General features: G+C 72.4%; 48 protein-coding genes and 5 tRNA genes (1 of these 53 running past the window's edge). 11 read left to right on the top strand and 42 right to left on the bottom strand.

Going from position 1 to position 57671, the window contains the following annotated elements:
• Positions 1-37: 37 nt before the first annotated feature.
• Both ACSJJR_RS00855 and ACSJJR_RS00850 read right to left on the bottom strand, forming a co-directional pair.
• Positions 38-784 (bottom strand): helix-turn-helix domain-containing protein, encoded by a 747-nt coding sequence (locus tag ACSJJR_RS00855; RefSeq protein WP_435941758.1) that lies wholly within the window; start codon positions 782-784, stop codon positions 38-40.
• Positions 785-848: 64 nt separating this feature from the next.
• Entirely contained in the window at positions 849-1244 is a 396-nt protein-coding gene (locus ACSJJR_RS00850; RefSeq protein WP_435941619.1) for a VOC family protein, read from the bottom strand.
• Positions 1245-1379: 135 nt separating this feature from the next.
• Between ACSJJR_RS00850 and ACSJJR_RS00845 the strand changes: the two genes are divergently transcribed.
• Positions 1380-1781, top strand: coding sequence for a hypothetical protein (locus ACSJJR_RS00845; RefSeq protein ID WP_435941618.1), 402 nt, complete (start codon positions 1380-1382; stop codon positions 1779-1781).
• Between the two features lie 54 nt (positions 1782-1835).
• On the opposite strand, the gene der is transcribed toward ACSJJR_RS00845, so the two are convergent.
• The 14 genes from der to rapZ form a co-directional block, all read right to left on the bottom strand.
• Positions 1836-4013 carry a bifunctional cytidylate kinase/GTPase Der gene (gene der, locus ACSJJR_RS00840; RefSeq protein ID WP_435941617.1) on the bottom strand — a complete coding sequence of 726 codons (2178 nt, stop codon included), beginning with the start codon at positions 4011-4013 and terminating at the stop codon, positions 1836-1838.
• A 131-nt stretch (positions 4014-4144) separates the two neighbouring features.
• Complete coding sequence (locus ACSJJR_RS00835; protein WP_435941616.1) at positions 4145-5323, bottom strand: prephenate dehydrogenase; 1179 nt, start codon at positions 5321-5323, stop codon at positions 4145-4147.
• Positions 5320-6345, bottom strand: coding sequence for a pseudouridine synthase (locus ACSJJR_RS00830; protein ID WP_435941615.1), 1026 nt, complete (start codon positions 6343-6345; stop codon positions 5320-5322). The genes ACSJJR_RS00835 and ACSJJR_RS00830 overlap by 4 nt, the downstream gene beginning before the upstream one ends.
• Positions 6342-6953: an SMC-Scp complex subunit ScpB gene (gene scpB, locus ACSJJR_RS00825; RefSeq protein ID WP_435941757.1), complete on the bottom strand. Its 612-nt coding sequence runs from the start codon at positions 6951-6953 to the stop codon at positions 6342-6344. The genes ACSJJR_RS00830 and scpB overlap by 4 nt, the downstream gene beginning before the upstream one ends.
• 131 nt (positions 6954-7084) lie before the next feature.
• Positions 7085-7951, bottom strand: coding sequence for a segregation and condensation protein A (locus ACSJJR_RS00820; RefSeq protein WP_435941614.1), 867 nt, complete (start codon positions 7949-7951; stop codon positions 7085-7087).
• Complete coding sequence (locus ACSJJR_RS00815; RefSeq protein WP_435941613.1) at positions 7941-8825, bottom strand: ParA family protein; 885 nt, start codon at positions 8823-8825, stop codon at positions 7941-7943. Before ACSJJR_RS00815 ends, ACSJJR_RS00820 begins: the two co-directional genes overlap by 11 nt.
• A 9-nt stretch (positions 8826-8834) precedes the next feature.
• Entirely contained in the window at positions 8835-9743 is a 909-nt protein-coding gene (gene xerD / locus ACSJJR_RS00810; protein ID WP_435941756.1) for a site-specific tyrosine recombinase XerD, read from the bottom strand.
• Positions 9744-9792: 49 nt separating this feature from the next.
• Positions 9793-10035 carry a preprotein translocase subunit SecG gene (gene secG, locus ACSJJR_RS00805; protein WP_435941612.1) on the bottom strand — a complete coding sequence of 81 codons (243 nt, stop codon included), beginning with the start codon at positions 10033-10035 and terminating at the stop codon, positions 9793-9795.
• Between the two features lie 170 nt (positions 10036-10205).
• Complete coding sequence (tpiA, locus tag ACSJJR_RS00800) at positions 10206-10985, bottom strand: triose-phosphate isomerase (protein ID WP_435941611.1); 780 nt, start codon at positions 10983-10985, stop codon at positions 10206-10208.
• Between the two features lie 6 nt (positions 10986-10991).
• Positions 10992-12185, bottom strand: a complete 1194-nt coding sequence (locus ACSJJR_RS00795) for a phosphoglycerate kinase (RefSeq protein ID WP_435941610.1) — start codon at positions 12183-12185, stop codon at positions 10992-10994.
• Positions 12186-12328: 143 nt separating this feature from the next.
• Positions 12329-13336 (bottom strand): type I glyceraldehyde-3-phosphate dehydrogenase, encoded by a 1008-nt coding sequence (gene gap / locus ACSJJR_RS00790; protein ID WP_435941609.1) that lies wholly within the window; start codon positions 13334-13336, stop codon positions 12329-12331.
• Positions 13337-13630: 294 nt separating this feature from the next.
• A complete protein-coding gene (gene whiA / locus ACSJJR_RS00785) occupies positions 13631-14611 on the bottom strand; it encodes a DNA-binding protein WhiA (protein WP_435941608.1) in 981 nt (326 codons plus the stop codon).
• 62 nt (positions 14612-14673) lie between these two features.
• On the bottom strand, positions 14674-15630 hold the full coding sequence (locus tag ACSJJR_RS00780) for a gluconeogenesis factor YvcK family protein (protein ID WP_435941755.1): 957 nt from the start codon (positions 15628-15630) through the stop codon (positions 14674-14676).
• Between the two features lie 133 nt (positions 15631-15763).
• A complete protein-coding gene (rapZ, locus tag ACSJJR_RS00775) occupies positions 15764-16711 on the bottom strand; it encodes an RNase adapter RapZ (protein WP_435941607.1) in 948 nt (315 codons plus the stop codon).
• A 38-nt stretch (positions 16712-16749) separates the two neighbouring features.
• Between rapZ and purT the strand changes: the two genes are divergently transcribed.
• Positions 16750-17985, top strand: coding sequence for a formate-dependent phosphoribosylglycinamide formyltransferase (gene purT, locus ACSJJR_RS00770; RefSeq protein ID WP_435941606.1), 1236 nt, complete (start codon positions 16750-16752; stop codon positions 17983-17985).
• A gap of 46 nt (positions 17986-18031) precedes the next feature.
• Here the strand turns inward: purT and uvrC are convergent, their stop codons facing one another.
• From uvrC to ACSJJR_RS00750, 4 genes are all read right to left on the bottom strand, one after another.
• Positions 18032-20284 carry an excinuclease ABC subunit UvrC gene (gene uvrC / locus ACSJJR_RS00765; protein ID WP_435941605.1) on the bottom strand — a complete coding sequence of 751 codons (2253 nt, stop codon included), beginning with the start codon at positions 20282-20284 and terminating at the stop codon, positions 18032-18034.
• Positions 20285-20374: 90 nt separating this feature from the next.
• A tRNA-Val gene (locus ACSJJR_RS00760) sits at positions 20375-20446 on the bottom strand.
• 1 nt (position 20447) lies between these two features.
• A tRNA-Cys gene (locus tag ACSJJR_RS00755) sits at positions 20448-20518 on the bottom strand.
• 35 nt (positions 20519-20553) lie between these two features.
• Positions 20554-20626, bottom strand: a tRNA-Gly gene (locus ACSJJR_RS00750).
• 152 nt (positions 20627-20778) lie between these two features.
• Between ACSJJR_RS00750 and ACSJJR_RS00745 the strand changes: the two genes are divergently transcribed.
• Positions 20779-20851: transfer RNA gene (locus tag ACSJJR_RS00745), tRNA-Val, on the top strand.
• Between the two features lie 67 nt (positions 20852-20918).
• On the opposite strand, the gene ACSJJR_RS00740 is transcribed toward ACSJJR_RS00745, so the two are convergent.
• Positions 20919-22295 carry a UTP--glucose-1-phosphate uridylyltransferase gene (locus ACSJJR_RS00740; protein ID WP_435941604.1) on the bottom strand — a complete coding sequence of 459 codons (1377 nt, stop codon included), beginning with the start codon at positions 22293-22295 and terminating at the stop codon, positions 20919-20921.
• A gap of 152 nt (positions 22296-22447) precedes the next feature.
• Between ACSJJR_RS00740 and ACSJJR_RS00735 the strand changes: the two genes are divergently transcribed.
• Positions 22448-24829 carry a hypothetical protein gene (locus ACSJJR_RS00735; RefSeq protein ID WP_435941603.1) on the top strand — a complete coding sequence of 794 codons (2382 nt, stop codon included), beginning with the start codon at positions 22448-22450 and terminating at the stop codon, positions 24827-24829.
• Between the two features lie 36 nt (positions 24830-24865).
• On the opposite strand, the gene uvrA is transcribed toward ACSJJR_RS00735, so the two are convergent.
• Positions 24866-27712: an excinuclease ABC subunit UvrA gene (uvrA, locus tag ACSJJR_RS00730; protein WP_435941602.1), complete on the bottom strand. Its 2847-nt coding sequence runs from the start codon at positions 27710-27712 to the stop codon at positions 24866-24868.
• Positions 27713-27852: 140 nt separating this feature from the next.
• Between uvrA and ACSJJR_RS00725 the strand changes: the two genes are divergently transcribed.
• Positions 27853-28137: a YciI family protein gene (locus tag ACSJJR_RS00725; protein WP_435941601.1), complete on the top strand. Its 285-nt coding sequence runs from the start codon at positions 27853-27855 to the stop codon at positions 28135-28137.
• Between the two features lie 38 nt (positions 28138-28175).
• On the opposite strand, the gene ACSJJR_RS00720 is transcribed toward ACSJJR_RS00725, so the two are convergent.
• From ACSJJR_RS00720 to polA, 7 genes are all read right to left on the bottom strand, one after another.
• Entirely contained in the window at positions 28176-30662 is a 2487-nt protein-coding gene (locus tag ACSJJR_RS00720; protein ID WP_435941600.1) for an HAD-IC family P-type ATPase, read from the bottom strand.
• Between the two features lie 182 nt (positions 30663-30844).
• Positions 30845-31873, bottom strand: a complete 1029-nt coding sequence (locus tag ACSJJR_RS00715) for a TerC family protein (RefSeq protein WP_435941599.1) — start codon at positions 31871-31873, stop codon at positions 30845-30847.
• Between the two features lie 264 nt (positions 31874-32137).
• Positions 32138-34234: an excinuclease ABC subunit UvrB gene (gene uvrB / locus ACSJJR_RS00710; RefSeq protein ID WP_435941598.1), complete on the bottom strand. Its 2097-nt coding sequence runs from the start codon at positions 34232-34234 to the stop codon at positions 32138-32140.
• A gap of 30 nt (positions 34235-34264) precedes the next feature.
• A complete protein-coding gene (gene coaE, locus ACSJJR_RS00705; protein ID WP_435941597.1) occupies positions 34265-35470 on the bottom strand; it encodes a dephospho-CoA kinase in 1206 nt (401 codons plus the stop codon).
• A gap of 47 nt (positions 35471-35517) precedes the next feature.
• Positions 35518-35646, bottom strand: a complete 129-nt coding sequence (locus ACSJJR_RS00700) for a hypothetical protein (protein WP_435941596.1) — start codon at positions 35644-35646, stop codon at positions 35518-35520.
• A gap of 118 nt (positions 35647-35764) precedes the next feature.
• Entirely contained in the window at positions 35765-37216 is a 1452-nt protein-coding gene (gene rpsA / locus ACSJJR_RS00695; RefSeq protein WP_435941595.1) for a 30S ribosomal protein S1, read from the bottom strand.
• Positions 37217-37490: 274 nt separating this feature from the next.
• Positions 37491-40190: a DNA polymerase I gene (polA, locus tag ACSJJR_RS00690; protein WP_435941754.1), complete on the bottom strand. Its 2700-nt coding sequence runs from the start codon at positions 40188-40190 to the stop codon at positions 37491-37493.
• 101 nt (positions 40191-40291) lie between these two features.
• Here polA and ACSJJR_RS00685 point away from each other — a divergent pair, with 101 nt between their 5' ends.
• Positions 40292-40825 (top strand): hotdog fold thioesterase, encoded by a 534-nt coding sequence (locus ACSJJR_RS00685; RefSeq protein ID WP_435941594.1) that lies wholly within the window; start codon positions 40292-40294, stop codon positions 40823-40825.
• Positions 40826-40869: 44 nt separating this feature from the next.
• Here ACSJJR_RS00685 and ACSJJR_RS00680 read toward each other — a convergent pair whose 3' ends face one another.
• Entirely contained in the window at positions 40870-41472 is a 603-nt protein-coding gene (locus ACSJJR_RS00680; protein WP_435941753.1) for an ANTAR domain-containing response regulator, read from the bottom strand.
• Positions 41473-41562: 90 nt separating this feature from the next.
• On the opposite strand from ACSJJR_RS00680, the gene ACSJJR_RS00675 reads away from it, so the two are divergent.
• Positions 41563-41636 (top strand) — tRNA-Leu (locus ACSJJR_RS00675).
• A 98-nt stretch (positions 41637-41734) separates the two neighbouring features.
• On the opposite strand, the gene pyk is transcribed toward ACSJJR_RS00675, so the two are convergent.
• The 5 genes from pyk to hisF all read right to left on the bottom strand — a co-directional run bounded on the left by pyk (position 41735) and on the right by hisF (position 46246).
• Entirely contained in the window at positions 41735-43165 is a 1431-nt protein-coding gene (gene pyk / locus ACSJJR_RS00670) for a pyruvate kinase (RefSeq protein ID WP_435941593.1), read from the bottom strand.
• A 71-nt stretch (positions 43166-43236) separates the two neighbouring features.
• Positions 43237-44148: a prolipoprotein diacylglyceryl transferase gene (lgt, locus tag ACSJJR_RS00665; protein WP_435941592.1), complete on the bottom strand. Its 912-nt coding sequence runs from the start codon at positions 44146-44148 to the stop codon at positions 43237-43239.
• Positions 44149-44973 (bottom strand): indole-3-glycerol phosphate synthase TrpC, encoded by an 825-nt coding sequence (locus ACSJJR_RS00660; RefSeq protein WP_435941591.1) that lies wholly within the window; start codon positions 44971-44973, stop codon positions 44149-44151.
• Between the two features lie 89 nt (positions 44974-45062).
• Positions 45063-45440 carry a phosphoribosyl-AMP cyclohydrolase gene (hisI, locus tag ACSJJR_RS00655; protein ID WP_435941590.1) on the bottom strand — a complete coding sequence of 126 codons (378 nt, stop codon included), beginning with the start codon at positions 45438-45440 and terminating at the stop codon, positions 45063-45065.
• Between the two features lie 35 nt (positions 45441-45475).
• Positions 45476-46246, bottom strand: coding sequence for an imidazole glycerol phosphate synthase subunit HisF (hisF, locus tag ACSJJR_RS00650; protein WP_435941589.1), 771 nt, complete (start codon positions 46244-46246; stop codon positions 45476-45478).
• Between the two features lie 91 nt (positions 46247-46337).
• Between hisF and ACSJJR_RS00645 the strand changes: the two genes are divergently transcribed.
• Positions 46338-47018 (top strand): hypothetical protein, encoded by a 681-nt coding sequence (locus ACSJJR_RS00645; RefSeq protein WP_435941588.1) that lies wholly within the window; start codon positions 46338-46340, stop codon positions 47016-47018.
• Here the strand turns inward: ACSJJR_RS00645 and ACSJJR_RS00640 are convergent.
• The 6 genes from ACSJJR_RS00640 to ACSJJR_RS00615 all read right to left on the bottom strand — a co-directional run bounded on the left by ACSJJR_RS00640 (position 47015) and on the right by ACSJJR_RS00615 (position 54659).
• A complete protein-coding gene (locus tag ACSJJR_RS00640) occupies positions 47015-48241 on the bottom strand; it encodes a hypothetical protein (protein WP_435941587.1) in 1227 nt (408 codons plus the stop codon). The two genes, ACSJJR_RS00645 and ACSJJR_RS00640, sit on opposite strands and share 4 nt — an antisense overlap.
• 157 nt (positions 48242-48398) lie before the next feature.
• Positions 48399-49823, bottom strand: a complete 1425-nt coding sequence (pafA, locus tag ACSJJR_RS00635) for a Pup--protein ligase (protein WP_435941586.1) — start codon at positions 49821-49823, stop codon at positions 48399-48401.
• A gap of 1 nt (position 49824) precedes the next feature.
• On the bottom strand, positions 49825-50010 hold the full coding sequence (locus tag ACSJJR_RS00630; RefSeq protein WP_435941585.1) for a ubiquitin-like protein Pup: 186 nt from the start codon (positions 50008-50010) through the stop codon (positions 49825-49827).
• A 53-nt stretch (positions 50011-50063) separates the two neighbouring features.
• Positions 50064-51770 carry a proteasome accessory factor PafA2 family protein gene (locus ACSJJR_RS00625; RefSeq protein ID WP_435941752.1) on the bottom strand — a complete coding sequence of 569 codons (1707 nt, stop codon included), beginning with the start codon at positions 51768-51770 and terminating at the stop codon, positions 50064-50066.
• A gap of 68 nt (positions 51771-51838) precedes the next feature.
• Positions 51839-53614, bottom strand: a complete 1776-nt coding sequence (arc, locus tag ACSJJR_RS00620; protein WP_435941584.1) for a proteasome ATPase — start codon at positions 53612-53614, stop codon at positions 51839-51841.
• Complete coding sequence (locus ACSJJR_RS00615; RefSeq protein WP_435941751.1) at positions 53607-54659, bottom strand: tRNA (adenine-N1)-methyltransferase; 1053 nt, start codon at positions 54657-54659, stop codon at positions 53607-53609. Before ACSJJR_RS00615 ends, arc begins: the two co-directional genes overlap by 8 nt.
• Before the next feature lie 268 nt (positions 54660-54927).
• Here ACSJJR_RS00615 and ACSJJR_RS00610 point away from each other — a divergent pair, with 268 nt between their 5' ends.
• Entirely contained in the window at positions 54928-55164 is a 237-nt protein-coding gene (locus ACSJJR_RS00610; protein ID WP_435941583.1) for a YdeI/OmpD-associated family protein, read from the top strand.
• A 99-nt stretch (positions 55165-55263) separates the two neighbouring features.
• Here ACSJJR_RS00610 and ACSJJR_RS00605 read toward each other — a convergent pair whose 3' ends face one another.
• A complete protein-coding gene (locus tag ACSJJR_RS00605; RefSeq protein ID WP_435941582.1) occupies positions 55264-56382 on the bottom strand; it encodes a site-2 protease family protein in 1119 nt (372 codons plus the stop codon).
• 164 nt (positions 56383-56546) lie between these two features.
• Here ACSJJR_RS00605 and ACSJJR_RS00600 point away from each other — a divergent pair, with 164 nt between their 5' ends.
• Positions 56547-57452 carry a RecB family exonuclease gene (locus tag ACSJJR_RS00600; protein WP_435941581.1) on the top strand — a complete coding sequence of 302 codons (906 nt, stop codon included), beginning with the start codon at positions 56547-56549 and terminating at the stop codon, positions 57450-57452.
• A 38-nt stretch (positions 57453-57490) separates the two neighbouring features.
• Positions 57491-57671 carry the start of an aldo/keto reductase gene (locus ACSJJR_RS00595; RefSeq protein ID WP_435941580.1) on the top strand. Its footprint extends 779 nt past the window's final position, so the window shows 181 of its 960 coding nt (coding positions 1-181); its start codon is at positions 57491-57493; its stop codon lies beyond the right edge, outside the window.

Below are 57671 nucleotides of genomic sequence, written 5' to 3'. Positions count from 1 at the left end.
CTCTCCCGAGGACGAGCCCGGTGACATCTCGTAGCACCTAGTCGTGCCTGTCCCGGTACGCGCCGGGGCTCAGGCCGAGCACCTTGCGGAAGTCGCTGCTCAGGTGCGCCTGGTCGGCATAGCCCAAGTCGGCGGCGACCTCGGCGATGGAGTATCCGCTCTCCTCACGTAGCCTCAGCGCCGCCTCCTGCAGACGGTAGCGACGTATGACCGCCAGCGGTGCCAGCCCGATGTACCTCTGTGTCAGCCGCTGGACACCGCGCACCGACATGCCCAGGCGCTGAGCCAGCTGCTCGACCCGCACGATCGACCGCTCCCCCGCGACAAGGTCCTCCAGGTCGTTGGCGCTCAGGGCGGCGGCGTCGGGGTCCCCGGCACGCTCAGCGAGCCACGCGATCATGAGCTCCGCCGCCTGCCGCCTGCCCTCATCCGGGTTCGCACACCCCATGGCCTCCACAACACCGGAGTACAGAGCGGCATCGGGAAACGGACACCCGCTGTCACGGATCGAGGCGGGCCCGATCCCGAGGCCGCTCAGACCCGCGGGCCGCAGCAGTGCCCCGACAGCCCACCCGCTTCCCTCGAGCACCCGCGTGGACACGCCCGTCGTCGGGCCGCGCAGACTCGTTCCGGTGGGCTCGACGACAAGGTTCGAGGCCGGGAAGGGCAGGACCTCCTGGGCGAGTCTCTCTTCGGCGGGCAGGTCCCAGCGCGGTAGCCACACCCAGCGCAGCAGGTGCACGATGCGCTCGCAGGGGCGCCGCCTGAGCGGCTGACTGCTCAGCCGCCCAGGACTCCGGCTCCCCCGCCTGAGCCGACCGGCGGGTGCCGGCCGACCCTCAGGTATCTCAGGCCGGCACCTGCCCCACGGGGCCGTTGTGGCAGACGGCCTCAATGTTGTGACCGTCGGGGTCCAGGACGAAGGCGGCGTAGTAGCCGGGGTGGTAGTGGGCGCGTTCGCCGGGGCCGCCGTTGTCCCGGCCGCCCGCCGCCAGCGCCGCCGCGTGGAAGGCGTCCACCTGCTCCGGGCTCGCGGCCGCCAGCGCCAGGTGGATGGTCGTGGGCCGCTGCTCCCGCACGAGCCACAGCTCGGGGGCGGCCTGGCCCGACTCCCCCGCGGCCCCCAGGGCGCGCACGGGCCCCAGCTCCATGACGACGGTGTAGCCGAGCGGGGCCAGCGCCTGGGTGTAGAAGTCGGTGGAGACGGCGGGCACAGTGACGGGAAGCGAGATGTGGTCGATCATGTGCCCCACCGTAGGACCTGCCACCGTGTGAGGCTCAAGCCCCGTCCTGGACCGGCCGCTGGGCCCGGCGTCGTCGGCGCTCTCAGGACCGGTGTCCCCATGGCCGGGGACCACGACCGGGCCTACGGTGCCCGCATGGTCCCCACCACCCCGTCGCCCTCGTCGCAGCCCGGCCCCGTGAAGCCTGCGAGCCACCCGCGCCACACGACCCTCCTCGTGGTCGCCGCGATCTCCGCCGTCATGGCCTGTCAGGCCCTGGCGGCGCTCGTCATGGCCAGCAGGAACGTGCGGACCGTCCCCGGCGACTGTGCTCGCCCGTGGCACTGCACGACGACGACCACCGTCTACAACCCCATCACGATCGTCATGGCCATCGGGATGGTGCTGCTCCTGGTCTGGCAGCTGCGTACCGTGCGCAGGTTCTGGCGGGCGCGAGGGCACACCCCGCCTCCGTCGTCCGCGGACGCCTGGCTGGCCGTCATCGTCACCGCGCTGGTCTCAGTGCCCGCCTTCCTTGCCAGCATCCTGTTCTTCTGAGCAGCTGCCTGACAACGGGCGCAGCGTCGCCTCGTCCCAGGCCCGCCGCCGGTCTCAGCGCCTGCGATCGCGCTTCTCGCGCACCCGCACCCCGATCTGGACCGGGGAGCCGACGAAGCCGAACTCCTCGCGCAGCCTGCGCTCGATGAAGCGGCGGTAGCCCGCGTCGAGGAAGCCGGTGGTGAACAGGACGATGCGCGGCGGTGCCGTCTGCACCTGGGTGGCGAAGAGGATGCGCGGCTGCTTGCCGCCGCGCAGTGGGTGCGGGGTCGCGCCCTGGATCTCCCCCAGGAAGGCGTTGAGCCGTCCGGTGGGGATACGCGTGGTCCAGCCCTCCAGGGCGGCGTCGAGCGCGCGCACGAGCCGGTTCGTGTGCCAGCCGGTGCGGGCCGCCAGGTTGATGTGCGGCGCCCAGGCGACGTGGGCGAGGTCGTGCTCGGTCTCCCAGGCGAGCATCTTCTGGCGGTCCTCGTCCACCAGGTCCCACTTGTTGTTGACGAGCACGAGGGCGCGCCCGGCGTCGACCACCTGCTGGATGACGCGCACGTCCTGCTCGCTCACGGGCTCAGAGGCATCGAGGAGGACGACGGCGACCTCCGCCTTCTCGATCGCCCCCTGGGTGCGCAGCACGGCGTAGTAGTCGGCGCCGCGGGTCTGGCGCACGCGGCGGCGGATGCCTGCCGTGTCGATGAACAGCCACTGGCGCCCGTCGAGCTCGATGACCTCGTCCACGGGGTCGCGGGTGGTGCCGGCGAGCTCGTTGACGACAACGCGCTGGCTGCCGGCGATGGAGTTGAGCAGGCTCGACTTGCCCACGTTGGGCCGCCCGACGAGCGCGATGCGGTGCAAGGACCCCTCCTCGGGGCTGGGCCCCGCGACGGCGGAGACCTCCGGCAGGACCGCCATGGCAGCGTCGAGCACCTCACCCGAGCCGCGCCCGTGAAGGGCCGAGACGGCGTAGGGCTCGCCGAGCCCCAGGTTCCACAGGGCGGCGGCGTCTCCCTCCTGGGCGGGCGAGTCGACCTTGTTGGCGGCCAGGACAACCGGCTTGCCGCTGCGACGCAGCATGCGCACCACCTGCGCGTCGGTCTCCGTGATGCCGACCGTGGCGTCAACGACGAGGATGACGGCGTCGGACATCTCCACGGCGACCTCCGCCTGGGTGGCGACCGCGGAGTCCAGGCCCTCGACGTCGAGCTCCCAGCCGCCGGTGTCCACGATGGTGAAGCGCCGCCCCGCCCACTCGGCCGGGTAGGAGACACGGTCGCGGGTGACACCCGGGGTGTCCTGGACGACGGCGACGCGTCGGCCCAGCACCCGGTTGACGAGGGTGGACTTGCCGACATTGGGCCGTCCAATGACGGCCAGGACGGGAAGGCCGGAGTCCAGGCCGTCCTCGGCCTGGGGGACCTCGCCGCCCTCGAGCAGGGCCAGGTCCTCCTCGTCGAGCTCGTAGTCCTCCAGCCCGGCGCGCAGGGCCTGGGCGCGCAGCTCGTCCTCGGCGTCGCGGGCGGCCACCTCATCCACCGCGGTCTCAATGAGGTCGATGACGTGCTCGACGGTCTCGGGCAGGTCCATGTCGCTCGTGTCCACGAGGGTGACGCCCTCGGGGGCGGTGAGGAACTGCGAGACGGTGGCGTCGTCGCGGTCGCGGCGCAGCACCTGGTCGCGCAGGGCGGCGGCGTCCACGTCCTTGCCGGCGGCCTCCAGGTCCCCGGCGCGGCGGGCGAGGCGGGCCTCCTCACTGGCGGTGATGAGCAGGCGCACGTCAGCGTCAGGCGCGACGACGGTGGTGATGTCACGGCCCTCGGCGACGATGCCGGCCCCGCCGGAGAAGGAGGAGGCGGCGCCCCGGGCCTCGGCGTGGATGATGGCGCGCTGGAGCCGGGCCATCTCGGCACGCACGTCGAGGTTCGTGGCGACCGTGGAGACGACGGCGGCGACATGCGGCTCACGGATGGCCTCGGCGATGTCGATGCCGTCGCACACGACGCCGGGGGCCTCGGGGTCCAGGCCCATCTCCAGCGGCATCGTCTCGACGGCGCGGGTGACGGCCCCGGCCTCGACGTCGTCGGCGCCCAGGTCGATGCCGGTGCGCTCACACCACCAGGCGGCGGCGCGGTACATGGCGCCGGTGTCGAGGTAGGCCAGGCCCAGCTCGGCGGCGACGCGCCTGGAGACGGTGGACTTACCCGATCCGCTCGGTCCGTCGATGGCGACGACAATTCCCATGGGTGGCCTCCTGCTGGGCACCCCGGGCGGGGTGCGATGACGATCCGCGGCTAAGCCTGCCATGACGCCACGGGCATCACCCGCTGCGGCGCCCATGAGATCGTGCACGCCCGTGCGCCGGCGCGCCCGGCTCAGCCCACCACGACGACCCGCCAGCCGCGCGCGTCCAGGGCCTCCTCCAGCGCCTGGGAGGCGCTGGGCACCACCGACAGCACGGCCACCCCCACACTCTGGCCGGCGGAGTGCTCCATGGAGAAGTCCTCAATGTTGACACCCGCCTCCCCGACGTCCGAGAACAGGCGGCCCAGGGAGCCAGCGGCATCCGGCACGAGGACCTGGACCTCGGCGTAGCGGCTGGGCGCGCCACCGTGCTTTCCCGGGATGCGCGCACGCCCGGCGTTACCCCGTCCCATGACGTCGACGACAGCCCCAACGGCACCCGGCGCAATCGTCTCCACCCCGCCGTGGGCGGCATACTGCTCGCCGTCGGGATCCAGCGCCACCTGCTCGACACCCCGGATGAGGGTGTCCAGGTCGCCACGCACCTGACGCAGCAGCTCGCAGACGGGACCGGCGTTGCCCACGAGGATCGCGGCCCACAGGCGCGGGTCCGAGGCCGCGATGCGGGTCGTGTCGCGCAGCCCCTGCCCCGCCAGGGCCAGGGCGCTCTCGGGCAGCGTCTCCAGGCGGGCCGCCAGCAGGGAGGACATGAGCTGGGGCAGGTGGCTGACGGCGGCGACCGCCGCGTCGTGCTCGGTGGCGCCCATGCGGATGGGGGTGGCGCCGACGTCCACGGCGAGGTTGCGCACGGCGAGCTCGGCGTCGGGTCCGGCGCCCTCGGCGACGATGACCCACGGGCGCCCCACGAACAGGTCGGAGTCGGCGGCGGCGGCACCGGAGCGCTCACGGCCCGCCATGGGGTGGGAGCCCACGTAACGGCGCGCGTGCTCGCCCGCATGGGCGAGGACCTCCGCCCGCACCCGGTCCTTGACGCTGGCGACATCCGTGACGACGGCACCGGGGTGCGCGTCGAGCGAGCGCAGCACGACGTCGGCGGCGACATCGGGTGGGGTGGCGACCACGACGAGCCGGGGCTCGGGGCTGGAGGCCCCGCGGACCCTCCCGGCCCCCATGTCGCGGGCGAGGGCCAGGGAGGTCGGTGAGGTGTCCTCGAGCTGGACCTCGACGCCGGCGGCGGTCAGCGCCAGCGCGAGGGAGGTGCCGAGCAGGCCGGTGCCGACGATGAGCACCGGACCGGTGGTTGACACGACGGCATGAGGGTTCGTCGGTGGCACGGCGCCCGATGTCACAGCCCGACCTCCTTCTGCAGGGCGGCGACCTCATCGCCGGTGAGGCGGCGCATCTGCCCCGGCTTGAGGGAGCCGATGGTCAGCGGGCCCAGGCGGGTGCGGGCCAGACGCACCACCGGGTGGCCGACGGCGTCGAGCATCCGCCGCACGACCCGGTTGCGCCCCGAGTGGAGCGTGATCTCGACGATGGATCCGGCCGGCCCGGAGTCCTTGACGACGACCCTGTCCGCCTGGGCGGGCCCGTCCTCAAGCTCGATGCCGCGCTTAAGCTTGCGCGGCACCCAGTGCTCGACCTCGCCCTCGACGATGGCGACATAGGTCTTGGAGATCTCGTAGCGCGGGTGCATGAGCCGGTGGGCGAGCTCGCCGTCGTTGGACAGCAGGATGAGACCCTCGGTCTCGGCGTCCAGGCGGCCGACGTGCACCAGGCGCACGGACTCGGGGTGCTCGATCTCCTCAGCGTGCTCGGTGACGTACTGGTCAGCGAGCTCGGCGACCGTGGGACGGCCCTGAGGGTCCTCCATGGTGGTGACGACCCCGGCCGGCTTGTGCAGCATCACGGTGATGACATCGGGGTTGGTGAGGATGCGGGTGCCGTCCACCCGGATCTCCTGGGCGAGGGGGTCAACGCGCACCCCGACCTCCGTGACGACCACGCCATCGACGCTCACACGGCCGGAGGCGATGAGGCTCTCGCAGGCGCGCCGCGAGGCCACGCCCGCGTGGGCCAGGACCTTCTGGAGGCGCTCGCCGTGCTCGACGTGGGGATCCGCCTCTCCCCCACGGCCCGAGTGGTGGCGGGCGGTGAGGATCGCGGCCTCCTCGTCCTCACCGATGGCCTCGGCGTCGAATCGGGCCAGGAGCCCGGCGTCGGCCTGCTCGTCGAGCTCCTCGAGGTCGTCGTCGTCGTAGAACTCCTCAGCACCGAGCGCGCCGGTGGGCACGAGGTCGGACTCACTGCGGTCGGTGCCCGGACGGCGGGCGGGACGCGTGGGTCGCCGGTCACGGCGGGTGGGGGTCATGCGGGGCTCCTGCGGTGGGTGGGGTCGGCGGCGCGCTGCCCGGCCTCGTCGTCGATCTCGGCGAGGGCGGAGGCGTCGGGAAGGTAGGGGGCGAGCGGGGGCAGCTCGTCCAGGGAGTTGAGCCCGAGGAACTCGAGGAACTCGCGGGTCGTACGGTACAGGTGCGCCCCGGAGGGCTCCTGCCCGGCCTCCTCGATGAGACCGCGGGCGTGCAGCGTGCGCACGACGCCATCGACGTTGACACCTCGCACCGCGGCGACACGCCCCCGGCTGACGGGCTGACGGTAGGCGATAACGGCCAGGGTCTCGAGCGCCGCCTGTGACAGGCGCGAGGTGGCGCCACCCACGACAAAGCGCTCGACGAGGTCGTGGAACAGCGGTGCGGAGGCCAGCCGCCAGCCGCCAGCCGCCCGGCGCAGGACGAAACCACGCGGCGCCACGGCGGGGTCGCCGCCACGCCCCTCGTACTCGGCGGCCAGCGACTCCAGCAGGGCCTCGGTCTCGTGCTCGTCAGTGCCCAGGGCCTCGGCGAGGGCCGCGGTGGTCACGGGCTCGTCGGCGACGATGAGGACGGCCTCGGCGGCGGCCCGCAGCTGGGCGTCGGGCACCGCGCTGAGGCTGGCCTGCTCGAAGAAGACCTCGGTGGCCCTCGTCGTGGGGTCCGCGGCGCCACGGCCGGCGGTGGTGACGCCCAGGAGGCGGTCGAGCCGGGTGCTCCGAAGCCCCTGCGTGCTCTCGCTCATGCGAACTCCTCCTCGAGGTCTGGGTCCATGATGCCCGTGAGGTCCTCCTCGGTGCCGCACCACGTGACCGTGATCTCGTCCATCGGCTGGTCCTGGTCGAGATCGACGCTGCCTTGGCGGTACAGGATGAGCAGGGCGAGGAAGCGGGCGACGACCACAGCCCGGTGGTCGGCGTCGGCGGCGATCTGTGTGAAGGTGAGCGAGCCGTGGCGCCGCAGCCTCAGGGCGATGAGGCCCACCTGCTGCGCCACGGGCACGGCCTCGTGCAGGTGGACGGTCTGGACGCCGTCCTCCAGGCGCCGGGAGAGCACCTGGGCGGCCACACGGGCGAGGTCCTCGGCGCCCAGCGTGGACACGAGGCTCGGCAGCAGGGCGGCGAGCTCGGGTGCCAGGCCGACGACGCGCGGGTGGGAGCGCTGGGCGCTGTCGGCACGCTCACGCAGGTGGGCCGCCGCCTGCTTGTAGGCCCGGTACTGCAGGAGCCGGGCGAAGAGCAGGTCGCGGGCCTCCAGGAGCTCAAGGTCCTCGTCGTCCTCCTCCTCGCCATCGTGCGGGAGCAGCCGGTGGGCCTTGAGCGCCAGCAGTGTCGCGGCAACGACGAGGAACTCGCTGGCGTGCCCCAGGTCCCAGTCGGCCCGCATGTGCGCGAGGAACTCGTCCGTGACCTCCGCCAGGGCGAGCTCGGTGACGTCGAGGCGACGGCGGGCGATGAGGGTGAGCAGGAGGTCGAAGGGTCCCTCGAACTGCTCCAGGCTCACGCGGAACCCCGGGACCCGTTGAGGACCCGCGACATCCTCCTGGGCGGCGGCCGGAGCCGGCCCGCCCGACGTGGGCGTGGTCAGGCCCGGCGGCTCAGGCGACATCGCCGCGGGCGATGAGCTCGCGCGCCAGGCGGCGGTAGGACTCGGCGCCGGCGTGGGTGGGCGCGTAGGTGGTGATGGGCTCGGCGGCCACGGAGGCGTCGGGGAACTTGACGGTGCGGCGGATGCGGGTGTCGAAGAGCTGGTCGCCGAAGGCCTTGCTGAGGGTCTCGAGCACCTCACGTGAGTGCAGGGTGCGGTGGTCCACCATGGTGGCCAGGATGCCGTCGATCTGCAGACGGGGGTTGAGACGGTCACGCACACGGTCAACGGTCTCCACCAGCAGGGCGACGCCGCGCAGCGCGAAGTACTCGGTCTCGAGCGGGATGATGACGCCGTGCGAGGCGGTCAGGGCGTTGACGGTGAGCAGGCCCAGAGAGGGCTGGCAGTCGACGAGGACGACGTCGTAGTCGTCGAGCACGGGGCGCAGCACACGGGCCAGGGCCTGCTCGCGCGCCACCTCGTTGACGAGCTGGACCTCGGCCGCCGACAGGTCGATGTTCGCCGGCACGATGTCGAGCCCGGGGGTGGAGGTCGGGTGGATGACGGGACGCACGTCCGGTCGTGCGGCGACGAGCAGGTCGTAGACGGTGGTGTCGAGCTCGTTGGCGTTGATGCCCAGGCCCGCGGAGGCGGCCCCCTGGGGGTCGAAGTCGACGATGAGCACCTTGCGGCCGTACTCGGCCAGGCAGGCGCCCAGGTTGATGGTCGTCGTCGTCTTGCCGACGCCACCCTTCTGGTTGCACATGGAGATGACACGCGCGGGACCGTGGGCCTCCAGGGGCGCCGGCACGGGGAACACCTTGCCCTCACCCTCCTGTGAGGGCAGGTCAATGAGCCCGGGCTGCTGGCGGTCCGTCGTGCTGGAGGTACTCACACGGGCAGCCTATCCGAAAGCACGCGGGTGGCTGGTCGCGTAGACCTCGCGCAGGTGCTCCACCGTGACCCTCGTGTAGATCTGCGTCGTGGTGACCGAGGCGTGGCCGAGCATCTCCTGCACGACGCGTACGTCGGCCCCGCCTGCCAGCAGGTGGGTGGCGAAGGAGTGACGCAGCGTGTGGGGCGACACGTGCAGGCCCTCGTCCAGGCCGGCGCGCACGGCCGCCTGACGCAGCACCCCCCAGGCGGACTGACGGGACAGGGGCCGGCCCAGCGTGTTGAGAAAGACCTCCGGCACCCCCCGTCCCCGCTCGGCGAGAACGGGCCTGGCCTGGACGAGGTAGGCGTCCAGGGCGTCCCAGGCCAGGCGCCCCATGGGCACGATCCTCTCCTTGCGCCCCTTGCCGAACAGCCGCAGGCAGCCCGAGTCCCGGTCGAGGTCATCGATGACGAGGCCGACGGCCTCCGAGATGCGCGCCCCCGTGGCGTAGAGCAGCTCGAGCAGGGCCCGGTCGCGCAGGCCGGCGGCCGAGCCGTCGGTGTTGGTGGCCTCGAGCAGCGCCTGGACCTGCTCGACGCTCAGGGCCTTGGGCAGGCGCCGGCCCACCTGCGGCGGGCGCACGGCCGCCGCAGGGTCGGTACTCGTGGAGCCCTCAGCCAGGAGGAAGCGGTGCCAGCCGCGCACGGCGGTGACGGTCCTGGAGGCGGAGGAGGCCGCCAGAGGACGACCACCGTCCGAGCCGGTGCGGATGGCCTCGAGGAAGGCGGCGACATCGGCCTCCGTGACGCCGCTGGGGTCCTCCACGCCACGCTGGGCGAGGAAGGAGACGTACCGGCCGAGGTCGCGCTCGTAGGCGGACAGGGTGTTCGCGCTCAGACCGCGCTCGACCCTGAGGTGGGCAAGGTAGCCGCCCAGGGCATGGGTGACGGCACCGCCAGCCACGTCGTCGGGGCCGCGGGCGCGCTCAGGCGAACCTGGAGACCAGGCCCAGGCCGACGATGGCGATGGCCCAGACGGTGCCGACGCCGATGGTGATGCGGTTGAGGTTGCGCTCGGCGACGCCGGAGGAGCCGGCTGCTGAGGAGAAGCCTCCACCGAACATGTCCGACAGGCCGCCGCCGCGTCCCTTGTGCAGCAGGACCGTGGCGATGAGGAAGACGCTCGAGAGCACGAGGAGGATCTTGAGGACGATCTCCAGGATGGCCATGCTGCGGTGTCCTTCGTGACGGGGAAAGGTGGAGAGGAGGACTCCCCCCCCCTTTCCCCGCCAAAGGGTTTTGGGCCCGGCCACCTCACAGGAAGGTGGCCGGGCCCAGACCGGCTCGGGCTGCTCAGGGCGTTGGGCGCGCGTCAGCGCACGGGCTTCGCCCAGGCGGCTCAGGCGTAGAAGCCCGCCATGGCGGAAAAGGACTCAGCCTTGAGCGAGGCGCCACCGATGAGCGCGCCGTCAACGTCGGGCTGGGCCATGAGCTCCTTGATGTTGTCCGGCTTGGCGGAGCCGCCGTACAGGACGCGGGTGGTGTCGGCGGTGGCGTCGCCGTAGTCGGCGCGCAGGGCCTCACGGATGGCGCCGCAGACCTCCTGTGCGTCGGCGGCTGTGGCGGTCTCACCGGTGCCGATGGCCCAGATGGGCTCGTAGGCGATGACGATCTTGGCGACGTCCTCGGCGGACCAGCCCGCCAGCGCGGCACGGACCTGGCCCAGGACGAAGTCCACGTGCGTGCCCGCCTTGCGGACCTCGAGGGCCTCGCCGCAGCACAGGATCGGCGTCATGCCGGCGTCGAGCACCTTGCGGGCCTTGGCGCCGACGAGCTCGTCGGACTCCTGGTGGTACTCGCGGCGCTCGGAGTGGCCCATGACGACGTAGGTGACGCCGAGCTTGTCGAGCATCGCGGTGGAGATCTCACCGGTGTAGGCACCGTTGTCGTGGACGGAGACGTCCTGGGCGCCGTACTTGATCTTGAGGTCGTCGGCCTCGACGATCGTCTGCACGGTGCGGATGTCCGTGAACGGGGGGATGACGAGGACCTCGCACTTGGCGTAGTCGTGACCAGCGTCCTTGAGGGCCATGGCCAGGCCCTGGACGAGGTGGTTGGCCTCGAGGTGGTCGAGGTTCATCTTCCAGTTGCCCGCCATCAGCGGGGTGCGGTTGCTCATGGTGTTTCAGCCTTCCAGGACGGAGACGCCGGGCAGCACCTTGCCCTCGAGCAGCTCGAGGGAGGCACCGCCGCCGGTGGAGATGTGGGAGAAGGTGGACTCGTCGAAGCCGAGCGTGCGCACGGCCGCGGCGGAGTCGCCACCGCCGATGACCGTGAAGGCGTCGGACTCGCTCATGGCCCTGGCCACGGCCTTGGTGCCGGCGGAGAAGGCCTCGAACTCGAAGACGCCCATGGGGCCGTTCCACACGACCGTCTTGGACGTGGCAATGGCCTCAGCGTAGAGGGCGGCCGTCCTCGGGCCGATGTCCAGGCCCATCTGGTCGGCGGGGATCGCGTCGGAGGCCACGACGGTGGCGGGGGCGTCCGCGGCGAAGACCGGGGCGACGACGGTGTCAACAGGCAGCAGCAGCTCGACGCCGTTGGCCTTGGCGGTGGCGAGGTAGCCCTTGACCGTGTCGATCTGGTCCTTCTCCAGCAGGGAGGTGCCGACCTCGTGGCCCTGGGCCGCGAGGAAGGTGTAGGCCATGCCACCGCCGATGAGCAGGCGGTCCGCCTTGGACAGGAGGTTGGCGATGACGCCGAGCTTGTCGGAGACCTTCGAGCCGCCGAGGACCACCGTGTAGGGGCGCTCGGGGTCCGTGACGGCCTTGGACAGCGACTCGATCTCCTTGCTGACGAGCAGGCCCGCGGCAGCCGGGAGGATCTTGGCGACGTCGTAGACGGAGGCCTGCTTGCGGTGCACGACACCGAAGCCGTCGGAGACGAAGACGTCGGCGAGGGCGGCGAGCTCGGCGGCGAAGGCGGCGCGCTCGGCGTCGTCCTTGCTCGTCTCCGCGGCGTTGAAGCGGACGTTCTCAAGCAGGACGATCTCACCCTCGCTCATGGCGGCGACGGCGGCCTTGGCGGACTCGCCGACCGTGTCCTCGGCGAGGGTGACCTTGACGCCGGTGACCTCCGCCAGCCGCTTGGCGACGGGCGCGAGGGAGTAGTCCGGGTTGACCTGGCCCTTGGGGCGGCCCAGGTGGGCGGTGATGATGACCTTGGCGCCGGCGTCTAGCAGCGTCCTGAGGGTGGGGAGTGCTGCCTGGATACGGCCGTCATCGGTGATGTTCTTGTCAGCGTCGAGCGGGACGTTGAAGTCGGAGCGGACGAGGACGCGCTTGCCCTTGAGGTCGCCCAGGGACTCGATGGTCTTCATGAAACCTCTTACCTGCTGGTTGTGGTGGTGGTCGGTGCCGGGTGAGCGGCGAGGCCTGAGCTGCTGACGGTCCGACGCCCGCGCACGCGTGGGCGTGCACGGGCGTCGGACCGTCAGGTGCTCATGCGGCGGGTACCCGCTGCTCAGGCGAGCTTGGAGCCGACGAGGGCGGTGAGCTCGACGAGGCGGTTGGAGTAGCCCCACTCGTTGTCGTACCAGGACAGGACCTTGACGAGGTCACCGATGACCTTGGTCTCGGTGGCGTCGAAGATCGAGGAGTGCGGGTCGCCGACGATGTCGGTGGAGACGATCGGGTCCTCGGTGTACTTGAGGATGCCCTTGAGCTCGCCCTCGGCGGCGGCCTTGACGGCGGCCTTGATGGACTCGACGGAGACCTCCTTCTCGGCCTGGAAGGTCAGGTCGGTGAGGGAGCCGGTCGGGGTGGGAACGCGCACGGCGAGGCCGTCGAACTTGCCCTTGAGCTCGGGCAGGACGAGGGCGACGGCCTGGGCGGCACCGGTCTTCGTCGGGATCATGTTGAGGGCGGCGGCGCGGGCGCGGCGCAGGTCGCGGTGCGGGGCGTCGAGGACGCGCTGGTCACCCGTGTAGGAGTGGATCGTCGTCATGATGCCGCGCACGATGCCGAAGTTCTCGTGGAGGACCTTGGCGAGGGGGGCGAGGCAGTTGGTGGTGCAGGAGGCGTTGGAGACGATGTTCATCGTCGCGCCGTCGTAGTCGCCCTCGTTGACACCCATGACGAAGGTGCCGTCAACGTTCTTCGCGGGGGCGGAGATGACGACCTTCTTGGCGCCGGCGGCGAGGTGGGCAGCGGCCTTCTCACCGTCGGTGAAGAAGCCGGTGGACTCGACGACGACCTCGACGCCGAGCTCGCCCCAGGGCAGGTCCTTGGGGTCGCGCTGGGCAAGGACCTTGATGGTCTTGCCGTTGACGATGATGGACTCCTCGTCGTAGGAGACCTCGCCGGTGAAGCGGCCGAGGATGGAGTCGTACTTGAGGAGGTGAGCGAGGGTCTTGGTGTCGGTGAGGTCGTTGACGGCGACGATCTCGATGTCCGCACCCTGCTCGAGGGAGGCGCGGAAGAAGTTGCGGCCGATGCGGCCGAAGCCGTTGATACCAACGCGGGTGGTCACTTTGTGTCCTCCTAGTACGCCCGACGGCGCACGTACTTGTAGCTGAAGGGCACAAGCGTGTGTGCCCTACGGGAGCCGGTGGCAGAACCAGGGTCCCGACACCGGGGAGTCTAGCGTCACGTCGGGCCGCACCGCGACCACCTGGCACGCCAGGGGCGAACACGAGGGCCTGCCTGGGCGCAGCGGCTCACTCACGCACCGGGACGTGCCCGCGGCTCCGGGACCCTGGTCCCAGGCGACGGGTGCCCCGGCGGGCGTGGGCGGGCGGGTGGCCGTGGCGCCCCGCCCGGCGGGTCACAGGTCGAGCATGTCCTGGGTGAGCACCGACTCCGTGTCCGCCACCCCCAGCTCGTGGGCGCGCTTGTCCGCCATGGCCAGCAGGCGGCGGATGCGCCCGGCCACCGCGTCCTTGGTCAGCGGCGGGTCCGAGAGCTGGCCGAGCTCCTCGAGCGAGGCCTGCTTGTGCTCCACGCGCAGGCGCCCGGCCTCGAGCAGGTGCTCGGGGACCTCCTCGCCCAGGATCTCGAAGGCGCGCTCGACCCGGGCGCCGGAGGCGACGGCCGCGCGGGCCGAGCGGCGCAGGTTCGCGTCGTCGAAGTTCGCCAGCCTGTTGGCAGTGCCGCGCGTCTCGCGGCGCGAGCGCCGCTCCCCCCAGGCCGCGTAGGCCTGGGCCGCGCCCATCCGCTCGAGCAGGACGCCGATGGCCTCACCGTCGCGCACCACCACGCGGTCCGCTCCGCGCACCTCACGCGCCTTGGCGACGATGTCGAAGCGCCGGGCGGCCCCGACCAGGGCGAGCGCCGCCTCGGAGCCGGGGCAGGTGACCTCGAGCGAGGAGGAGCGTCCCGGCTCCGTGAGCGAGCCGCGGGCGAGGAAGGCCCCGCGCCAGGCGGCCGCGGCCGCGCTGCGCCCGCCCTGGACGACGGCGACGGGCATGCCGCGCACGGGCCTGCCGTGCCCGTCAACGAGGCCGGCCAGGCGCGCCAGGTCCTTGCCTCGCTCACTGACGCGCAGGACGTAGCGGTTGCCCCGGTGCAGGGAGCCGCCGCGCACGACGATGACCTCGGGCTCGACGCTGTAGAGGTCCTTGAGCTCGCGGTGCAGGCGCCGGACCGCTCCCCCGTGGTCGAGCTCGGCCTCCACGACGATCTGCCCGCCGATGATGTGCAGACCGCCGGCGAAGCGCAGCATGGAGGAGACCTCGGCGCGGCGCTGGGAAAGGGTGCCGGGTGCCACACGGGACAGCTCGTCCTTGACGGTCACCGTCAGCGACATGTGGTGGCTCCTGTTCGTCGGGGCTGGCAGGGTGTGCTGTGGCAAGGATGCAGGTTAACGTCTCAACCGGCGCCCTCCGGGGCCGCAGGCGCCCCCAGGTCCGCGACGACGCCGTCGAAGGAGTCACGGAAGGCTGCGGCCAGGCGCAGCGAGTCGTGGTGACCCAGGCCGTCACTCGTGCGGACCTGGCGCAGGACCAGCACAGCGCCCGTCTGACGGGCGGCCTCCTCCAGGGCGGCGACGTCCTCGACGGTGGAGGGGTCGGCCACGACGACGTCCAGGCGCAGCCCGGGGGCGTACTCGTGCAGCACGCGCACGTGGTCCGCGGGCGTCATGTCCTCGGTCTCCCCCCTCTGGGCGGTGAGGTTGAGCACGAGGACCTTGCGGGCGCGGGTGCTCACGAGGGCCTCACGCATCGAGTCGAGCACCAGGTGCGGCAGGACGGAGGAGTACCACGACCCCGGCCCGAGCACGACCCAGTCCGCCTCGGCGATGGCCTCGACGGCCACCGGGTGGGCGACGGCCTCCGGCGGGCACAGGCGCACGTTCTCGATGCGTCCGCGCGCCGTGGCGACGGCCACCTGCCCGCTCACCCGGGAGCGCCGGTGGCCGTCAACGACGTCCGCCTCGATCACCAGCGGCGACGAGCTCATGGGCACGACCCGGCCGTGGATGGACAGCAGGCGCCCCACCCAGTCCAGTCCCTCGACGTCGTCGCCCAGCAGCTGCCACAGCGCGAGGATGAGGAGGTTGCCCAGGGCGTGGTTGTCGAGCTCGCCGTCCCCGGCGAAGCGGTGCTGCAGGACGTCGCGCCACGTCAGGCCCCACTCGGAGTCATCGGTGAGGGCCGCCAGCGCCATGCGCAGGTCGCCGGGGGGCAGGCAGTCGAACTCCTGGCGCAGCCGTCCCGAGGAGCCGCCGTCGTCGGCGACGGTGACGACGGCGGTGAGCCGGTGCGTCACGTGGCGCAGGGCCCGCAGGGTGGCGGACAGGCCGTGCCCACCACCCAGGGCGACCACGCGAGGGCCCTCCTGGCCGCGTCTGCGCCAGCCCTCGGCGTCGAGGGTGGTGGCCGAGGTGTGCCCGTGGCCCGCCGCGCCGGACGGGGTCTGGGCACTGTGGGGGCTGGGGGTTGTCGCTGTCACGGTGTCCTCACTCCCTGCCGAGGTCGCGGTGCTGGGTGACGACGCTGAAGCCCTGGGTGCGCAGCCGCTCGCCCACCCGCTCCACCGTGGCCACCGAACGGTGCTTGCCGCCCGTGCAGCCCACGGCGATGGTGACGTTCGGCTTGAGCTCGTCCACGTAGTGCGGCAGCGCCTGGGCCAGCAGGTCGGCGTAGCCATCGACAAAGGCCGCGGCCCCCGCCTGCCGGAAGACGTACTGCGCGACAGGGGCGTCACGGCCGGTGAGGTGGCGCAGCTCGGACACCCAGTAGGGGTTGGGGATGAAGCGCACGTCGAGGACGTGGTCGGCGTCCATCGGCAGGCCGTACTTGAACCCGAAGGACATGACCGTCACGCGCAGCGGCAGCTCGGCGTCCGCGGCCACCACCTCGCGCACCCGCCGGGCGAGCTCGTGCACGGACAGGCGTGTGGTGTCGATGACCTCGTCGGCGATGCCCTTGAGGCCGGCCAGGAGGGTGCGCTCGTGCTCGATGCCGTCGAGGATGGTGCCGGTGCCCTGCAACGGGTGGGGGCGGCGTGAGGACTCGAAGCGGCGCACGAGGGTGGCGCCGTCGGCGTCGAGGAAGACGAGCCGCACCGAGGTGCCCGCCTCGCGCAGCTCGCCCAGGTAGCGCATGAAGGAGGAGAAGAAGGCGCGTGAGCGCACGTCCACCACGGCGGCCAGGCGGTGCACGCCGGGACCGACGGTCGTCATCATCCCAGCCAGGGCGGGCAGCATCTGGGGCGGCAGGTTGTCGACGACGTACCAGTCGAGGTCCTCGAGCGCGTTGGCGGCGCGTGAGCGCCCCGCCCCGGACATGCCGGTGACGATGACCATCTCGGGGCGCCCTGCCGGCGGGACCGGGGGCGTCGCCTTGTCGATGGCGGAGATCCCTGTGGGCACCGTGTCCTGGACGGGGTCGCGCTGCTCGCTCATGGGGCGATCATGGCACGCGGCCCGGTAGCGTGCTCCATATGACTACCACCGCCTGCACCATCGGCACGCCCTGGACGACGAGCGCCACCAAGGTGGCCCTGCTGGGCTCGGGAGAGATCGGCAAGGAGGTCGCCATCGCCCTGGCCCGCCTGGGTGTCGAGGTCACGGCCATTGACCGCTACGACGGCGCCCCCGCCCAGCAGGTCGCGCACAACTCGCTCACCGTGGACATGTCCGACCCCCAGGCCCTGCGTGCCGCGGTCGTGTCCTCGGGCGCCCAGGTGGTCGTGCCCGAGATCGAGGCCCTGGCCACCGACGCCCTCGTCGCCCTGGAGGCCGAGGGGGCTGTGCGCGTGGTGCCGACCGCCCGGGCCGTGCGCCTGACGATGGACCGTGAGGGGATCCGCCGCCTCGCGGCTGAGGAGCTGGGGCTGCCGACGAGCCCCTACGTCTTCGCCTCGAGCCTGGAGGAGCTGCGCGCCGGGGCCGAGCGGGTGGGCCTGCCCTGCGTCGTCAAGCCGGTGATGTCCTCCTCGGGGCACGGCCAGTCGGTGGTGCGCCGCAGCGAGGACCTTGAGACGGCGTGGCGCTTCGCCGCCGAGGACGGGCGTGTGGACCGGGGGCGCGTCATCGTCGAGGGGCTCGTGCGCTTCGACACCGAGATCACCCTGCTCACCGTCCGCTCGCGCGACGCCGCCACGGGCGAGACGGTGACGAGCTTCTGCGAGCCCATCGGCCACCGCCAGGTCGATGGCGACTACGTCGAGTCCTGGCAGCCGCAGGCCCTGCCAGCCGCGGCCCTGGCCCGGGCGCAGCAGATCGCGGCGCGGGTGACCCAGGCGCTGGGCGGCTGGGGCCTGTTCGGCGTCGAGCTGTTCGTCGTCGGCGAGCAGGTGCTCTTCTCCGAGGTCTCCCCCAGGCCGCACGACACGGGGCTGGTGACCCTCGCGAGCCAGCGCCTGAGCGAGTTCGAGCTGCACGCGCGCGCCCTGCTCGGCCTGCCGGTGGACACCGCCCTGCGCGCACCGGGAGCCTCTGCGGTGGTCAAGAGCCCGGTCGAGAGCGCCGCGGGGGCCGGGGCGACCTTCTCCGGCGTCGCGCAGGCGCTCGCGGTGGCGGAGTCGGACCTGCGCCTGTTCGGCAAGCCGACCGCGCACGTGGGTCGGCGCCTGGGCGTGGCGGTCGCCAGCGGCACGCACGTGGAGCAGGCGCGTGACAGGGCGAGGGCGGCGGCCGCAGCGGTCACCGTCTCGGCCGCCGCACCAGTGGGCTGAGACCGCGCGGGAGGCAGCGGGCTCAGGCGGCGCGGTCCCGGCGGGATCAAGGGGTCTTGTCGTCAGGCGCCCCGGGTCCTGAGGCAGCCTCCTCACCCGCGCCGGCCGGGGAGCCAAGGTGCTCGAGCACTGCCGCGGCCAGCACCGGGCCGATGCCCTTGACGGCGGCGACCTGCTCAGGGCTGGCCCGGCGCAGGCGCTTGACCGAGCCGAACTCCCTGAGCAGGGCCGCCTGACGGGCGGGCCCGAGGCCGGGCACAGCGTCGAGGACCGAGCGGGTCATCCCCTTGGTGCGTGTGGCGCGGTGGTGGGTGATGGCGAAGCGGTGCGACTCGTCGCGCAGGTGCTGCAGCAGGTAGAGCGCCGGTGAGGTGCGTGGCAGCACGACGGGGAACTCCTCCCCCGGCACCCACACCTCCTCCAGCCGCTTGGCCAGGCCGATGAGGGGCACGTCCAGCCCGAGCCCGTCGAGGACGGCGCGGGCCGCGTTGACCTGCGGCAGACCGCCATCGACGACGACGAGGCCGGGCGCGTAGGAGAAGCGCCGGGCGCGGCCAGTGGCGGGGTCCACGGGACCGGAGGAGATGGCGACGCCGTCGCCCTCCTCACCGACGAGCTCGCGCCCGGCCTCACTGAGCTCAGCGCCCTGCTCAGCCAGCAGCCGGGTGAAGCGGCGGGTGAGGACCTCGCTCATGGCGGCGGTGTCGTCACCGGCCCCGCGCCCCTCGGGCCCACGCACGGTGAAGCGGCGGTAGTCGGACTTCCTGGGCGCTCCGTCCTCGAAGACCACCATCGAGCCGACCTGGTAGGTGCCCTGCGTGTGGGAGATGTCGTAGCACTCCACCCTCAGCGGGGCCTCGGGCAGGTCGAGGGCCTGGGCCAGCTCCTCCAGGGCCTGGGCCCGCTGGCTCAGGTCCCCGGCGCGGCGGGTGCGGTGCAGGCGCAGCGCCTCCTCGGCGTTCTTGCGCACCGTGTCCATGAGTGCCGCCTTGTCCCCGCGGCGGGGCACGCGCAGGTCCACCTTGGCGCCGCGCAGGGCCGTGAGCCACGCGGTGACCGCCTCGGCGTCCGGCGGCAGGACGGGCACGAGGATCTCGCGGGGCACAGCGGTGGTGGCGGTGTGGGCGACGTCATCGACGCTTGTGGCGGCCGTGCGGTCCTCGCGCAGGCGGCCGCCGGGGCCCGGCGACTGCGCCTGGGCCCTGTGGGCCGGGGCGCTGGGGGCCCGGTGCCCGACACCGAGGGAGGTCGTCGGGCCCGAGGTCTCGGGCGCGCCCGTGGCGGTCCCCACGGGGACGGTGGCCTGGGCCTGCCCGGTGGGCTCGGGGACGGCGTCGTCGGCGGTGGCGTCTGCGGGGGTGACGAGGTCGGCGTAGACCTGCTGGAGCAGGCGCTCGACCAGCTCGGCGTCGGAGCTGTCCTCGACGAGGTCGATGACCCAGCCGCGCTGGCCGCGCACGCGCCCGCCGCGCACGTGGAAGACCTGGACGGCCGCGGTGAGCTCGTCCCTCACGAGCGAGAAGACGTCGGCGTCCGTCGCGTCGTCGAGGACGACGGCGTTGCGCTCGATGACCTTCGTCAGGGCGGCGACGTCGTCGCGCAGCCGGGCGGCCTTCTCGAAGTCGAGGGCCGCCGCTGCCGCCCGCATCTCAGACTCGAGCTCGCGCAGGTAGGGCCCGGTGCGTCCGGCCATGAAGGCGCACAGGTCCTCGGCGAGGCGCCGGTGGTCGGGGGCGCTCACACGACCGACGCATGGCGCCGAGCACTTGTCGATGTAGCCCAGCAGGCAGGGGCGGCCGGAGGCGTGGGCACGTCTGAAGACGCCCGGGGAGCACGAGCGCACGGGGAAGACCCGAAGCAGCTGGTCCAGGGTCTCGCGGATGGACCACACCTGGACGTAGGGGCCGAAGTAGCGGGCCCCCGGCTTGCGGGCACCGCGCACCACCATGGCCCGCGGGTAGGTCTCCTGCATGGTCACGGCCAGGTACGGGTAGGACTTGTCGTCCTTGTACATGACATTGAAACGGGGGTTGAACTCCTTGATCCAGGAGTACTCCAGCGCCAGGGACTCCACCTCGGTGGACACGACGGTCCACTCCACCGCGCAGGCGGTGGTCACCATCCGCTGGGTGCGCGGGTGCAGGGCCGCCAGGTCCTGGAAGTAGCTCGACAGGCGCTGGCGCAGGTTCTTGGCCTTGCCGACGTAGATGACACGGCCCTCGGCGTCGATGAAGCGGTAGACGCCGGGCGACGTCGGGATCTCCCCGGGCGCGGGGCGGTACGTCGAGGGGTCGGCCATGGGGTGCAGCGTATCGGGGGCGAGACCCCCTGCCGCACCGGGCTCCAGGCACGCCGAAGGCCCAGGACCTGACGTCCCGGGCCTTGCTCGTGGGCGATACTGGGATCGAACCAGTGACCTCTTCCGTGTCAGGGAAGCGCGCTCCCGCTGCGCCAATCGCCCGAGGTGGGTACCGGATTCGAACCGGTGTAAACGGCTTTGCAGGCCGGTGCCTAACCTCTCGGCCAACCCACCACTGAGTGCTGCTGGGAGAGCTCCCGGCTCCTCAGAGCGGATGACGGGACTCGAACCCGCGACCCTCACCTTGGCAAGGTGATGCTCTACCAACTGAGCCACATCCGCGTGCCGTCCTGAGCCGCTCCGAGGAGCCGCTCGCGACGGGTTGAACAGTAGCCCGGCGTCGGAAGACAGCGCAAATGACATCGCGGTGATCCACCTCACCGGAGCCCTGTTTGCCCCAGCGGCCCGCCTGCCGATAGCCTGTGCCCTGCGCCGGGCGATTGGCTCAGGGGTTAGAGCGCCTCGTTCACACCGAGGAGGTCACTGGTTCGATTCCAGTATCGCCCACCGGACGCGTTGAGGGCCCGGGACCGTCATGGTCCCGGGCCCTCAACGCCGTCTGAGGTCCTGCGCCTCACAGGCGCGTGCCGGAGGTGATGACGCCCGGTGCGCCCTCCTGACCCACGACGGCGTCACCCGTGGCGACGACGTCGTCCTCGAAGGTCCAGTCTCCGGTGACGGTGAGGGTGCGGGCATGGCGGATCGAGGGCACCCCCTGGGCGAAGCGGGCCTCGAAGTCCGCGATCCTCTTGTAGTAGCGGGGGTCGAGGCTGACGGTGCACGCCTGGTCGGGAACCATCTGCAGCAGGCCGTCCTCATCCACCTCGTACACGTCCGAGCGCACGAGCAGCAGGTCGTTGGTGGTCTTGACCGGCAGGAAGCGGCTGCGGGGGACCTCGACCGCGGTCGCGCCCTCGAAGGCCTCGACGGCGGCCCCCATGGCCGTCTCCATCTGGATGACGGGCGTGGAGCAGGGGTCCGCGGGATCGACGGTCTTCTCGTTCCTGATGAGGGGCAGGCCGAGGATGCCTTGGCGCGCGACCAGAGTGTCGCGCAGGACCTGCAGGTCGAACCAGAGGTTGTTGGTGTGGAAGAAGGGGTGGCGGAACTGGTCCGTGAAGTAGCCCATCTGCTCCGGGGGCGTCTGGGCGGTGTCGCGCAGGATGATGCGGCCGTCGCTCTTGCGCACAGCCAGGTGCCCGCCCTTGACGTCCGCCGGGGTGCGCCGGCACATCTCGGGGGCGTAGGGGGCGCCGGAGGCGGCGAACCAGCCCGCGATACGGGCGCTGGGTGCGGCACCGAGGTTGTCGGAGTTGGAGGTCATGGCGTAGCGGAAACCGCGCTCGAGGAGGGCGTCAAGGACCCCGGAGGCCACCAGGGCCGTGTAGATGTCGCCGTGCCCCGGCGGGCACCACTCCAGTGACGGGTCCGCCTCCCACGTCACGGGGGTGAGGTCCGAGGCGCGCAGCTTGGGCTCGCGGTTCTGCAGGAAGTCCAGGGGCAGGCCATCGACCTCGATGCCCGGGTGCCGGGCAAGGGCGTCCAGGGTGTCCTGGCGGGTGCGGAAGGAGTTCATGAAGATCAGCGGCAGCTCGACGCCGTACCTCGCGCGGGCGGCCATCACCTGGTCAACGAGCAGGTCGAGGAAGGTCTTGCCGTCGCGCACCGGCAGCAGGGACTTCGCCTGGTCCATCCCCATGGAGGTGCCCAGCCCGCCGTTGAGCTTGATGAGCACCGTGCGCGAGAGCGCCTCGCGCGCCTGCTCCTCGCTGACCTCGACGTCCTCGATGGAGTCGATCTCAGTCAGTGGCGCGATCGTCTCCTCGGGGATGAGGCCGGTGGCGCCCTGCTCGAGGGACCGGTAGTAGTGGGTGAAGACCTCGATGGCCTGCTCGGCGACGCCGCCGGCGCGCATCTTGTCCTGGGCAGCAGTGAGTCCGTTCTCGCTCATGTGCGCAGGCTATCCACCCGGCTGCTGCCGTGCGGGCCGCCGCGCTGCGTGCACAGCGGGCCATCACCGGGCAGTTGTCCACAGGGTGCCCGCGATCCCCGGGCGCCAGGGCATAACCTGGACGGAGCTGATCCCTCGAGCAAAGGCTTGTCATGTCTCCCGACACCACCGGTCCCTGGGCCCACCGCGAGGAGCCGCCCGCCGACCTGCGCGAGGTCCTGCGCCGTCTTGACCTCATCGAGCGCAAGATCGACTGGGTCGCCCGCCGTGTCAGCCCCGACGAGGCGTCCACGGCGACGACGGCGCGGCCTGGAGCGGTGCCGGCCGGGGCCGCGGACCCCCAGCCGGCCGTGCCCCAGCCCCGTGCGGCCGACTCCCTGTCTCGGCCAGTGCTGACCCAGCCGGCCGTGCCCCAGCCCCGGCCGGTGATCCCCTCCCGACCTCGCCCGCTGCCCAGCCCGGTACAGCAGCGCCCAGTGGTCCCTGCCCGGAGGGGATGGTGGCGCCAGGCCAGGGACGAGGGCAACGTCGGCCGCTACCTGCTGTCCGGCGCCGCCGCGCTGCTCGTGCTGCTCGCCGCCGTCACGCTCATCGCCCTCGTGTGGGGCTCGGTGGCGGACGTCGTCAAGGTCCTCGTCCTGGGTGCCGTGAGCATCTGCCTGGTTGCCGGCGGCACCCTGCTGGGACGCAGCAGGCCCCGGCAGGCGGTCGCCGCTGCGACCCTGGCCGGCACGGGCGGTGCCCTGGGCTACGTCACGGTTATCGGTGCGGTCCTGCTTGACACCGGCCTGGCACCGCTGGGCGCCTTCACACTCATGTCCCTGTGGGGCGTTGGACTGCTGCTCCTGTCAAGGGTGAGCGCGCAGGGCCTGACCAGCGTCATCTGCGCCCTCGGAGGCCTGCTCACCGTCGCCCTGTCCGCCCACCAGGTGCGCGTCGCTGCGGCGCAGGCCCTGCCCGCCTGGGTGCTCGTCGACCTGCTGCTGCTCGTCCTGGCCGTCACCTCCTCGGCCCTGCTGCGCACGCAGGCAGGCACCCGAGCCCTCCTGCGCCCGGCGTCGCCCGTCGCGCTCGGCGCCGTCCTCATGGCGCCGCTGCCCGAGCTCGCCTCGGCCTCTGCCCTGCTCGCGGTGGGCCTCGTGCTCGTACCGGTCGCAGTGCTCTACGCGGAGGCTGTTGACGATGCCCTGGTGCCCAACCGGTGGAGGCTTCCCGACGGCGTGCCAGTGGCCGGCGCGGGCGCCACGGCCCTGCTCGCCTACGGGCGGCTGCTGACCGTGCCCGGGCCCGGGTGGAGCGCGCCGCACGGCCGGGTCGTGGCTGGCATCGGCGTCCTGCTGCTGCTCGTGGTGGTCTCGGCGGTGCTCGAGCTGCTGCGTGCCGGCCGTCAGGGCTGGCGCAGGCCGTCAGTGCTCGCCCACCTCGCGGTGGTGGGCACGGCCGCCACGATGAGCGTGCTCATCGAACCCGCCCTGTGCCTGCTCGCGGCGGTCGCGCTCGTCGTCAGCTCCCTGCCCGCCGTCAGCGAGGCCTGCACCCTCGCCGTCGTGATCCCGGTCCTCGTCATGCTCCTTGCCCTCGTCCAGGAGCCCGGGCTGTCCTGCGCCGAGCGCCTCGGTCACCTCCTGGCCCTGCTCGTCACCGTGGCCGCGGCACCCCTGCTCGAGTGGCTGCTGGTGACGGCGAGCGGCCCGGCCCCAGGGCCCAGGGCCGCCAGCGCAGGCTGCCCGGCCGTGGGCGCCAGCACCACAGCCCTGGCACGCCACCACCTCACGCTGCTGCTGTCAACATGGATCCTGGCCGCCGCCCTCGTCGGTGCGGTGCCGACCACCGTGTCCGGCTGGCTCATGGGCCCTGCAGCGACCTACGTGCCAGTGCTGCTGTCCGGAGCCGTCACCGCCGGTCTCGTGCTCGCCGGCGTCTTCCGGCGCCCCCTCACGCCTCTGGGGCTCGTGCGCGGCCAGGGGCTCGGCCCGGTCTGCCCCGTCCCGCCGGCGCCGACGGCGCTCGCCTGGGCGGGGCTCGTGCTCACGGCGGTGGCGAGCGTGGCCCAGCTGGCGGCGACGGCGCACACCGACGGCGTCGTCGAGGACGCGGCGCACGTCGTCATGGCCCTGGCCCTGGCGGTCCTCGCGGTGAGGGTGCTGCGCCCCTGGCTGCTCCAGACGCAGGCGCTCATGGCCAGCGCCGTGCTGCTCAGCGGCGTCACGTGGGCCTGCGTGCTCATCCTGGCGCGCACAGGGGTGCAGGGCATCCTCATGACCACGACGGTCCTGGCGACGGGCTCGGTGTGCATCGTCCTGGGGTTCCGGTGGCGCCTGACGGTGCTGCGCCACTACGGCCTCGTGCTCGTGCTCGTCGCGGTGCTCAAGCTGGCGGCGCTCGACATCGGCGCCCAGGGCCCGCTCACGAGGGTCCTGGCCCTGCTCGCCTCCGGCCTGGTCTGCTTCGGACTGTCGCTGGCCTACAACAAGGTGGCCCACGACGCCAAAGACTCCCACGACGCCGACGCCCGGGGGCCGCAGCGTCCCTGAGCCGGGGCACGCCACCGCCGTGGCGCCCGCCCGGGCTCAGGACCGGGCGCGCTCGAGGACCGGGCGCAGATAGCGTCCCGTGTAGGAGGCCTTGTCCTCGGCCACCGACTCGGGCGTGCCTGCCGCGACCACCATGCCCCCTCGCCTGCCTCCCTCGGGGCCCATGTCGATGACCCAGTCGGCGTTGGCGATGACATCCAGGTTGTGCTCGATGACGACCACGGAGTTGCCCTTGTCAACGAGGCCCTGCAGGACGCCGAGCAGCTTGCGGATGTCCTCGAAGTGCAGGCCCGTCGTCGGCTCGTCGAGCACGTAGATCGTCCGGCCGGTCGAGCGGCGCTGCAGCTCGGTGGCCAGCTTGACGCGCTGGGCCTCACCGCCGGAGAGGGTCGTCGCCGCCTGCCCCAGGCGCACGTAGCCCAGCCCCACCTCCACGAGCGTGTTGAGGTGGCGGGCGATGGTCGGCGTCGCCGCGAAGAACTCCGCCGCCTGACGGATCGTCATGTCCAGGACATCGGCAACCGTCTTGTCCTTGTAGCGGATCTCCAGGGTCTCGCGGTTGTAGCGCGCGCCGTCGCAGACCTCGCAGGGCACGTACACGTCCGGCAGGAAGTTCATCTCGATGCGCAGCGTGCCGTCACCCTTGCAGGACTCGCAGCGTCCCCCCTTGACGTTGAAGGAGAAACGGCCGGGGCCGTAGCCGCGGACCTTCGCCTCGGGCACGGCGGCGAAGATCTTGCGGATGTGGTCCCACACGCCGGTGTAGGTCGCCGGGTTAGAGCGCGGGGTGCGCCCGATGGGTGACTGGTCCACGTGGACCACCTTGTCCAGGTGCTCCAGCCCGCGCACGGTCTTGTGCCGTCCGGGCACGCCCCGGGCGTGGTTGAGGCGGTTGGCGAGCACCTGGTACAGGATCGCGTTGACGAGCGAGGACTTTCCGGAGCCGGACACGCCCGTGACCGCGGTGAGCAGGCCCAGCGGGAAGGAGACCGTGACGTCCTTGAGGTTGTTCTCGCGGGCGCCCACCACCGTGAGCTCACGGCCCTTGTCCGGCCGACGGCGCTCGGTGGGCACGTCGATGCGCCGACGGCCGGCGAGGTAGTCGCCGGTGACGGAGCCCTCAGCGGCCAGCAGCCCGGCGACGGGGCCGGCGTAGACCACCTCGCCCCCCTTCTCCCCCGCGCCGGGGCCGATGTCCACGACGTAGTCGGCCGATCGGATCGTGTCCTCGTCGTGCTCGACGACGATGAGCGTGTTTCCCAGGTCGCGCAGCTTCTCGAGGGTCTCGATGAGGCGAGTGTTGTCCCGCTGGTGCAGGCCGATGGAGGGCTCGTCCAGGACGTAGAGCACGCCGACGAGCCCTGAGCCGATCTGGGTGGCCAGACGAATGCGCTGGGCCTCTCCCCCGGACAGGGTGGCGGCACCGCGCGAGAGGCTGAGGTAGTCCAGGCCCACGTCGACGAGGAAGCCCAGGCGGGCGCTGATCTCCGCCAGGACGCTGCGGGCGATCTGGGCGGTCTGCCCGGTGAGCTCGAGGTCGTGCAGGAAGTCGCGGGCGCTGCCCACGCTCATGTCGCACAGCTCGGCGATCGACTTGCCGCCCACGCGCACCGCCAGGACCTCCGGCTTGAGGCGCGTGCCCTGGCAGGTGGGGCAGGGCACCTCGCGCATGTAGCCCTCGTAGCGCTCGCGCGAGAGCTCGGACTCGGTCTCGTTGTGCTTGCGCATGACGTAGTCGATGACGCCCTCGAAGCCGGTGGTGTAGGCGCGCTCACGGCCCCAGCGGTTGCGGTAGACGACCTTGACCTCGTAGTCCTTGCCGCGCAGGATCGCCTCCTTGGCGCGCTCGGGCAGGGCGCGCCACGGGGTGTCCACGTCGAAGGCGAGCTCGGCGCCCAGGGCCTGGAGGGTGCGGGTGAAGTACTTCTGGTGGCCGGTCCAGGGGGCGATGGCACCCTCGGCGAGAGTGAGCTCCTCGTCGGGCACGACGAGCTCGGGATCGACCTCGAGGCGGCTGCCCAGGCCCGTGCAGGCGGGGCAGGCGCCGTACGGGGCGTTGAAGGAGAAGGTACGAGGCTCCATCTCGTCGAGCTGGAGAGGGTGCTCGTTGGGGCAGGCGCGCTTCTCGGAGTAGCGGTGGTAACGGTCCGGGTCCTGCTCGCCGAGGTCCACCTTGTCGATGACGACGAGCCCGCCGGAGAGCTGGAGGGCGGTCTCGACGGAGTCGGTCAGGCGCTGGCGGATGCCCTCGCGCACCACCAGGCGGTCCACGACGACGTCGATATCGTGCTTGAGCCTCTTGTTGAGGGCGGGCACCTCGCCCAGGCGGTGGGTCTGACCGTCCACGCGCACACGCGAGAATCCCCTTGCGGTGAGCTCCTCAAGCAGCTCGGTGTACTCGCCCTTGCGGCCGCGCACCACCGGGGCGAGGACCTGGAAGCGGGTGCCCTCGTCCATGGAGCGCACCCGGTCAACGATCTGCTGGGGCGTCTGGGAGGAGATGACGGCGTCGCACACGGGGCAGTGCTGGACCCCGGCGCGGGCGTAGAGCAGGCGCAGGTAGTCGTAGACCTCGGTGACGGTGCCGACGGTGGAGCGCGGGTTGCGGGAGGTGGACTTCTGGTCGATGGACACGGCCGGGGACAGCCCCTCGATGAAGTCCACGTCCGGCTTGTCCATCTGGCCGAGGAACTGGCGGGCGTAGGAGGACAGGGACTCGACGTAGCGGCGCTGGCCCTCAGCGAAGACGGTGTCGAAGGCGAGGGAGGACTTGCCCGAGCCGGACAGGCCCGTGAAGACGATCATCTGGTCACGGGGAAGGTCGAGGCTCACGCCCTTGAGGTTGTGCTCGCGGGCGCCACGAATAATGAGGGAGTCGTTCACGGCGTCAAGTCTATGGAGGCCCCGACGGCGGTGGAACACGTGTTCGACCGCTGGTGAGGAGTCCTTGCCCACGTCTGCGGCGCACACACGTGCGGGCCGCGGGCCTGCCGCGGTGCTCGCCTTGGTCCTAGGGTGTTGCCATGAGCAAGATCTTCGCCATCGAGTACCACTACGTCACCGACCAGGACGAGGCCATGGCAGAGGTCCGTCCCTCCCACCGGGCCTTCAACGCCTCTCTGGCCGAGCAGGGCCTGCTGCTGGCGGCGGGCCCATACGTGGGCAGCCACGACGCCCTCATCATCGTGCGCGCCGAGGACGCGGCCGGGGCTCTGGCCCTGCTGGAGGAGGACCCCTTCCACCAGGCGGGCTTCATCGCCGAGCGCCTGCCGCGCGAGTACAACCCGGTCATCGGTGTGCTTGGCTGAGCACCGGCTGCTGGGCCGAGGCCGGCGCGCCCGGCGCCTCAGGCGTGCGCGCGGCCCGGCCGGGTGCTGAGCGCGAGCACCCACCGGGCCACCGCCAGGGCCTGGATCCCGGCCACCGCTGCCCCACCGCCGAGGGCGATGACGCCCCACGTGCCCCAGGTGGGCCACTGGAGCAGGAAGAACTCGCGCACCGGTGCCACCAGGACGCCGAGCACCGCCAGGCAGCCCATGAGGACGATGAGGCCGAGCCTCCAGCCCAGCAGCGGCCGGGCGGTGAGTGTGAGCAGCCACAGCCCCGAGACCACGAGCACGAGGGTCGCCGCCGTCGTCACCTGACCCTCGGGGGCACGGGCCAGCACGAGCCACTGGTGGGTGAGCAGGGTCGCCGCGCCCGCCACCAGGCCCGCAGGCACTGACAGGGTGAGCACACGCCCCAGGAAGCCCGGGCGGTAGCGCTGGGAGCTCGGGGCCAGGGCGAGCACGAAGGCCGGCACGCCGATGGTCAGCGAGGAGACGATGGTGAGCTGGCGGGGCAGGAAGGGGTAGGAGATGGCGGTGACGGCCACGATGACCGCGATGAGGCTCGCGTAGACGGTCTTGGCCAGGAACAGCGAGGCGATGCGCTCCGTGTTCGCCATGACGCGACGGCCCTCCGCCACCACCCCGGGCAGGGTGGAGAACTCACCGCTGAGCAGGACCATCCGGGCCACGGCCTTGGTGGCCGGAGCGCCGTTGCCCATGGCGATGCCCAGGTCTGCCTCCTTCAGGGCCAGGGCGTCGTTGACGCCGTCACCGGTCATGGCGACGGTGTGCCCGCGGTGGTGCAGCGCCTGGACGACGGCCTTCTTCTGCTCGGGGGTGACCCGGCCCAGAACCTGCGCCCCGTCCAGGGCGGTGGCGAGACGCTCGAGATCCTCGGGGTCGGTGACGTCGGTGGGCAGGTCCCGGGCGTCGAGGGCGACCGGCGCCCCGCCGTCGGGCCCGCGCACCCCGGCGGCGCGTGCCACGGCGGCGACGGTGACAGGGTTGTCGCCGCTGATGACCTTGACCTCGACGCCCTGCTCAGCGAAGTAGCCCAGGGTCTGCTCGGCGTCGGGCCGGACCTCCTCGCGCAGCAGGACCAGGCCCGCCGCCTCACGCCCCTCGGGCAGGGCGGCGTCGGAGTCGGCACCGGTCCCGAAGGGCCGCGGGGCCCGGGCGAGGGCGACGACGCGCGTGCCCTCGCCCGCCAGGGCACGCGCGCGCCCCAGCAGGTCGTGGGGGTCGGCGGCGCCGTCGAGGACGATCTCGGGGGCGCCCAGCACCCAGGCCTCGCCGTCGAGCACGATGCCCGACCACTTGCGCCGTGAGGAGAAGGCGACCGCCGAGTGGGTGCGCGACGCCACTGCCCGCACGCCCTCGACGAGCCGGCCGTCCGTTCCCGAGCCGATGGGCCGTCCGGTCAGCCCCTCAAGAACCGCCTCGGCGGTGGCGTTGGGGTCCGCGGTCCCCGTCAGGGCCAGCAGCGGCTCGCGCAGTGACGCCGTGGCACCCGGGGCACCGTCGGCGCCCAGGACGTCGTGCAGCGTGATGCGCCCCGTGGTGAGGGTGCCGGTCTTGTCCAGGCACAGCGTGTCCACCCGGGCCAGGACCTCGACGGCCGGCAGCTCCTGGACGAGGACCCTGCGGCGGGCAAGCTTGAGCGAGGCGGTGGCGAAGTTGACGCTGGTGAGCAGGACGAGGCCCTGGGGGACCATACCGACGACGCTGGCCACCCCGGCGACGAGCGCCGTCCTCCACTGGCCGTTGGCCAGGGCGGCCGCCGTGCCGCCCTCGGCCAGGCGCAGCTGGGACCAGAAGACGAGCAGGCCCACGGGCACGATGACCCAGGAGATCCACCGCAGCACCCGGTTCGTGCCGGCCTGCAGCTCGGAGGTGACGAGGCTGTAGCGCCTGGCCTCAGTGGCTAGGCGGTTGGCGTAGGCGTCAGCCCCGACGGCGGTGGTGCGCACGACAGCCGCGCCGGCGGTGACGGTGGTGCCCGACAGCAGCCGGTCGCCGGGAGCGGGACGCACCGGCTGCGACTCCCCAGTGAGGATCGACTCATCGACCTCGAGGCCGTCGGACTCCAGGACGAGGGCATCGGCAGGTACCTGCTCCCCGCTGCGCAGGCGCAGGACGTCGTCGAGAACGACGTCGGCAGGGTCGATGTCCTGCTCGTGCCCGTCGCGGATGGCGTGGGCGACTGGCGCGTCAAGGAGGCTGAGGCGGTCGAGCGCGCGCTTGGCCCTGACCTCTGCCAGGGTGCCGGTGGCGGTGTTGATGACGAGGACGAAGCCGAACAGGGCGTCCGCCCAGTGGCCCAGGACGAGGGTGAGGACGAGGGCAGCGACGATGATCGCGTTGAAGACCGTCAAGACGTTGCCGCGCAGGATCTGGGCCGCCGAGCGGGAGGTGCGCACCCGGAAGGCGTTGGTGCGCCCCTGCCTGACCCGGTCGGCGACCTGCGCGGTACCCAGTCCCGTCAACCCGGTGGCGCTGGGCACGCCTGTGGGCTCGCCCCGGAGCCGGGCCCGTCTCACGTTGCGCCTGGCGCGCCTGTCCTGGCTCCCGCGCGCCACACGTGTCCCGCCAAGGGCAGCGACCTGACGAGCCCGCCTGCGCCTGCTGCCCTTGGCGGCACGCCGCCGGTTGCGCTCTCCTCGGCTCACCGCTGCCCTCCTCGTCCTCAGCCGGCCGTGCCCAGGGCCTGGCGGGTGGTCGGGCCGTCAGCGCGCGAGCGTCGGCGCGAGCCGATGACCGAGGCGACCACGGTGATCAGGACGATGACGGTGATGAGGCCCAGGGAGCCGGCGGTGCTGGTCTCGGGGACGGCCGACCAGGGCTCACCATCGTTGATGAGTGCCACCTCGTTCGTGTGCAGGGCGTGGTTGACGAGCTTGAAGCCGATGAAGCCGAGGATTGCCGCCAGGCCGTAGTGCAGGTAGATGAGCCGGTCGAGCAGGCCGTCGATGAGGAAGTAGAGCTGACGCAGCCCCAGCAGTGAGAAGGCGTTGGCGGCGAAGACGAGGTACGGCTCAGAGGTCAGCGAGTAGATCGCGGGGATGGAGTCCACGGCGAACAGGACGTCCGTGGTGCCCACGGCGATGACGCACAGCAGCAGGGGGGTGATCATCGTGCGTCCCGCGTGACGGTGGATGAGCTTGCCCCCCACGAAGCCGTCGGTCATCGGCACCACCCGGGCGATGAGCCTGACGACGCCCGTGGGCCTCCACTCCTCCTCCTCGGCGCTGTCGTCCTCGACGCCCTGACGTGCCTGTGAGAAGGCCACCCACAGCAGGTAGGCGCCGAGGATGTAGAAGACCCAGGAGAAGTTCTCAATGAGGGCGGCACCGGCGAGGATGAACACCAGGCGCAGGACCAGGGCGATGACGATGCCGGCCAGCAGCACCTCCTGCTGGTACCGCCGGGGCACCCGGAAGGAGGCGATCATGATGACGAAGACGAAGAGGTTGTCCACGCTCAACGACTTCTCGGTGATGTAGCCGGCGAAGTACTGCTGGCCGTACTCGCCTCCCCACACGCCCCACACGATGAGGCCGAAGACGACGGCCATGGCGATGTAGGCGACCGACCACCAGGCGGCCTCTCTCATCGAGGGCTCATGAGGCGTCTTGACGTGGCCGATGATATCGACGGCGATCATGACGATGATGATGGCGGCCAGCGCCAGCCATCCGAGGACGTGGACCTCCACGTGGTGCTCCTCCGGTACAGGGGTGGTACCGGAGGTCTCCTCCCGCCTCCCCGCCCCGTGGGGCGCTGGGTGCGGCCTGCGGCGCCGGGGGCCGTGACGGGCCGTGGCCCGGTCCTGGTCCGCCGTGATGACGACGCCGCCGTTGGTGGGAGTACTCCCCTCCGAATCGACACAGCGAGTCTATAGGCCCTGGCAGCCGCGACGACCGCCCCTACCGTGTGGGCGGGCTGTGCGCTTGCGCACCCGCCGGCCCGGTCGGGCCCGCTAGGAGGCGGCGCGCATGTCGCGCAGCTCCTTCTTGAGGTCCTGGATCTCGTCGCGCAGACGGGCGGCGAGCTCGAAGCTCAGGTCCTCGGCCGCCTGGTGCATCTGCCGGCTCAGCTCCTCGATGAGGCCCGCCAGGTCCGCCTCCGCTGCCCCGGCGAGCCGGGCGCGCACAGTCGCCTCGGCAGCCTTCTTGCGCCGGGCGGTCACGGCCGTGGCCTCGTGCCCGCGGTAGCCGCCGGCCAGGAGCTCCTCGGTGTCCACGTCCTCGCGGGCGAGCATGTCGGTGACGTCGGCGATCCTCTTGCGCAGGGGCTGTGGGTCGATGCCGTGCTCGGTGTTGTAGGCCACCTGCTTGGCGCGGCGCCGCTCGGTCTCCTCGATGGCCTCGCGCATCGCCGGGGTGACCTTGTCCGCGTACATGTGGACCTCCCCCGAGACGTTGCGCGCCGCACGCCCGATCGTCTGGATGAGTGAGGTTGTCGAGCGCAGGAAGCCCTCCTTGTCCGCGTCAAGGATCGCCACGAGGGAGACCTCCGGCAGGTCCAGGCCCTCGCGCAGGAGGTTGATGCCCACAAGGACGTCGAACTGCCCCAGCCGCAGCTCGCGCAGGAGCTCGACCCGGCGCAGCGTGTCGACGTCGGAGTGCAGGTACTCCACCCGCACGCCGCGCTCAGCGAGGTAGGTGGTCAGGTCCTCCGCCATCCGCTTGGTCAAGGTGGTCACCAGCACGCGCTCGTCCTTGGAGGTGCGGGCACGGATCTGCTCGAAGAGGTCGTCGATCTGCCCCTCGGTGGGCTTGACGACGACCTTGGGGTCCACCAGGCCGGTGGGGCGGATGATCTGCTCGACGAAGCCGTCCGAGCGCGCCATCTCGTAGGCGCCGGGCGTGGCGGACAGGTAGACGGTCTGGCCGACGCGGTCCTCGAACTCGGCGAAGGTCAGCGGGCGGTTGTCGAGGGCGGAGGGCAGGCGGAAGCCGTGCTCGACCAGGACGCGCTTGCGTGAGGCGTCGCCCTCGTACATGGCGCCCACCTGCGGGACGGTCACGTGGGACTCGTCGATGACGAGGAGGAAGTCCTCGGGGAAGTAGTCCAGCAGCGTGTTGGGGGGCGTGCCGGGGCTGCGCCCGTCCATGTGCATGGAGTAGTTCTCAACACCGCTGCAGCTGCCGATCTGCTGGAGCATCTCGAGGTCGTAGGTGGTGCGCATGCGCAGGCGCTGGGCCTCCAGGAGCCTGCCGTCGCGCTCGAGCACCGCCAGTCGCTCGGCGAGCTCGGCCTCGATGCCCTCGATGGCCCTCGCCAGCCGCTCGGGGCCGGCGACGTAGTGGGAGGCGGGGAAGACGTAGACCTGGTCGGTGGTGGCGATGACGTCCCCGGTGACGGGGTGGAGGGTGGACAGCGCCTCAATCTCGTCGCCGAAGAGCTCGATGCGGATGGCGAGCTCCTCGTACATGGGGATGATCTCGACCGTGTCCCCGCGCACCCGGAAGGTGCCGCGGGTGAAGTCGATGTCGTTGCGCGTGTACTGCATGTCCACGAAGCGCCGCAGCAGCTCGTCACGGTCGATCTGCTCACCCACGTGCAGCGGTGTCATCCGGTCCACGTACTCCTGGGGGGTGCCCAGGCCGTAGATGCAGGACACGGAGGACACGACGACGACGTCGCGACGGGTGAGCAGGGAGTTGGTGGCGGAGTGGCGCAGGCGCTCGACCTCGTCGTTGATGGAGGAGTCCTTCTCGATGAAGGTGTCCGTCTGCGGGACGTAGGCCTCGGGCTGGTAGTAGTCGTAGTAGGAGACGAAGTACTCCACGGCGTTGTTGGGCAGCAGCTCGCGGAACTCGGCGGCCATCTGGGCGGCGAGGGTCTTGTTGGGCTCGAGGATGAGGGTGGGACGCTGGACCTGCTCAATGAGCCAGGCGGTGGTGGCGGACTTGCCGGTCCCGGTGGCGCCGAGCAGGACGACGTCCTTCTCACCGGCGCCCAGCCGCCGCGTGAGCTCGGCGATGGCGGCGGGCTGGTCACCGCTGGGGGTGTACTGGCTGACGACCTCGAAGGGCTTGTCAGCACGGCGCAGGTCGGTGACGGGTCGCATGGGCCCAGGCTACGCGGTGGCCGCAGGCCCTCAGGCCAGCGCTGGTGCCAGGCGGTGCTCCCACAGCCAGGCGACGCCGTCGGCGAGGTCCTCCACGGTGCCGTCGTTGACCAGGACGACGTCGGCCAGCGCGCGCCGCTGGGCGTCGGTGGCCTGGGCGCGCACGCGCGCCTCGGCCTGGGCCGGTGCCAGCCCGCGCTGCTCGAGCCTGGCCAGGCGCTGGCCCATCGGGGTCTCGACAACGACGACGAGGTCGAACAGGTCCGCCATGCCCGCCTCGGCCAGCAGCGGGACGTCGTAGACGCCCACGTACCCGGGGCCGGCCGCCTCCAGGCGCTCGGCGGCCGTCTGGGCGATCCACGGCAGGGTGATCGACTCCAGGGCGGCGCGGGCCTGAGGGTCCTCAAAGACCCGTGCGGCCAGGACCGGGCGGTTGACCGCGCCCTCGGCGTCAAGGACCTGCGCACCGAAGACCTCGCGCAGGCGGGCGAGCCCGGTGGAGCCCGGCGCCAGGGCCTCGCGGGCGAGGGCGTCGGCGTCCACCACGTGCGCACCGCGCTGGGCGAGCAGGCAAGCGACCGTGGACTTTCCCGAGCCGATGCCGCCGGTCAGGCCCACGCGCAGGGTGCGCACCGGCCGCGGCACCCGGACGCGCCCGCGGCCGTCGCGCCAGGCGCGGTGGCGGCGGACCTGGTCCGCGAGCTCGACGAGCAGCAGCCCCAGGGCGTTGGCGTGGTCCACCGTGCCGGTCCCCTCAGCCGCCGGCGTCATCAGCATCCCGGTGAGGGTGCCGTCCAGGCCCTGCGCGCGGCAGGCGGACAGGACGGCGGCCAGGACGGTGCCGTCCACCGGCTCGGTGACGTCGCAGACCTCGGCGGCGACGCCGTGGGCACGCAGCCGCCCGACGAGCGCGTCGGCCGGCCACGTCGTGTCCAGGGGCGCGCCGCCCTCGGGCTGGGCCGTGCCCGCCAGGCGCACGCCAGTGGACTGGGTGCCCTGGCCCAGGTGCACGACGAGGTCGGGGCGCACAGCCGCGACGAGCGCACCCGCACGGGCGCCGGCGGCCTGTGGCCCGCGGGGCAGGACCACACGCTCCAGGCGCAGTACTCCCGCCCCTGCCAGCCGGATCCGCTCCGGCACCGGGCCCGCAGGGGCCCAGCCTCCGGCAGCCGGCGCCGTGGTCGCGGGGGCGCAGGTGGTGACGAGAGCGGTGAGGGCGTGGTCGGCGCCGTTCATGTCCTCGAGGGTAACGACGCCGCTGCCATGTGGGTACTCCACCTGGGTCAGTGCCCGCCGCCAAGCGCCTTGAGCCCGACGACGCAGCCGACGAGCCCGGCCAGGAGCAGGACCTTGAGCGCGCTGACCGGCGCCGGGTCGTCCCGGGCAGCGCCGAGGCTGGCAGCCCCGGGCACACCACCGGTGCGCCATCGCAGCGGCCGCGGCGCGCACGTCGGCGCCCCGACCACCGTGGTGGCCGGGGCGCCGACGAGGGGCTGCCGTCCCCCGGCAGGTGCCGGGGGCTCAGCGCGCTCAGTTACCGGTCAGCTTCTCACGCAGAGCGGCCAGCGCCTCGTCCGAGGCGAGGGTGCCGGCGGACTCGGTCGAGGTCGAGGAGTACGAGGTCGCACCGGCGGCGCCAGCGTCTGACGTCTCGGTGTCCTCCTCGAGAGCCTTGGCGACCTGGGCCTTGTGAGCCTCCCAGCGGGCGTGGGCGGCGGCGTACTCGGCCTCCCAGGCCTCGCGCTGGGCGTCGTAGCCCTCGAGCCACTCGTTGGTCTCCGGGTCGAAGCCCTCGGGGTACTTGTAGTTGCCGTTCTCGTCGTACTCGGCGGCCATGCCGTACAGCGACGGGTCGAAGTCCTCGGAGGCGGGGTCGACGCCCTCGTTGGCCTGCTTGAGGGACAGCGAGATGCGGCGGCGGTCGAGGTCGATGTCGATGACCTTGACGAAGACCTCGTCACCGACCTTGGCGACCTGCTCGGGAACCTCCACGTGGCGCTGGGCCAGCTCGGAGATGTGGACCAGGCCCTCGATACCGTCCTCGACCCGCACGAAGGCGCCGAAGGGGACAAGCTTGGTGACCTTGCCGGGGACGACCTGGCCGATGGCGTGCGTGCGGGCGAAGGCCTGCCACGGGTCCTCCTGCGTCGCCTTGAGCGACAGGGACACGCGCTCGCGGTCGAAGTCAACGTCGAGGACCTCGACGGTGACCTCGTTGCCCACCTCGACGACCTCGGAGGGGTGGTCGATGTGCTTCCAGGACAGCTCGGAGACGTGGACGAGACCATCGACGCCGCCAAGGTCCACGAAGGCACCGAAGTTGACGATGGAGGAGACCACACCGGTACGGACCTGACCCTTCTGCAGGGTCTGGAGGAAGTTGGTGCGGACCTCGGACTGGGTCTGCTCAAGGTAGGCGCGGCGGGACAGGACCACGTTGTTGCGGTTCTTGTCCAGCTCGATGATCTTGGCCTCCAGCTCGCGGCCCACGTAGGGCTGCAGGTCGCGCACACGGCGCATCTCGACGAGGGAGGCGGGCAGGAAGCCGCGCAGGCCGATGTCAAGGATGAGACCACCCTTGACGACCTCGATGACGGTACCGGTGACGACGCCGTCCTCCTCCTTGACGCGCTCGATGGTGCCCCAGGCGCGCTCGTACTGGGCGCGCTTCTTGCTCAGGAGCAGACGGCCCTCCTTGTCCTCCTTCTGGAGGACAAGGGCCTCGATCTCGTCGCCGACGGAGACGATCTCGTCGGGGTCAACGTCGTGCTTGATGGACAGCTCACGAGCGAGGATCACGCCCTCGGTCTTGTAGCCGATGTCGAGGAGGACCTCGTCGTGGTCAACCTTGACGACAGTGCCCTCGACGATGTCGCCGTCGTCGAAGTACTTGATGGTCTCGTCGACGGCGGCGAGGATCTCCTCGGTCGAGCCGATGTCGTTGACGGCGACCGGGGCGGGGCTGGGCGTGTTGGTGGTCATTGAGTGGATGCTCCGAATGCGGACATAGGGGTCGGGTGGTCAGGTTCTGCGCGTCCCCCGTCACCTCGGGCCAGCCCGGACTGGCACCGCTGCGCGGTGGGGCCCTCACGGACGCCCAGGGGCGCACCTGCGGGACTTTACCAGCACGGTCACAGCCGACGGACCTGAGGATGGCGATGAATGGACACTGTCCTGTCATGTCATCAGTCACACATGGCGCCGTGGCGCGGGCGCCGCGCCCGGAGGCGGGACCTCCGACCCGTACAGCCGGCCCTCAGTGGGCCGCCTCGCGCCAGGTGCGTCCCATCCCGACCGACACGTCCAACGGGACGGACAGGTGCGCCGCGCCCGCCATCATCTGCCTCACGACCTGCTCGACCGCGCCCGTCTCCCCCGGCGCCACCTCGAGCAGGAGCTCGTCGTGGATCTGCAGGAGGATCCGGGAGGCCAGCCCCAGCTCCTCAAGGCGGTCGGCGACGTCGATCATCGCCTTCTTGACGATGTCGGCGGCACTGCCCTGGATCGGGGCGTTGAGTGCCGCCCGCTCGGCCATCTCACGGCGCTGGCGGTTGTCGCTCGTCAGGTCGGGCAGGTAGCGGCGCCGGCCGAGCATGGTCTCGGTGTAGCCGGCGCGCCGGGCCTGCTCGACGACCTCCTCAAGGTAGTCGCGCACCTTGCCGAAACGATCGAAGTAGGCCTCACGCAGCCCGGTCGCCTCGGCGGTGGAGATGCCCAGCTGCTTGGCCAGGCCGAAGGTGGACAGGCCGTAGGCCAGGCCGTAGCTCATGGCCTTGACGTGGCTGCGCTGCTGGGCGGTGACCTCCGCCACGTCAATGCCGTGCACGAGGGCGGCGACGTAGCGGTGCAGGTCCTCCCCGGAACGGAAGGCCGCGACCAGGGCCTCGTCACCGGACAGGTGCGCCATGATGCGCATCTCGATCTGGGAGTAGTCCGCGGTGAGGAGGCACTCGTAGCCCTCCCCCACGGTGAAGGCCTCACGGATGCGCATGCCCTCCTCGGTGCGCGCCGGTATGTTCTGCAGGTTGGGGTCCGTTGAGGACAGGCGGCCGGTGGCGGCGACGGTCTGCTGGAAGGTTGTGTGGACCCGTCCGTCGGGAAGGACGGCCTTGCGCAGCCCCTCGACGGTCTGGCGCAGCTTGATGGCGTCACGGTGCTCGAGCAGGTGCTCGAGGAAGGGGTGGCCGGTCTTGGCGTACAGGTCCGCCAGGGCGCCGGCGTCGGTCGTGTAGCCCGTCTTGGTACGGCGTGTGCGCGGCATCGCGAGCTCGTCGAAGAGCACGGCCTGGAGCTGCTTGGGGCTGGAGAGGTTGACCTCGTGCCCGGCAGCCTCGTAGGCGGCCTGAGCCGCGTGGGTGACACGGGATCCGAGCTCCCTGTCACGCTCGGCCAGGACCGCGTCATCGACGGCGATGCCCGCGTCCTCCATCTGCGCCAGGCGGGCCGCGACGGGCATCTCCAGGTCCGTGTAGAGCCGCGTGACTCCCCTCGCCTCCATCTGCGCCTCCAGGGCGCGCTGCAGCGGCAGGAGGACCCCGGCCCTGCGGGCGCAGGCCGCCAGCTCGGTGGGGACGGCGCCGGCGGCCAGCGACTCAAGGTCGAAGGCCGCCTGGTCCTCACCTGCCCCGGGCGGTGTCTGACGGCCCATGGCGTCGAGGTCGAGGCCCAGCCAGCGCTGGGCGAGGGAGGCGACGTCGTAGGCGCGCTGCTCGGGCCGGCACAGGTAGCCGGCCAGCGAGGGGTCGGCGACGACCCCGTCGAGGCGCAGTCCGCGTGCGCGCAGGGCGTGCCACACCCCCTTGGCGTCCGCGACGACCTTGGGGTGGTCCGGATCCGCCAGCAGCTCGGCCAGCTCGGCCTCGTCCTCGGCACTGAGCTCGGCCAGGTCGAGGGCGAGGGCCCGGCGCCCGTCGGTGACCGCGAGCAGACGGGCGTCGCCCTGCCCGGGCAGGAGCGTGCCGACGACGTCGAGACCAAGCAGGACCCCTGCGTCACCCAGGTGGCGGTGGATCCAGCGGCCGACCTCGCCGGGCCGCAGGTCACGGCCCAGGACGTCGGTGGCGGGGACGGCAAGGGTGTCCTCCTCGCAGCCGCCTGGCACGGCGGCGTCATGGAAGGTGAGGACCCGCTGGGCCCGCTGGGCGAGGGTGCGGAACTCGAGGGACTCCATGACGCGGGCCAGCGCGGTGGAGTCCGCGCCGCCGACGGCCAGGTCCACGGCCGGGTCGATGCCCAGGTCGAGGTCCGTCAGCAGGCGGTTGAGCCTGCGGTTGCGCAGGACGTCGTCGAGGTGCTCGCGCAGCGACTGGCCTGCCTTGCCAGTGATCTGCTCCGCGTGGGCGATGACGCCGTCGAGGCCGTCGTAGAGGTTGACCCACTTCGCGGCGGTCTTGGGGCCCACCCCGGGCACTCCCGGCAGGTTGTCGCTCGTCTCGCCCACGAGGGCCGCCACGTGCGGGTAGCGCTGCGGGGGCACGCCGTAACGAGCCTCGACCTCCTCAGGGGTCATGCGGCGCAGGGTGGACACACCCTTGACCGGGTACAGGACGGTGCAGCGCTGGGTGACGGTCTGGAAGGAGTCGCGGTCGCCCGAGCACACAAGCACCTGCATCCCCTGCTCCTGGGCGCGGGCGGCCAGCGTGGCCAGGATGTCGTCGGCCTCGTAGCCGGGGGCGGTGACGGTGCGCACGCCCATGGCGGCCAGCACGTCCTGGATGAGCTCGACCTGGCCGACGAAGGGCTCCGGGGCGGCGTCGCGAGTGGCCTTGTAGGCGCTGTACTCCTGGGTGCGGAAGGTCCCGCCCGCCAGGTCGAAGGCGACGGCGACGTGGGTGGGCGCCTCGTTCTCCATGAGGGACAGGAACATGGAGGTGAAGCCGTGCACCGCGTTGGTCGCCTGGCCGGTGGAGGTGGTGAAGGAGTCCACCGGCAGCGCGTAGTAAGCGCGGAAGGCCATCGAGTGGCCGTCGATGAGCAGGAGCCTGCCAGCGGGCTCGGGGCTCGGGGCGTCGGCGGTCGGGGTGGTCTTGGCGGTGCTCACCGTGCCAGCCTACGGGCATGAGCGATGAGGACGCCCTGCCCGCCGCCCCCTGCCCCGCCGCCCCACCGGCAGGCGCCGGCCTCTCAGCGGACCTCCCGGCGCGAGGCACGCGCCGTCTGCCCGTCCCGCGGCCGCAGGTCTGCGCGCCCGGCGCCGTGCAGTCGGGCCTGGAGCCCTGGGAGCAGGGCACGCTCATGGCGGCCCTCGGGATGGAGGTGCTCGAGCAGGGGCGAGAGCGGGTGGTCCTGCGGATGCCGGTGCACGGGGCCACGCAGGTGGTGGGCAGTCTTCACGGCGGGGCCAGCGCGGCCCTCATCGAGACGGCCGCCTCCGTGGCGGCCTGCCAGTGCGCGCCGCAGGGCACGGTGCCCGCGGGGGCGGAGCTGCACGTCACGCACCTGCGGCCGGTGCGCGAGGGCCACGTCACGGCCGTGGCGGTGGTGGTGCACCAGGGGCGCCGCACGGCGGTGCACGAGGTGAGCGTCAGTGACGACGAGGGGCGTGCCATCGCCCGGGGGACGCTGCGCAGTATCTACACCGAGGCGGGCTGAGGGCCCGGGCGGCCCGTGCGCGGCCGCTCAGGGGCGTGAGCCCCTCAGTCCTTGCCGCCGCCGACCTGCTCGATGACGGCGTCGGCCACCTCGCGCATCGTCAGGCGCCGGTTCATGGAGGTCTTCTGCAGCCAGCGGAAGGCCTCGGGCTCGGTCTGGCCCATCTTCTCCATGAGCAGGCCCTTGGCGCGGTCCACGCGCTTGCGGGTCTCGAAACGCTCCTGGAGGTCCGCGATCTCGTTCTCCAGGGACTGCAGCTCCTCGTGGCGGCAGGCGGCGATCTCCACCGCAGGGATGAGGTCGGCGGGGGTGAAGGGCTTGACGACGTAGGCCATGGCACCCGCGGCGCTCGCGCGCTCAACGAGATCGGTCTGGGAGAAGGCGGTGAGCATGACGACGGCGACGGCGTGCTTGTCGAGGATCCGCTCCGCCGCGGTGATGCCGTCCATGACCGGCATCTTGACGTCCATGACGCACAGGTCGGGCTCGAGCTCGTCGACGAGCCGCACGGCCTCCTCGCCGTCGCTGGCCTCCCACACGACCTCGTAGCCGGCCTCGGTCAGGGTCTCGACGATGTCCAGGCGGATGAGGGTCTCGTCCTCAGCGACGACGACTCGACGTCTGGTGGTGGACTCGGGGGCGCTCACGGACTCGTTGCTCACGGGGCAACCTTAGTATGCTCAGGCGCGCTGCGTGCAGGGCGACGGCCCGTCCGCCTGTGCCGAGCGCGTGGCAGGGCCCCCGTAGCCCAACTGGCAGAGGCATCCGACTCAAAATCGGAGGGTTGTGGGTTCGAGTCCCACCGGGGGCACCGTTGCGTTGCGTCCTCCGCCCCGACAGCGGGGCGCGACGGCAAGGACCCCGTGCCGGCCCAGAAGGCCGGCACGGGGTCCTTGCCACGTGGCCGTCTCAGATCCGGTAGTCGCCGGTCTCTCCCACGGTGTGCACGCGGATGGAGTTGGTGGAGCCGGGCGTGCCCGGCGGCATGCCGGCGACGATGATGATCTGGTCGCCCGGCTGCGCGAGCGCCTTCTCCTGGAGGACCTCATCAACCTGCGCCACCATCTCGTCGGTGTGGCGGACCTCGGGGGTCTCGTAGGTGGACACGCCCCAGGACACCGACAGCTGGTTGCGGGTGGTGCGCAGCGGGGTGAAGGCCAGCAGCGGGATGGGAGAGCGCAGGCGGGACAGACGGCGCGCCGTGTCCCCGGACTGGGTGAAGGTCACGAGGTAGGTCGCGTCGAGCTGCTCGCCCATCTCCGCCGCCGCGCGGGTCAGGGCGCCGCCCCGGGTCTGCGGGTAGGAGCCGAGGCCGGCGATGCGCTCGCCGCCGTTCTCCTCGACGTTCTCGATGATGCGGGCCATGGTGCGCACGGCCTCGATGGGGTAGGCACCCACGCTCGTCTCGCCGGAGAGCATGACGGCGTCAGCGCCGTCGAGGATGGCGTTGGCGCAGTCGGAGGCCTCGGCGCGAGTGGGGCGCGGGTTCTGGATCATCGACTCCAGCACCTGGGTGGCGACGATGACCGGCTTGGCCTGACGGCGGGCGAGCTCGATGGCGCGCTTCTGGACCAGCGGCACAGCCTCGAGGGGCATCTCGACGCCCAGGTCACCACGGGCCACCATGATGCCGTCGAAGGCGGAGACGATGTCGAAGAGGTTGGTGACGGCCTGCGGCTTCTCGATCTTGGCAATGACGGGGATGCGCACCCCGACCTCGTCCATGATCTCGTGGACGTCCGCGATGTCGTTGGCGTCGCGCACGAAGGACAGGGCGATGAGGTCGGCGCCGATCTTCAGGGCCCAGCGCAGGTCCTCGCGGTCCTTGTCGCTCAGGGCCGGCACGGACACGGCGACGCCGGGCAGGTTGATGCCCTTGTTGTTGGACACGTAGCCGGGGACCTCGACGCGGGTGACGACGTCGGTGTCGGTGACGGCGGTCACGCGCACCGCGACGTTGCCGTCGTCGATGAGGAGGCGGTCTCCCGGGCGGCAGTCGCCGGGCAGGCCCTTGAAGGTGGTGGAGCAGCGCTTGACCGTGCCGAGGACGTCCTCGGTGGTGATCGTGAACTCGTCGCCCTTGTTGAGCATGACCTTCTGGTCGTTGACGAAGGTGCCCAGACGGATCTTGGGGCCCTGGAGGTCGACGAGGATGGCGATAGACCGGCCGGAGGCCTGCGCGGCGTCGCGCACACGTGCGATAAGGACCTCTTGGTCCTCCGCACGGCCGTGGGAGCGGTTGATACGGCAGACGTTCATGCCCGCGTCAACCAGCGCCTGAACCTGCTCCGGGGATTCAGTGGCCGGGCCGAGGGTGCACACGATCTTGGCTCTACGCATGCTCTCAGCCTACGGGAACGGGCGGACATAATCGACGTGCTGCGGGCAGCACCTCGACGTTGGGACCTTCGTCACGCGGACGGGGACTCCGCCTCCTGGGCGGTGCCTCCAGCCGCCTCCTGGGCGGTGCCCTGGCGGGTGATGGCGTCGCTGGGCACCCGGCGCGAGGCGATGACGTAGCCGACCAGCCCGATGAGCCCGACGACGAGCGAGGTCCACACGTTCAGGCGCAGCCCGAGCACGTGCTCGGCCTCGTCGATGCGCAGGTACTCGATCCACACCCGGCCCGAGGAGTAGACCATGAGGTACGCCCAGATAAGACGTCCCCCCACGGCGCCGTCGCGCTGGCGCAACCGCCGCTCCAGCCGCACGAGGAAGGCGGCGCCCGCGAGGTTCCACAGCGCCTCGTACAGGAAGGTCGGGTGGAACAGCGTGCCGGAGGCGAAGCCGGCAGGCAGGTGGGCGTCGTCGATCTGCAGCCCCCAGGGCAGCGTCGTCGGCGCCCCGAAGAGCTCCTGGTTGAACCAGTTGCCGAGCCGGCCGATCGCCTGGGCCACGAGGAAGGCAGGGGCCACGCAGTCCGCGAAGGGCGCCAGCCGCAGGCCACGGCGGTGCAGCAGCCAGGCCCCTACGGCGGTGCCCGCGGGGATGGCCCCCCACACGCCCAGGCCGCCGCGCCAGATCTGCGGGATGAGGGACAGGTCCCCGTTCGCGCCAAGGTAGGCGTCCGGCGAGGACAGCACGTGGTAGAGCCGGGCGCCGAGGATGCCCACCGGCACGGCCAGCAGCGCGATGTCGTAGGTCGTGTCCTCGTCCCCGCCGCGTGCCCGGTAGCGCCGGTGGGTCCACCAGGCGGCGACGAAGATGCCGGTGAGCATGCACAGGGCGTAGGCGCGCAGCGGGACAGCTCCCAGGTGCCACACGCTCCTCGAGGGGCTGGGGATGGAGGCCGTCAGGGCGACGGCGACGTCAATGGGGTGCACTCACAGGGCCTCTCGGTGAACGGCGTTGAGCAGGGAGGGGTGGGAGCCGGCGGCGACGAGCTCGGCGACGAACTGCTGGGGGTCGGCGGAGCGGATGAGCGCCTCGCCCACGAGCACGACGTCGGCCCCGGCCCGCGCGTACGTCATGACGTCGCGCGCGCCCGCCACCCCGCCGCCGGCGATACGGATGACCGAGGAGGCCAGCACCTCGGCGACCTGCTCGAAGCGTGAGCGGTGCACCTGCCGGGAGACGGGGTCGCGCGCATCGACGAAGATCGCGCGGGCCCCGGCCTCGACAGCCGTCAGGGCCTCCCGGCGCGAGTGGGCCTCGACGACGGCGAGCATGCCCAGCGAGTGGGTGCGCTCGATGAGCGACTCCAGGACGATGCCCTCCAGGCGGGCGTCCAGCATGAGCAGGTCAGCGCCGTGGGCACGCGCCTCGTGCACCTGGTAAGGGGTGACGACGACGTCGTTGACCATGACGGGCACGTCCACGGCCCGGCGCACGGCGTCGAGGTCCGCGAGGTCGCCGTGGGCGTGGGTGGGCTCGGTGACCACCGAGACGCAGGCGGCGCCCCCGGCCTCGTAGAAACGAGCGAGCACGGCGACGTCCCCGACGCCGCTGAGGTCGGCGAAGCTGGCGGTGGCACGCTTGACCTCCGCGACGACAGAGACGGCACGTCCCCGCGACCGCAGGGCGCCGGCGGCGTCAGCGCTGCTGGGGGCCTGGCGGGCGGTCTCACGCAGGGCCTCAAGGGGCACGCGCCGCTCACGCTCGGCGACGGCGGCGCGGGCCGCGGCGGCGAGGGCGGGGAAGTCGATCACGGTGCACCTCCTCGGCAAACGGCGACGTCCTGCGCCCCCATCGTCCTCGGTGGCGCCACGGCCTGGCAAATCCGCCACCGGGCGGTGCCTCAGGGCCGCGTGCCGACGGCGGCCCCGAGGTCGCCTCCGGCGAGGAAGCACGTGCGTGCCCCCGTGTGGCAGGCGGCCCCGACCTGGTCCACCTCGACGAGAAGCGCGTCGCCGTCACAGTCGATGCTGACCGCCTTGACGTACTGGTGGTGGCCGGAGGTGTCACCCTTGCGCCAGTACTCCTGGCGCGAGCGCGACCAGAAGGTCACGCGGCCCTCGGTGAGCGTGCGGCGCAGGGCCTCGTCGTCCATCCAGCCGAGCATGAGGACCTCGCGGGTGTCGTGCTGCTGGATGATGGCGGCGACAAGGCCGTGCTCGTCGCGCTTGAGGCGGGCCGGCCCCCCGGGGGCGCAGGCGGTGGGGGCGGGGTCGGTCACGGGGCGTCTCCTGGGTCGGTGTGTCGGTGGGGGCGTCAGCGCACGGGGTGCCCGGCCGCCCGCAGGGCGGCCTTGGCCTCGCCGATGGTCATGGTGCCGTAGTGGAAGACGCTGGCCGCCAGCACGGCGTCGGCACCGTGGTCCGCGGCCGCGACGAAGTCCTCGGGGCGTCCTGCTCCCCCGGAGGCGATGAGCGGCACGCTCACCCGGCGGCGGACGTCGTCAAGCATCTGCAGGTCGAAACCGCCGGTGACGCCGTCGGCGTCCATGGAGTTCAGGAGGATCTCCCCGGCGCCCAGCCCGCAGGCCCGCACGGCCCACTCGACGGCGTCGATGCCCGTCGAGCTCCGGCCACCGTGGGTGGTGACCTCGTAGCCCGAGGGGGTGCTCACGCCCTCGGGGCAGCGGCGCGCGTCCACGCTCAGGACGATGACCTGGGCGCCGAAGCGCCGCGAGACCTCGGTCAGCAGCTCGGGACGCGCGATGGCCGCCGTGTTGATCCCGACCTTGTCGGCGCCCGCGGCCAGGAGGGTGGCGACGTCCTCGACGCTGCGCACTCCCCCACCGACGGTCAGCGGGACGAAGACCTGCTCGGCGGTGGCGGAGACGACGTCGAGCATCGTCGCCCTGTTCTCGCTGGAGGCCGAGACGTCGAGGAAGGTGATCTCGTCGGCACCCTGCTCGTCGTAGCGGCGGGCGAGCTCAACGGGGTCGCCGGCGTCCCTCAGCCCCTGGAAGTTGACGCCCTTGACGACGCGGCCGTCCTTGACGTCGAGGCAGGGGATGACGCGCACGGCGACGCTCATGGGTGCTCCTGTCGTGGTACCGGCGCCCGTGCGGCGGGCGCGCCTTTGGCTCGTGGCCAGGGTAGCGCGCAGGCGACGGTAGCCTGCCGACGTGCCCGGCCTGCCCTGCCCCACGCCCCCCAGCCCCGGTGGCCCTCACCCGGGTGCTCCACCCGGCCGGCCCGCCTGGCGCGTCATTTCTCCGGCCCAGGCCCCGGCCGCCGTCGTCTCGCGGGTCCCACCGGCCGGTGCGGGCGCACTCGTCGTCATCGACGGGGCGACGGGCTCGGGCAAGACGCAGCTGGCGGGCCGTGTGCGGCGCCGCCTGGAGCGTCAGGGGCGTGGCACGCAGCTGCTGTCAACGGACCTGCTCGTTCCGGGCTGGCAGGGGCTGGCGACCGGGGTCCGACGCACCGCCGCGCTGCTGGCGGCCGTGGCGCGCGGAGGCGAGGGGTGTGCGCCCACCTGGGACTGGGACCGGATGGCCCCGGGAGAGCAGCTGCGCCTGCCGGCGCTGTCAGGCGACGTCCTCGTGGTCGAGGGCTGTGGGGCGCTCGCGGCGGCCGCGCAGGACCTGGCGCCGCTCGCGGTTGTGCGGGTGCTGGTCGAGGCGCCCGAGGAGCTGCGGCGCGCGCGCATCGCCGCGCGTGACAGCTACACGTGGGACGTCGAGGCCTGGCAGGCGCAGGACGTGCGCGAGCGCCTCGCCTGGCAGCAGGATCCGGCGTGGTGGCCAGACCTCGCCGTGCGCCACGGCCAGGACCCGGGCCAGGGACCGGACCTGCGTCCCTAGGAGGCGGTGGCCGAGGCAGTCACCCGCACGACCTCGGGGCTGGGTGTGGGGCTGGGGCTGTCGCCGACGTCGGTGAGCGCGTCCTGGGAGACGACGGCGAGGACGTCGATGACGACGGCCACCGGCTCCTCACCACGGGCCTGGTCCGCCGGCAGGGACAGCACGACGCGCGAGCCGACCGTGACGTCAACAAGCAGCGAGGAGATGCCCGTGAGGGTGTCCGTCATCCGGATCGTGCCGGGCAGCACGTGCCAGCCGTAGCTGTCCGTGCGCACGGCGGCACCGTTCCACGAGACCGTCTGGTAGCGGGCGACAACGGTGTCCGTGGAGGACACCTGGGGCCCGTCGCCCTCGATGAGCACGGCGGCCCTGGGGCGGGTGGGGGCCGTGATCCCGTCGAGGGACACCGACATCATGCCCTCCGGGCTGAGGACGGCGAGCGGGGTGCCCGCAGGAGGCTCACGGATGGTCCCGTCGGCGCTCGTGCGCAGGACGTCGATGACGGTGATCTCGGTGCTCAGGCTGCCGTCCTCCGCCTCGGCGGGGGCGCGCAGCACGAGGCGGGTGCCCTCGGTGGTGCCCTCGACCGCGGTGGCCAGCACCTGGCCGACCTGGGCGGCGTCCAGCACGCCCCGGTAGAGCCGGGTCCCGGCCGCGGTGCCGGTGGTGTTGGCGCCGTCGGAGCCGTTGAAGACCGACACGGACAGCAGGACCGCGTCGCCACTGCTGACGGTGCGGCCCTCGCCCTTGAGGAGGACGTCGGTCAGGACGCCGGAGGGCGGCGCGGCAGAGGCCAGCAGACGGAGCACGGGAGTCGAGCCGAGCCGCCCGGCGACCTCGACCACGTCGGTGACGGGGGCGTCGGAGCGGACGGTGGGCAGCGAGGACTGCGCCGCGCCGGCAGCCGCGTCGCCGGCGAGGGTGCCGCCGCGGTAGGCCAGGCCCAGGGGGATGAGAACGACGGCGAGGACCGCGAGGACAGCGAGCGCCACGGCGGCCCTGCCGCGCGGGCGCGGGCGGCCGAGGGTGGCACCGATGGCGCGCTGCGCCCCGGTGACGGCGGGGGGCTCAGCCACGACGGCGGGGGCCTGGGCCACTGAGGGAGCGGCGTCGGCCCTCACCTGCGGCTCCGGCGCGGCCTGCTGGTCCCGCTCGACCTGCTGCTCCCGCCCGAGCGCGGCCTCGCGGGCCCGCTCGAGCTCGCGCCGACGCCTGCGGGTCATGGGCGGCTCATCAGACGCCGCCGCGGCAGGCACCGGCGCATCCCCGACGGGCCTCGCAGCGTCACGGGGCACGGCCGTGCCCGGGGTCATCTCGTCGTCATTCATGAGGGCACCGAGTATGTCAGATGCCCCGGCCGCATCCCTGGCGCCGCATCCCTCAGATGCCGGCGGGCAGCTGGCTGTCGCGGTCCGCGGCCAGGTCCTCCATCGTCCCCAGCAGGGCGTCCACCCGCGCGTCGGCGGCGGTGAAGGGGTCACGCAGAGCCACCGGCGCCGTGCGACCGTCGTCCAGCCTGAGGTTGACCCAGTCCGCGGTGAGGTCGAGGCGCAGGTCCTCGGCCCGGCCGATGGCGGTGCCCCGCAGGTGGGCCCGCGTGGTGGCGGGAGGCACCCGCGTGGCGGCCTCACAGGCCGGCTCGGCCACCCAGCGCCTGAGCAGGCCGGCGGCCTCAAGACGGTGACGAAGGCCGTCGGTGGCAGACACGTCGTGGTAGGCCAGTGCCAGGCGGGCGACCCTCGGATCGTCCAGGCTTGCTCCGGCGCGCTGCGCGTAGCGAGTGAGCAGCTGGTGCTTGGCGGACCAGTCCAGCTCGGTGGCCACGTCCTGGAAGCGCCCGTGGCGCACGGCTGTCAGGCCCCGCTGCCACAGGTCCAGCACGTCGCGGTGCAGCGGTGACAGACCAGCGGCGTCCACATGCCCACTCACGCGGGCCAGGTGCTCCTCCTGCAGGTCCAGGGGGGTGATGGTGCGCCCGTCCGCGAGCTCGAGGAGCACGGTGCCGGTCAGGTCATGGCACGTGTCGCGGATGGCACGCATGGGCTGGGCGAGCTGGAGGTCCGCGAGGCTGCCCCCCTCCTCGAGGTAGGACAGCAGGAGGTCCATCTGCCCGGCCTTGAGCAGCGTGGAGCCCTGGGCGATGTTGGAGTCCCCGACGATGACGTGCATGCGCCGGTAGCGCTCGGCGTCGGCGTGAGGCTCGTCGCGCGTGTTGATCAGGGGGCGCGAGCGGGTGGTGGCAGAGGAGACGGCGTCCTCCATCTGGTCGGCGCGCTGGGAGAAGACGAAGCGCGCCCCACGGCCGTCCGGGGCGTGCATGACGTGCCCGGCCCCGACGAGCACCTGCCGGGTGACGAGGTGGGCCACGAGGGTGCGGGCGTCGTTCCAGAAGTCCCCGCGGCGGCGCACAAGGTAGTTCTCGTGGCAGCCGAAGCCGCTGCCCTGGGCGTCGAGGTTGTTCTTGAGCAGGTGGATGCGCCCGGGCACGCCCTGCTCGGCCAGGCGGTTGTTGGCCTGCTGCGCCAGGCGCGCCATGAGGATCTCACCGGCCCGGTCCTGGGCGAGAAGGTCCTCGAGGCGGTCGCACTCGGCGGTGGCGTACTCGGGGTGGGAGCCGACGTCGAGGTAGAGGCGCGCCCCCGAGCGCGTGAAGACGTTGGAGGAGCGTCCCCGGGCGACGACGGGTGCGAAGAGCTCGCGGGCGGCGTGGTCCGCGTCCAGCGGCGGCACTGCCCCTGTGGTGGAGGCGCAGGTGATGCCGTACTCCGTCTCGATGCCGATGACGCGCCGCGCCGGGGCCGTCACGTCACTCGCCGCCCTTCTGGACGAAGCCCTGGACGAAGGCTGCGGCGTTGGTCTCCAGGACAGCGTCGATCTCGTCGAGGATGTCATCGACGCCGGTGACCTGGACCTGCCCGCCGACGGCGGGGCTGGGGTCGGCCGCGTCCTCGGTGGGACCGCCGGTGGGCTGGATCTGCTCGTTGAGGCTCATAGGGTCAGTCTTCCTCCGGTGGTGGTGCGGGGCCCAATCGGGTCTGGCGAGGGTCAGTGGTCGGTGGGGCGCGCGGCCGCGCGCAGCACGGCGAGCAGCTCCCGGGCGCGGTCCTCGTCGCAGACGACCTCCGGCAGCGCCAGGCGCAGCAGACCCGGGCGGCCAGGCACGTCCAGCACGAGGCTCGTCCAGGAGGCGGCGACGACCTCGGCCGTGCCGGCCACTGCCCGGCCGCGCACGGCGGCACGTGTGCCCGAGGGCGGGGTGTCGGCGGCGTGCTCAACCTCAGCGTCGGTCACCAGGCGCCGGGTGCGGCCGGCGGCGATGAGCCTGTCCGCGACGCCCTTGCCGGCGCGCAGGTCAGCCCACTGGATGTCGAGGGCAGCCAGGCGGGCGTCGTCCCAGCCGGTGGCGGTGCGTGCGCGCAGCGCCTCGCACAGCTGCTTCTTGGCGACCCACTCGACGTCGCGGGCCACGGCGGCGGTCGCAGCCGCCTCCTGGGGGGTGCCCAGGCAGGCCGCGTAGGCCTCGAGCCCGTCGAGCACCTCCTCCCACAGGGCGAGGGCGGCGCGGGTGTCCGGCCCGGTGATGGTCCCCGCCTGCTCCTCGTCCTCGACGGCGGCGCGCACGAGACCGAGGTAGCGCCGCTGGACTGCCAGGGCGCTCAGGGGCCCGCAGGCGGTGGCGAGCTCGTGGGTCAGGCTCGTGTCGTGTGACAGCGCCCAGTGCTCCTCGACGGGGTCGCCAACGAGCCGCAGGTCGGCCAGGCCGGTGAGCGTGCTGAGGTCCTCGCCGCGGGCGTGGGCCCGCTCGAGGTACCACAGCAGCAGGCTCGTGGTGGCGACCTTGAGGTACACGGGCACGTCGAGACGGTTGGCGTCGCCGTTGATGACGTGCAGGCGGCGCCAGCGGGCGGCGTCGGCGTGCGGCTCGTCACGGGTGTTGACGATGGGCCGGTTGAAGGTCGTCTGCAGGCCGACGTCGGTCTGCACGTAGTCAGCCCTCTGGCTGATCTGGAAGCCAGCGCGCTCAGAGTGCTGGCCGATGCCCACACGCCCTGCGCCCGCGATGACGGGACGCGTGACGAGGAAGGGGGTGAGGGCGGCGGCAAGCAGGTCGAAGGGCAGGTCGCGGCGCACGAGGTAGCTCTCGTGGGAGCCGTAGGCGGCGCCCTTGCCATCGACGTTGTTCTTGTAGAGCACGACCTCCTGGGCCGGCGCGCCGTCGGCGCCCTGGCGCAGGGCGGTCATGGCGCACCGGGCGATGACCTCTCCGGCCCGGTCCCATGTGAGGGCGTCGAGGGGGGTGAGGACCTCCGGGGAGGAGTACTCGGGGTGGGCGTGGTCAACGTACAGGCGCGCGCCGTTGGCCAGGACCGCCGTCGTGGCGCGTGGCAGGGCCGCCTCGGCCTCGCTGGGGCGCGGCCGGGCGCCCCAGGGGGCTGCGGGGAGGTCCTCCAGGCTGCCGGGGCCGCTGGGCGCCGGACGGGTAGGGTCGTCGGTGAGCATCGAGGGGTGGGCGCCGGCGCGCTCGAGGCGGCCTCCGCGCAGGTCCGCCAGCGGGTCCTCTCCCTCGTAGTCCCAGCGCACGGCCGGAGCCGGCGCGCCGTCGGCGCCCACCAGGCCCGGGCGCGAGAGGGCTGCGTAGGCGGCGACGACACCGGCGGACATGGCCACGGCGTTGGCGTAGGGGTCTGCCGGATGCAGCACCCCGAACTCTGTCTCGAGGCCGCAGGCGCGGTGGACGGGCTCGCTCACCACCGGGAGCGCGCCAGAGCACGCCTCCTCCTGCGGCCGGGTCCCGGACTGCGCCGCGGTCCCCGGGCTGCTCACGCCCGCTCCTTGCGTCCAGCCGCCTGGCGCCCCAGACGCCGCACGGCACGGATGGCCTCACCACGGTGCCCGACGACGCGAGCCCACCCCTCGGGGCTCGTGGCCCCGGTGATCTCCTCGTTCTGCCGGGCCTCGGTGGCGACCGCCTCCAGCAGCGCCGCGGTGCTCAGGCCTCCGGCGCCCCCGGCCAGCTCGTCCTTGACGGCCCTGGTCTTGGCCCGGCGGACGACGGCGGCGAGCATGGCGCCGCTGGCGAGGTCAGCCAGGTACAGAGGGGCGGTGGCGCCGGAGGCGTAGGTGATCTCCAGCACCGCGTTGGCGGGCGTGCGCGCGTACAGCGCCTCAACGGCTGCCCGGCACATGTCCCGGGCGGTGGCCCCGGCGTCGCCGTCGTGGGCGGCGAGCTCGGCGGGGTCCAGCGGCAGGTCGGCGGTCAGGTGCCGGGCCATGATCTCCAGGGCGCTGTCGGCGTCGGGCCGGTCGATGCGGATCTTCACGTCCAGGCGGCCCGGGCGCAGGATGGCGGGGTCGATCATGTCCTCACGGTTCGAGGCGCCGATGATGACGACGTTGCGCAGGGACTCCACCCCGTCGATCTCGGCGAGCACCTGGGGGACGATCATCGTCTCGACGTCGGAGGACACCCCCGTGCCACGCGTGCGGAACAGGGCCTCCATCTCGTCAAAGAAGATGACGACGGGACGGTCCTCGGCGGCGACCTTGCGGGCCTGCTCGAAGATCGCGCGGATCTGCCGCTCGGTCTCTCCGACGAACTTGCTCAGCAGCTCGGGGCCCTTGATGTTGAGGAAGGCTGCCGACCGTCCCGTGGCCGAGCCGCCGGCGGTACCGGCCAGGGAGGTGGCCACAGCCTTGGCGATGAGGGTCTTGCCGCAGCCGGGAGGGCCGTACAGGAGCACGCCCTTGGGGGCGCGCAGCCCGTAGGAGCGGTAGAGCCCGGGGTGGCGGAAGGGCAGCTCGAGGGCGTCGCGGATCTCCTCGATCTGGGGGCCGAGTCCACCGATGTCCTCCCACGAGACGTCCGGCGTCTCGGCGACGACGAGCTGCTCGACGCTCGTGCGCTCAACACACCCGGTGGCGACGTCGGCCCGCAGGTCCGCCGCGAGCGTGTCCCCCGGCTGGAGGGCCGCGGGGTCGAGGTGGCCGGCGAGGGTGAGCACACGGGTGGCGCCGGAGCCGGTGGTCACGAGGGCGCGTGCGCCCGCGCGCCCGGGGGCCAGGACCTCGTCGAGGGTGACGGCCTCACCGGTGTCCGGTGCGGGCAGGGCGTCTACGACGAGCATCTGGTCGTTGACGGCGACGAGCTGGCCGACGCTGAGCCGACTGGCCTCGACGCCGGGGTGAAGACCCAGGCGCATGGTGCGCCCGCCGAGGGCGACCTCCACCTCGGCGGGACGCTCGAGGGGCACCGGGCCTGGCCCGGCGCAGGGGTGGCAGGCGTCGGCCTCCTGGCCGACCGGCACAGGCGCCGGCGTATGACGGGCCGCGCCGGCCTGCGGCAGGCCGGTGAGCAGGGCGAGGGTGACCGGCGGCAGGGTGACGGCGTCGAGCTGGGTGGCCAGGTCAGTGATCTGCTCGCGCGCCGCCCGCAGGGCCGCGACCAGCCGCTCGTTCTTGGCCGCGAGGCTCACGGACTCGGCCCGGGCCTCGCGCAGCTGGTACGAGGTGAAGGAGGGCGAGGCCGCGCCAGGGCGCTGCGGGGCGGGGGTCCGGGGCCGCTGGGGCCCGGCCGGGTGCTGCTGGGGCTCAGGCATCGCCGTCGGCCTCCTTGTCGCCGGTGCCGCTGAGGACACTTGTGGCGTCCAGGGGCTGCTTGGCAATGCAGTCTCGCAGGACGCGGCGGACCTTGCGGTCCGTGCTCGTACGCTCCTTGACGTCCTCGGGCAGCCAGTAGCCGCCCTCGTCGTAGGCGCCGCGCGCGGGCGGGCGCTTGCGGGTCAGGGGTGCGGAGCCGGCGGCCAGGCGCCGGGCGGTGAGCAGGAAGCCCGTGTGCGCGACCATCGTGTGGTCAGGGCGCACGGACAGGCCGTCCACGTTCCAGGTGCGTACCATCGACTCCCAGGAGGCGGGCTCGGTGAACAGCGCCGAGTGACGCAGCGCCTCAACGGTGCGTGAGAGCTGGGTGGTGGTGGCGACGTAGGCGAGGAAGACTCCTCCCGGCACCAGCACACGGGCGCTCTCGGCGATGTTCTCCCAGGGGGCGAGCATGTCCAGGACGACGCGGTCAACGCTGGCGTCCGCGACGCGGGCGGCGGTGACCTCGGCGAAGTCGCCGGTGCGCAGCTCCCAGGCGGGGTGGTGGCGCCCGAACCAGGAGTCAACGTTGGAGGCGGCGATCGTGGCGAAGTCCGTGCGCCGCTCGATGGACAGCAGGTGCCCGCCCTCCCCGATGGCGGACAGCAGGTTCATCGTCAGGGCACCGGAGCCGACGCCGGCCTCGAGCACGCGGGCGCCAGGGAAGATGTCGCCCAGCGCGATGACCTGGCCGGAGTCCTTGGCGTAGACGACCTGGGCGCCGCGGGGCATGGACAGGACGTAGTCGGCCAGCAGGGGGCGCAGGAGCAGGAGCTCGTGGCCGGAGGCGGTGGTCAGGACGGTGCCCTCGTCGAGGCCGACGACGTCGCGGTGGTGGAAGGAGCCCCGAGCGGACTGGAAGTAGCCGCGCGGATCGAGCTGGAAGGTGTGCTTGGAGCCCTTGACGTCGGTGACCTGGACGCGCTCGCCGTAGCGGAAGGGACCACGCCGTCCGGCCTGCCCCAGGACCTCCTGAGTGAGCATGCGTGGGGGCAGCGTGGGCATGGCCTGCTTGGGCACGCGGGGGTCCTGCTCGTCGTAGCGCGCGGGTGCCGTGGGGACGGCCACGGTGTCCTGGGCGGGGTCGTGGGCGGGGTGCGGCGCCACGTGGACGGCCTGCTGCTCTTCACTCATCGTGGGGCAGTGTAGTGAGGGGGACCTGGGTCCCGCTGTGCTGTCCACGGCGGTGCCGGCCCCGGTCCGGGCGTGCCCTGGCGCAGTGCCCGATAGGCTCTGCCAGGTCCCCCGGAGCCCAGTCCCGCAGGAGGCGCGCGTGGCACTCACACGCCCGGTCCAGCCGATGCCCGACGACGTCGCCGCCCGTCTCGAGGAGCGTGGCCTGCGTGAGGCCTATGACGCGCGTCCTGCTTACCAGCGCAATGACTACCTCGCGTGGATCGCCCGGGCGCGAAGGCCCGGGACGCGCTACAGGCGCCTGGCTCAGATGCTTGACGAGCTCGCCGAGGGCGGCGTCTACATGCGCATGGCCCACCCGGCCTCCGCGCGCTGAGGGGCCCGCTGACGCTCCCGGCCGCGCTGGCGTGCGCGACGGCGACGGTCTCAGTCCTCAGGGCACGGGTGAGGGAGCGCCGGTGCAGCGCCGGAGCGCTCACCGGGCCCCGGTGGGCACCGCCCCGAGCACCCTGGGGCCCTCGACCACGAGCAGCCAGCGTGAGACGGTGCGGGCGGCCTTGAGCGCGGCCGCGGCCCTCTGCCCCGCCACCTCGCTGGTGACGGCTCGCGCGGGCAGGGCGGTGCACACCTGGGCGGCGGTGGCTGCGTCCTCGTCGATGGCACCGAGCTCGTCGAGGCCGACGGCGTCCACCGTTCCGAGCAGGCGGGATGAGTCGGACACGAGCACGAGCCGGGCGCCGTCTGACAGCAGGCCGCGCACGTGGCTCACAGGTGCCTGGGCGCTGACGGTGGCGACAGGCTGGATCAGCCCGCGCAGGTCGAGGCGGGCCGCGGCCCGGCTGGAGCCTCCCAGGCCCAGGACCCTCCAGCACGTCGAGGCGATGGGCCACGCGACGAGCACGACGATCATGAGGTGGAAGACCTCGGGCTGGCTGTGCAGCAGGACGAGGGGGCGCACCACCCAGTGCCAGGCAATGAGGACGACGACGCCGAGCCCTCCCCAGGCGGCGACCTGGAGCCCCAGGCGGCGGCGCCCGCTCAGCTGCTCCACGAGCGCCGCCAGCGCGTACCCGCCGTCGAGAGGCAGTCCCGGCAGGGCGTTGAAGACGGCCAGGGCCAGGTTGATCCAGGTCAGGGCCCACAGGGTGAAGGAGATCCCCAGGGGCAGGTCGAGGCTGCGGTAGGCCCAGCCGAGCAGCGCCCACAGCGCGAGGTTGGTGGCCGGTCCCGCCAGGCAGGTCAGCGTGTCCTTCCAGGGGCGCCAGTCGGTGGCCGGGCCGAAGGTCGTGCGCCCGCCCCACAGGTGCAGCTGGTAGAGGACGGGTCTGCGGCCCAGGAGGGTGCCGGTCAGCCCGTGGGCGAGCTCGTGGAGCAGGATGCTCGCAGCGACGCCGGCGACGGTCAGCACCAGGACGCCGGTGACCGTGCCCCAGCCGAGCACGCCGAGGCTGTCGCGCACCAGCGGCAGCCAGGTGCCGGCCAGGACAAGGCCCAGCAGCAGGGAGGTGGGGGCGACGACGACGGGGGCACCGCCGATCGTGCCAAGCACCCATCCCTGGGCGCCGGCTCGTGAGGGTCGCTGCGTCGGTGTCATGGCGTGGAGCCTAGCGGGGCCAGGGCTCCGGCCCTCTGCGCCCGCCCGCTTCCTCGCTGCGGGGCCGGGACCAGGTGGCGAGCAGGGCTCCACAGCACCGCACCGTGAGGCCACGCACGCCCGGGCTGGGCAGCCGCGCCGCCCCGCCGGGATAGGTTCGCCTGGTGAGCACGACGCGTGAGACGACGAGTGACAGGCCACGGCCCACCGGCCCCGGCGGCCACGGCCCCCGGTCCTCAGGCGCGCGGCGCACGGCCCTGTCGCCCTCGCGGGCGAAGGACTTCCTGCAGTGCCCGCTCATGTTCCGCCTGCGCACGGTGGACCGCCTGCCCGAGCCCGGTTCCCTGGCCACCCACAAGGGCACGCTCGTGCACGCCGTCCTGGAGCGCCTCTACGACCTGCCCGCCCGTGAGCGCGTCCCGCAGGCGGCCACGGACATGCTTCCCTCCCAGTGGCGCTTCCACCAGGAGCGCAACCCGCAGGTCATGGACCTCTTCGCCTCCTCCGAGCAGGTCGACTCGTGGCTGGAGGAGGCGCGCGAGCTCCTGCGCTCCTACTTCACGATGGAGAACCCGATGCGCCTGGAGCCCGCCGAGCGCGAGCTCTTCGTCGAGGTGGAGACCCAGGGGGGCCTGCTGCTGCGCGGCTTCGTCGACCGTCTGGACATCGCCCCTGACGGGGCCATGCGCGTGGTCGACTACAAGACGGGCCGCTCCCCCGCACCACGCTTCCAGGAGGAGGCGCTGTTCCAGATGCGCTTCTACGCCCTCGTGCTGCTCCGGCTGCGCGGCCAGGCGCCCCGGCGCCTCCAGCTGCTGTACCTGCGCGACGGGCGGACCCTCACCCACGACCCCCGTGCCAGCGCGCTGGAGTCGGTGCAGGTACGCCTGGAGCACATCTGGGACGAGGTGGAGGACTGCGCCCGCCGGGGCGAATTCGCCCCGCAGCGCTCGCGCCTGTGCGACTGGTGCGCCTTCCAGCCCTCGTGCCCGCTCTTCGGGGGCACGCCACCGCCGCTGCCCGAGGAGGGGGTGGCACGGCTGCTCACGGCACGCCGCCCAGCCGCCTGATCTGCCGGGGTGCGCCACCGCTCGCCTACGGTGGGCCCATGGAGCATCGCAGACTGGGCCGTACCGGCCTGAGGGTCTCGTCGGTCGGCCTGGGAACGATGACCTGGGGCCGGGACACCGATGAGATCGAGGCCCGTGACCAGCTCGACGTGTTCCTCGACGCCGGCGGCACGCTCCTGGACACCGCTGCCTCCTACTGCGAGGGCCTGAGTGAGGAGG

It is taken from the genome of Actinomyces sp. W5033, assembly GCF_051303165.1.
The sequence above is the reverse complement of the archived record's forward strand: the minus strand, read 5'-3'. Positions and strand labels throughout refer to the sequence as shown.

Bases quoted from the DNA above. Each gene is read 5' to 3' on its own strand.
- hisF (WP_435941589.1), bottom strand. From the start codon at position 46,246: ATGAGCGTCGCCGTGCGCGTCATCCCCTGCCTCGACGTCAAGGACGGC.
- ACSJJR_RS00850 (WP_435941619.1), bottom strand. From the start codon at position 1,244: ATGATCGACCACATCTCGCTTCCCGTCACTGTGCCCGCCGTCTCCACC.
- rapZ (WP_435941607.1), bottom strand. From the start codon at position 16,711: ATGAGCGAGCAGCGCGACCCCGTCCAGGACACGGTGCCCACAGGGATC.
- pyk (WP_435941593.1), bottom strand. From the start codon at position 43,165: ATGCGTAGAGCCAAGATCGTGTGCACCCTCGGCCCGGCCACTGAATCC.
- uvrC (WP_435941605.1), bottom strand. From the start codon at position 20,284: ATGGCCGACCCCTCGACGTACCGCCCCGCGCCCGGGGAGATCCCGACG.
- tpiA (WP_435941611.1), bottom strand. From the start codon at position 10,985: ATGAGCAACCGCACCCCGCTGATGGCGGGCAACTGGAAGATGAACCTC.
- ACSJJR_RS00640 (WP_435941587.1), bottom strand. From the start codon at position 48,241: ATGACCCGCAGGCGTCGGCGCGAGCTCGAGCGGGCCCGCGAGGCCGCG.
- coaE (WP_435941597.1), bottom strand. From the start codon at position 35,470: ATGAACGGCGCCGACCACGCCCTCACCGCTCTCGTCACCACCTGCGCC.
- ACSJJR_RS00685 (WP_435941594.1), top strand. From the start codon at position 40,292: ATGAGCGATGAGGACGCCCTGCCCGCCGCCCCCTGCCCCGCCGCCCCA.
- ACSJJR_RS00820 (WP_435941614.1), bottom strand. From the start codon at position 7,951: ATGTCGCCTGAGCCGCCGGGCCTGACCACGCCCACGTCGGGCGGGCCG.
- secG (WP_435941612.1), bottom strand. From the start codon at position 10,035: ATGGCCATCCTGGAGATCGTCCTCAAGATCCTCCTCGTGCTCTCGAGC.
- ACSJJR_RS00735 (WP_435941603.1), top strand. From the start codon at position 22,448: ATGTCTCCCGACACCACCGGTCCCTGGGCCCACCGCGAGGAGCCGCCC.
- arc (WP_435941584.1), bottom strand. From the start codon at position 53,614: ATGCCTGAGCCCCAGCAGCACCCGGCCGGGCCCCAGCGGCCCCGGACC.
- ACSJJR_RS00845 (WP_435941618.1), top strand. From the start codon at position 1,380: ATGGTCCCCACCACCCCGTCGCCCTCGTCGCAGCCCGGCCCCGTGAAG.
- ACSJJR_RS00830 (WP_435941615.1), bottom strand. From the start codon at position 6,345: ATGACCCCCACCCGCCGTGACCGGCGACCCACGCGTCCCGCCCGCCGT.
- ACSJJR_RS00615 (WP_435941751.1), bottom strand. From the start codon at position 54,659: ATGCCCACGCTGCCCCCACGCATGCTCACTCAGGAGGTCCTGGGGCAG.
- ACSJJR_RS00795 (WP_435941610.1), bottom strand. From the start codon at position 12,185: ATGAAGACCATCGAGTCCCTGGGCGACCTCAAGGGCAAGCGCGTCCTC.
- uvrB (WP_435941598.1), bottom strand. From the start codon at position 34,234: ATGCGACCCGTCACCGACCTGCGCCGTGCTGACAAGCCCTTCGAGGTC.
- ACSJJR_RS00605 (WP_435941582.1), bottom strand. From the start codon at position 56,382: ATGACACCGACGCAGCGACCCTCACGAGCCGGCGCCCAGGGATGGGTG.
- der (WP_435941617.1), bottom strand. From the start codon at position 4,013: ATGGGAATTGTCGTCGCCATCGACGGACCGAGCGGATCGGGTAAGTCC.
- whiA (WP_435941608.1), bottom strand. From the start codon at position 14,611: ATGTCGCTGACGGTGACCGTCAAGGACGAGCTGTCCCGTGTGGCACCC.
- polA (WP_435941754.1), bottom strand. From the start codon at position 40,190: ATGGCCTTCCGCGCTTACTACGCGCTGCCGGTGGACTCCTTCACCACC.
- rpsA (WP_435941595.1), bottom strand. From the start codon at position 37,216: ATGACCACCAACACGCCCAGCCCCGCCCCGGTCGCCGTCAACGACATC.
- purT (WP_435941606.1), top strand. From the start codon at position 16,750: ATGACTACCACCGCCTGCACCATCGGCACGCCCTGGACGACGAGCGCC.
- ACSJJR_RS00630 (WP_435941585.1), bottom strand. From the start codon at position 50,010: ATGAGCCTCAACGAGCAGATCCAGCCCACCGGCGGTCCCACCGAGGAC.
- ACSJJR_RS00725 (WP_435941601.1), top strand. From the start codon at position 27,853: ATGAGCAAGATCTTCGCCATCGAGTACCACTACGTCACCGACCAGGAC.
- ACSJJR_RS00740 (WP_435941604.1), bottom strand. From the start codon at position 22,295: ATGAGCGAGAACGGACTCACTGCTGCCCAGGACAAGATGCGCGCCGGC.